Genomic DNA, 57,671 nt, shown 5'->3' on the forward strand with positions numbered 1-57,671 from the left:
GAACTCACGGCGCACGCGCTCGTGCAGGCGCTCGGCAAACGCTTCGGCAAGGCGGTCGGCCAGCGCCTTGAGCAGGATCGCCGAATAGTCGTCATGGGCGGCTTCGAAGCGTTTGACGTGCTCTTCGATTCCGATGCCGGCCGTAACCGCGAAGCCGCCAATCCAGTCCTGCTTGTTCGCGTCCTTGGGGGCGATGAAGTCGGCCAGCGAAAAGTCCGGTCGCTCGACCGGCTTGTCTACCTGCTGGCGCAGGTGATGCAGCGTCGCGAGCTTGTTGCCGTCGGCGGTCGCGACCTCGGTGTCATCGCCCACCTGCGCGGCCGGCCAGAAACCGATCACGCCACGCGCGGTCAGCCAGCGCTCGGCGATCATCTGGTCCAGCATGGCCTGTGCATCGCGAAACAGTTCGCTGGCCTGGGCGCCGACGATCTCGTCGGTGAGTATCGCCGGGTAGCGGCCGGCCAGCTCCCACGCATTGAAGAACGGCGACCAGTCGATATACCGCCGCAACTCGGCGAGGTCGTAGTCCTCGAACACGGTGATGCCGGGCTGGCGTGGCTGCGGCGGCTGATAGTTGGCCCAATCGCAGGTGAAACGCTGGGAACGTGCCTTCCCCAGCGATACCAACTGTTTGCCAGGGCCGCGGTTGCGATGGCGCTCGCGCACTTCGGCGTACTCGGCGCGGACCTTGCTCATGAACGCGTCGACCAGGTCCTTGCTGACCAGCGACTGCGCCACGCCGACGGCGCGCGAGGCGTCCTTCACCCAAACGGTGGGGGACTTGTAATGCGGCTCGATCTTCAGCGCGGTGTGCGCGCGCGACGTCGTCGCGCCGCCGATGAGCAGGGGAATGTGGAAGTCCTGCCGCTGCATTTCGCGTGCGACCTGGCTCATCTCTTCCAGTGAGGGAGTGATGAGTCCAGAGAGGCCGATGATGTCGGCATTGTGCTCGCGTGCGGTGTCGAGAATCTTCTGCGCTGGCACCATCACGCCGAGGTCGATCACCTCGAAGTTGTTGCAGCGGAGCACCACGCCGACGATGTTCTTGCCGATGTCGTGCACGTCGCCCTTGACCGTGGCCATGACGATGGTGCCGTTGTTCTTGCCCATGTCGCCGGTGCGCAGCTTCTCTTCTTCGATATAGGGCAGCAAGTAGGCCACGGCTTTCTTCATGACGCGGGCGGACTTGACCACCTGCGGCAGGAACATTTTGCCGGCGCCGAACAGGTCGCCGACCACGTTCATGCCATCCATCAGCGCGCCTTCGATCACATCCAGCGGACGCGTGGACAGCTGGCGCGCCTCTTCGGTGTCTTCGGTGACGAACTGATCGATGCCATGTACCAGCGCATGGCTAAGCCGCTCACGCACGGGCTTCTCGCGCCAGGCGAGATTCTCGACGATGACTTCGCCTTTCTTTCCCTTGAACTTCTCGGCGATCTCAAGCAGGCGCTCGGTGGCGTCGGCGCGGCGGTTGAGTACCACGTCTTCCACGCGCTCGCGCAGGTCCTCCGGAAGATCGTCGTAGATCATCAACGCGCCGGCGTTGACGATGCCCATGTCCATGCCGGCCTTGATCGCGTGATACAGGAAGACCGAGTGAATCGCCTCGCGCACCGTGTTGTTGCCGCGGAACGAGAAGGACACATTCGACACGCCGCCGGATACGTGGGTGTCGGGGAAGCGGCGCTTGATTTCGCGGGTGGCTTCGATGAAGTCCACCGCGTAGTTGTTGTGTTCCTCGATGCCGGTGGCGATGGCGAAGATGTTCGGGTCGAAGATGATGTCTTCGGGCGCGAAGTCGAGACGTGTGGTGAGCAGTTCGTAGGCGCGCGAGCAAATTTCCACTTTGCGCTCGCAGGTGTCGGCCTGACCTTGCTCGTCGAACGCCATGACGACCACGGCGGCGCCGTATTGCTGCACCTTGCGCGCGTGTTCGAGGAAGATGTCCTCGCCTTCCTTCATCGAGATGGAGTTGACGATGCCCTTGCCCTGCAGGCAGCGCAGGCCGGCCTCGATCACGGTCCATTTGGATGAATCGACCATCACCGGCACGCGCGCAATATCCGGTTCGGCAGCGATCAGATTGAGGTAGCGCGTCATCGCTGCCTCCGAATCGATCAAGCCTTCATCCATATTGACGTCGATGATCTGCGCGCCGCTGGCGACCTGTTGGCGCGCGACGTCCACGGCTTCTTCGTAACGCTCTTCCTTGATCAGCTTGCGAAACTGGGCGGAGCCGGTGACGTTGGTGCGCTCGCCGATATTGACGAACAGCAGGTCGGGGGTGATGACCAGCGGTTCAAGGCCGGAGAGACGGGTATGGCGGGGCATCATCGGAGCTCAGGCAGCCTTGGCGTTGTCGGAGGGAAGTGCACGCGGCGCGCAATCGCGCACGGCATCGGCGATGGCCTTGATATGCGCGGGCGTGGTGCCGCAGCAGCCACCCACGAAATTCAGCAGGCCGTCGCGGGCGAAGCCGCCGATGACGGAAGCCATCTGTTCGGGTGTTTCGTCGTACTCGCCGAATGCGTTGGGCAGGCCGGCATTGGGATGGGTGCTGACGAAACAGCTGGCGGCGTTGGCGAGCACTTGCACATGCGGACGGAGATCGGCTGCGCCCAGGGCGCAATTGAGGCCCACGGAAAGCGGACGCGCGTGCTGCACGGAGTAGTAAAACGCCTCGGCGGTCTGGCCCGACAAGGTGCGGCCGGAGCGGTCCGTAATGGTGCCCGAGATCATCACCGGCACGCGCGTGCCGCGCTGATGGAACAGCTCGCTGAGGGCGAACAGCGCCGCCTTGGCGTTGAGCGTATCGAAGATGGTTTCGACCATGACGATATCGGCGCCACCATCGATGAGGCCGCTCGCCGCTTCGGTGTAATTGAGGGCCAGCTCTTCGAACGTGACGTTGCGGAAGCCCGGGTCATTCACATCCGGCGACAGCGAGGCGGTACGGCTGGTGGGACCGAGCACGCCGATGACAAAGCGGGGTTTATCAGGTGTCCTCGCCTCGATCGCGTCGCAGGCGGCGCGCGCGAGGCGCGCACCTTCCCGGTTCAACTCATAGGCGAGATGTTCGAGGTGGTAGTCGGCCTGGCTGATGCGCGTGGAATTGAAGGTATTGGTCTCGACCAGGTCCGCGCCGGCTTCGAGATAGGCCTCGTGCACGCCACGGATGATGTCCGGGTTGGTCAGCGTCAGCAGGTCGTTGTTGCCTTTGAGGTCGCAACTACCTGGATGGTCGTGCGTGTGCACGCTGTCATGACCATCCACAAAACGATCGCCGCGGAAAGCGGTCTCGTCCAGTTGATGGCCTTGCAGCATGGTGCCCATGCCGCCGTCGATGATGAGGATGCGCTCGCGCAACTGGCGCTCCAGCAGGGCGACGCGTTCGGGGTGTAGCCAGGGCAACATGCTCATGGGCGGAATCTCGTTTAGGGCTTGCGCGCAAGCAGGCTGGTCACTTCGAAGTGAGGTGCCTTGCGTTCGCGGCTAAGCCGGGTACAGCTCAGTACATCCAGACCGGCCGAACGGGCGAAGCCGCCCAGTTCATCGGCGGAAAAACCAAGATTGCGGTGATCGAAGGGCTCGACCACGGCGCGGTGGTCATGCTTGCCGAGCGTGACAGCGAGCAGCCGGCCACCACGGCGCAGCAGGCGCGCTGCCTCGGCCACCGCCTTGGCGGGCTGTTCGGCATAGGTGAGGGCGTGCAGCATCAGGACAAGGTCGAAGCGCCGGTCGCCCAGGTCCAAGGCATGCATGTCGCCGTGGCGCACTTCGACATTGGTGAAGGGTTTGAGGCGTTGAGCCGCTGCTTCCGCCACTCGTTCGCTGCTGTCCACGCACACGATGGAGCGCGCGTGCGGGGCGAGCAGCTCGGCGGTGATGCCATCGCCGGAAGCGATATCCAGCACGTCGCCGGTTTCCAGCAACTGCAGCAGGGAGCGCGCCAAGGTCTCCCAGGTGCGACCGGGCGAGTAGTGGCGCTCCATGTCGCCGGCTACCGTATCGGCCCAACCTTCGGAACGTGCACGCTGAGCCAGAACACCGGGCAAGCGCGCAGCGTCTTCGCGCAGCAAGGCATCATCGATGCTGTCGCGCAGGGACTTCAGCAGGATCCGCTGCTGTTCGTCGCTCTCGTTGTTGGCGCGGTAATACGCCGATACGCCTGCGCGGCGGTCGCGCACCAGGTCGGCTTCCTTGAGCTTGGCCAGATGCGTCGACACGCGCGGCTGCGCGAGATGCAGCACGGAGGCCAATTCGGCCACGGTGAGTTCCTCGCCTTCGAGCAGGGCGAGCAAGCGCACACGGGTCGGGTCCGCCAGCAGGCGCAGCACGCTGGAGGCGGTGGCCAAGTCCATCTAGCATCCTTATATCGCGATAAAGAGATGCATAAGGCTAGGCCCCTCGGTGCCATGCGTCAAGAAGAACCCTCCCTATCTACCTTCAATGTAGGAGCGCACCCTGTGCGCGATCACGGCGTTACCGCTCCGTTGGCTGTTCACTCGGGCCATCTCTGGCCCTCGCCCTTCGGGCAGCTGTCGCTGTGCAAACCGGCAGTCCTGCCGGTTTGTCGCGCACAGGGCGCGCTCCAACCTAGTAGAGGTTCTTGCTGCACTCGCACAAGGTTCATCGCCCTCGGCGGGCTAAAATAGCGGGCTAGCTAATGTTCCGGAGTAGTCCATGGATTTCCGTTTTACCGATGACCAACTGTCCATCCAGTCCATCGCCCGTGATTTTGCGCAGAAGCGCATCGTGCCGGTAGCGGCCGAGTTGGATGCCAAGGGCGAGTTCCCGCTGGAGAACATCCGCGAGATGGGCCAGTTGGGCTTGATGGGTATTGAGGTGCCGACCGAGTACGGTGGAGCGGGCATGGACCCGATCGCTTACGTGCTGGCGGTGATCGAGATTGCAGCGGCCGATGCCGCCACGGCGACCATCATGTCGGTCAACAACTCGCTGTTCTGCAACGGCATCCTCAAGCACGGTACGGAAGCGCAGAAGCAGAAATACGTGCGCGCGATCGCGCAGGGCGATGCGATTGGGGCCTACGCACTCACCGAGCCGCAGTCCGGCTCCGATGCGTCGGCCATGCATACCCGCGCCACCCAGAACGCCGATGGTAATTGGGTCATCAACGGTAAGAAGAGCTGGATCACCTCCGGCCCGGTCGCGCGCTACATCATCCTGTTTGCCATCAGCACGCCAGGCATCGGCGCCAAGGGCGTGTCGGCGTTTATCGTCGATACCCAGCTGCCGGGTTTCCACGCGGGCAAGACCGAGCCCAAGCTCGGTATCCGTGCCTCGGCCACCTGCGAAATTGAATTCACCGACTACGTGCTGCCCAAGGAAAACCTGCTGGGCCAAGAGGGTAAGGGCTTCTCCATCGCCATGGGCGTGCTCGACGCCGGGCGTATCGGCATTGCTTCACAGTCGGTGGGCATTGCGCGCGCCGCGTATGAAGCGACGCTGCAGTGGTCGCGCGACCGCAAGGCGTTTGGCCATCCGATTGGTACGTTCCAGATGACGCAGTCCAAGATTGCCGATATGAAGTGCAAGCTCGATGCGGCAACCCTGCTTACCCTGCGCGCGGCCTGGGCCAAGGGCGAGGCGGAAAAGAACGGCGGCCGCTTCGGCACCGAGGCTTCGGTGGCCAAGCTCACCGCCTCCGAGGCGGCGATGTGGATCGCCCACCAGGCCGTGCAGATCCATGGCGGCATGGGCTACTCCAAGGAGATGCCGCTGGAGCGCTACTTCCGCGACGCCAAGATCACCGAGATCTACGAAGGCACCAGCGAGATCCAGCGTCTGGTGATCGCCCGCGCGGAAACCGGTCTGCGCTGATCGGTCTGTTGGCTGTTTTGATGCGCCCGGCCGGGGAACCTGCCGGGCGTTTTCGTTTCGCGGGATGCCTGCGGGGATGGGTGTTGACGCGCGTCCCGTAATCGCAAATACTTGCGATTCGCCACGGAGTGAGGTCCCCTCCCGCCAAGGACGGCAACTTGCTCAAGATTGAGCGACACAAACCCCCCCCGATGCCTCAACGGCAGTTGACTGCCCGGCCAGCTGTAGTGCCTGATCAGGCTTGACTCGTCATTCGGCGACATCAGGTCCAAGGGGAAAGCTATGTCATCGCAGGTGCTGGATAGCGCCCGGAGTAACGCGGCGGGCATTGAGGATACCAACGGCACGGTCTACAAGGCCTTGCTGGAGTCGACCAAGGCCATTCCATGGAAAATCGACTGGAACACCATGGCCTTTGCCTATGTCGGACCGCAGATCGAGGCGCTGCTGGGCTGGGAGCCGTCGAGCTGGGTAAGCGTGCAGGACTGGGCCGATCGCATGCATCCGGAAGATCGCGATTGGGCCGTGGCGTTTTGCGTGGCGCAGTCGAAAGCCGGTGTGGATCACGAGGCCGATTACCGGGCGCTGTGCAAGAACGGCGAGTACGTATGGATTCGCGATGTCGTGCACGTCGTGCGCAATGATGATGGCTCGGTCGATTCGCTGGTCGGGTTCATGTTCGACATCAGCGAGCGCAAGCGCACCGAACAAAGGCTGCTCGACCTGCAGCGGGAGCTGGAGGCGTTGTCGTTCAAGGATGGCTTGACGGGCATTGCCAACCGGCGCCGCTTTGACGCCGTGTTTGAAGAAGACTGGGCCAATGCACGGCGCAGCGGCAAGCCCTTGTCGCTGGTCATGCTCGATATCGACTACTTCAAGCAATACAACGATCACTACGGACACCTGCAGGGCGACTATTGCCTCAAGCTGGTGGCCAACGTGTTGAGTGCAGCGGTGAACCGCACGCATGATTTCCTGGCCCGCTTCGGCGGCGAGGAGTTCGTGCTGGTGCTGCCGGAAACGGATGCGGATGCCGCCATGCGTGTAGTCGAGCGATGCCGGCAGCTGCTCGTGCAAGAGTGGATTCCGCACGAACGCTCCATGGTCAGCAAGGCAGTTACGGTCAGTATCGGCGTCGGGACGGTCGTGCCGATGCACGGCGACGAGCGATTGTCCTTTATCGAACTGGTGGATCGACGTCTTTACCAGGCCAAGCAGCGCGGAAGAAACGCTGTCGTCGCCAGCGACTGACAGGCGCAGTAAGGCTTGCCAAGAAAAAAGCCCCGGTCTCGCGACCGGGGCTTTTCGTTTTACTCGAGGCGGATATCGCCGCGTTCGGATCAGGCGCCGCGACGCGGGTCCGAGTCGAACGGCTGCATGCCGGCCGGATCCTGCGGTGGCGGGGTGCCGCCGGTACCGCCTTCGGCTGCCGGACCGCCATGGCTGCCGCGGATCGAATGCGATGCCTCGTCCAGCTTGTCGCCGAGCAGGCGACGCACCACCACGTAGAACACCGGGATCAGCAGCAGGCCGAGGAAGGTGGCGAACAGCATGCCGCCGATCACGCCGGTACCAATCGCGTGGCGGGCGTTGGCGCCGGCACCTGTGGAGATGAACAGCGGGAACACACCCAGGATGAAGGCCATCGACGTCATCAGGATCGGGCGCAGTCGCAGGCGGGCCGCTTCGATCACACCAGCGCGCAGGGTGTGGCCTTGCTGCTGTTGCTCCACCGCAAATTCCACGATCAGGATCGCGTTCTTTGCGGCAAGACCAATCACCGTGATCATGCCGATCTTGAAGTAGATGTCGTTGGACAGTCCGCGCAGCATGGTAAACACCACCACGCCGAGCACACCGAGCGGCACGACCAGCAGCACCGACACCGGAATCGACCAGCTCTCGTACAGCGCCGCCAGGCACAGGAACACGATGAAGATGGATAGCACCAGCAACAGCGTGGCCGAGTTGCCGGCCAGGATTTCCTGGTACGACTGGCCCGTCCAGTCGTAGCCAAATCCCTTCGGCAGGTTGTCGTTGACAATGCCCTCGATCACGCCCATCGCCTGGCCGGTGGAATAACCCGGACCTTCGTTACCCACGATTTCCACCGCGGAATAGCCGTTGTAGCGGGTCAGCGCCGGTGCGGCATAGCCCCAGTCGGCGTGCACGACGCTCGCCAACGGGATCATGTTGTTGACGGTAGGTGAGCTGCTGGCCGCGGCCAGCGTGCTGGGCGTGTAGATGTGCTGCAGCGCTTCGGGTCCCATGCGGAAGGGCGCGTCGGCCTGCACCATCACTCGCTTCACGCGGCCGCCGTAGGAGAAGTCGTTGACGTACACCGGGGCCAGCGTCAGCTGAATCGCGTTGTAGATGTCGCTGACCGAAAGGCCCATCGATTGCGCCTGCTGGCGATCGACACTCAGATTGAGCTGTGGGGCGCTTTCCAGCGTGTTCGGACGCACGCCGACCAGGGCAGGGCTCTGCGCGGCCTTGCCGAGCAGCGTATTGCGTGCCTCGGTGAGTTCATCGCGCGACTGGCCCGAACGCGCCTGCAGGTACATGTCGATGCCGCCGAACTGGCTGAGACCGCGGATGGTGGGTAGGTTGACCACGAAGATCTGCGCATCGCGGATACCGTGCAACTTCTTGTTGGCTTGCTGGATGAACTCCGTCGCCGTGATGTCGCGGGCACTCCAGTCCTTCAACCGGACGAAATCCATGCCGGTGTTTTCGCCGGTACCCACGAAGCTGAAGCCGGAGATCTGGAACACGCCTTCGACGGCCGGATCCTTCAGCAGCACCTCACGGATTTGCCGGTTGACCTCCTTCGTACGTTGCAGGCTCGCACCGGGCGGCAGCGTTACGATGGCTAGCGCGTAGCCCTGGTCTTCCTCAGGCACGAAGCTGGTCGGCACGCGGGTAAACAGGAAGCCCAACAACACCACGATCAGCGCGAACATGATCATCCAGCGGGGGGCATTCTTGACCGCGCCGCCGATATGGCCGGTGTACGTATGCGTCACCCACCCGAACAGGTCGTTGAACTTGCGATAGATGATGTTTTTCTTGTGGGTATGCGTCGGCTGCAGCAGGGTGGCGCATAGTGCCGGCGTGAACGATAGCGCGAGGAACGCCGAGAAGCCCATTGACACCGCAATGGTCAGCGCGAACTGCTTGTAGATCACGCCCGAGGCGCCGGGCTGCAGGGCCGACGGCACGAACACCGCCGCCAGCACCACGGTGATCGCCACGATGGCGCCGGTGATCTGGCCCATCGCCTTGCGCGTGGCCTCCTTCGGCGACAGGTGCTCCTCGGTCATGATGCGTTCGACGTTCTCGATCACCACGATCGCGTCGTCCACCACGATACCGATGGCGAGCACCATGCCGAACAAGGTCAGCTGGTTGATGGTAAAGCCCAGCGGCAACAGGCCCAGGAACGTGCCCAGCAGCGCGACCGGAATCACCAGGGTCGGAATGATGGTGGCCCGCAAGTTCTGCAGGAACAACAGCATTACCAGGAACACCAGGATGATCGCCTCGACCAGGGTTTGGACCACTTCCTTGATCGAGATCTTCACGAAGGTGGTGGTGTCGTAGGGGGCGAACCAGGTCACGCCTTCGGGGAAGCTTCTGGCCAGATCCGCCATCTTGGCGCGCACGGCGGTGGCCACGTCCAGCGCGTTCGCGCCGGGCAGCAGCTGGACGCCAAACGAACCGGTGGCGGTGCCGTTATAGGTGGCGGCAAAGCCGTAGCTCTGGGGGCCAAAGTCGATACGGGCCACGTCGCGGAGCTTGACCACGGTGCCATCGCTGTCGGCGCGCAGGATGATGTTCTCGAACTCGCTGGGCGTGACGAAGCGGCCTTCCGCGGATACGGTCGCGCTGAAGCCCTGACCGTTCGTGGCCGGATCGGAACCGAGCGAGCCAGCGGCGAACTGTACGTTTTGCGTTTGCAGCGCGGTGAGCACCTGCGTCGCCGACAATTTATAACCCTGCAACTTGTCCGGGTTGAGCCAGACGCGCATCGCGTATTCTGAGCCGAGCTGGCGGGTGCTGCCCACGCCCGGAATACGGCCGATCTGGTCCAGCACCTGCGAGGACACGATGTCGGTGAGCTTGTCGCCGTCGATGCGCGGGTTATCCGAGGTCAGCGCGATGAACATCAGGAAGTCCGGGTTGCTCTTGGCCACCACGACGCCCTGCAGGTTCACCTGGGCGGGCAGGCGCGGGGTGGCCAGTGCCACCTTGTTCTGCACCTGCACCTGGGCGATGTCCGGATCGGTGCCGGTTTCGAAGGTGAGTGTGACCGTAGCCGTGCCGCTGGAGCTGGACGACGAACTGAAGTACAGCAGGTGATCGATGCCGGTCAGTTGCTGCTCGATCACCTGGGTGACGGTTTTCTCGGTGGTATCCGCGCTGGCGCCGGGGTAGGTCGCATTGACCGTCACCTGGGGCGGGGCGATGTTCGGATACGACTCGATACCCATGCTCAACACCGCGATGGTGCCGCACAGGGAGATCAGGATCGCCACCACCCACGCGAAAATGGGGCGGTCAATAAAGAAACTGGGCATGGTCTACTCCTTTACTGCCCGCCGGCCGGCTTGCCGCTAGCCGGGGCTTGGCCCGGCTTGGCGGCACCGCCCGGGGCACCCTGTTCGGGCTGCCATGGCGCTGCCTTGGCCGGAGCGCCTTCCTTGACACGCTGCAGGCCCGACACGACCACTTGATCGCCTGCCTGCAGGCCACTGGTGACGATCCAGTTGTTGCCGCTGGTGTCGCTGGCGGTCACGGTCTTGCGCACGACCTTGCCATCGGCACCGACCACCATGGTGTAGGCACCTGCCGTATCGCGCAGCAGGGCCGCCTGTGGCACCAGGAATACATTGTGCTGCTCGCCCAGGTTGGCCTCGATCGTTACGTATTGGCCGGGGAGCAGGGTGCGGTCAGGGTTTGGCAGCTGGGCGCGCAGGCTCACTGCGCCGGTGGACGGGTTGACCGTGGTGTCGGAGAAATCGAGCGTACCTTGCTGGTCATAGACGCTGCCGTCGGGCAGGGTCACCGCCACGGTGGCCTTGTTCTGTTCTGCCAGCGTGACCTTGCCGGCATTCTGCGCGCGACGCAGCCGATCAAGATCGGCCACGCTCACGGTGAAGTTCACATAGAGCGGATCGAGCTGGTCGACGGTGGTGAGCAAGGTTGCATTGGCGCCGGTATCGGCCGTACTGCTGCCGACAATGGCGCCCTCGGTGACCTGCTGCTGGCCAGAGCGGCCATTGATCGGGGCCGTGATCTTGGTATAGCTGAGGTTGACCCGGGCGGTCTGCACAACGGCATCGGCCTGCAGCACCGCGGCGGCGGAGCTGCGCTCGGTGGCTTCGTCCGCATCCAGCTGGGCCTTGGAAACGAAGCCCTTCGGCACCAGCGCACGATCACGCTCGGCCTGGACGTGGGCATTGGCGTAGGTCGCCTTGGCCGAGGCGAGGTTGGCCAGGTCCGCGTTCAGCGCGGCTAGATACGGTGCCGGGTCGATCTCGAACATCAACTGCCCCTGCTTGACGTCACTGCCTTCGACATAGACGCGCTTGAGCAGCAGGCCGGACACGCGAGCCCGCACGTCACCACTGCGATAGGGGGAAAGTCGGCCCACGAGGCTCTTGTGCAGAGGCTCCGTCTGCGGCTGCACCTTGACCACGCCGACTTCCGGTGGCGGCATCTGCGGCGGACCTTGGTCCTTGCCTTTGCCGCAGGCGGCCAGTGAGAGCAGGCCTAGGCACAACAGGGGTGTGCGCAGAGACGAGGACTTCATGTGGGCTCCATTCTTCTAATGTGGTCGGGATCTAGCTTGTCGTCGCCACTCCGGGCGATGACAAAGCGTTCAACTACGTCGAGCACACGACAGCCCCGAGTGCCTTGGGTCCCGGGGGAGGGGAGGGGCACGATCAGGGCAGGCACCGCGGCTCATGGATAGTGAGCGGACGTGGACTATACCGTACAGTTTAAAATTTGTAGAGGCGTTGACTTTCCTGGCAATCGCCGGCCTGAGCTCTTGGAGTGATTGACGGGACAGGTATCGCCTACGGTGAAAGCCTGTCCCCCGTAACGGATCCTGGGAAGACTAATTTTGACTTATATCCGTGAAGGAACGGTGTCGGTGTAGTACCGGGCATGCCCGACGCGACGGCCGTTCCATCTTGCCATCCGTGCGCGACGTCGGCGTGTGCCGGTCGTCCCGTGTGCCCGAGCAACGCGGCGATCGATGCCGCCGCTTGCCGACCGGATGCGTGCATGGTCGAAGCGGCGGTTGGGCGCTGGCCATAAGGGCGATGTCATCGATGATGCGTGTGTTGCGCCGCAGCGCAACGCCATGGGCGCACGGGACACCTATGGTGTGATCGATTCAAATAGCTGTACGCGTGGGTATTGCAGTCTTGCCGTTGCCATGGGCGACGCAATAGTCGAAGCCGAGACGTGATTGCCACGAGCTTTTTCACTGCAAGGAACGAGGGCGCTGGCCACGGCTGTAGCGAATTTACTTTGTGTCGGTCGCACGCGGCAGGTCTTGCTGCAAGAGCGTCATGACCTGCTACAAGCTGAAGTCGTCTTACCGCAAAGGTAGCTAAGGTCTGACGCGAGGCGTATTCTTCTAGAGCTTTTTTTGCCTCATTCCGTCTCCACTGAACAGTAGATGCCATGAACGCGATTCGTGCGGCTAGCAGCAGCTCCTTCCCCACTGTTGTATTCGAAGAACTGAAGAAAAGCGGACTAACGACCCAGCGCCTTGATGAGGCGCAATTTTTTATCGACGCTTTCTTCGCGCGTATCGCGGATAGCGATCTGCAGTCCCACACGGCGACCGAATGGGCCGCGTTGATCGCGGACCTGCTCGACTTCATGCAGCAGCGTCAGCCAGGCCGCGCTGTCGTACGTGTGATCAACCCGGGTGCTGGCCATGAGGGCCGCAGCTATATCCAGGTGGTGACGGATGACATGCCGTTCCTGGTGGACACGGTTAGCATGATCGCGGGCCAGCATCTGCAGATTCATGCGGTGATCCATCCGGTCGTCGAGGTAATGCGCGATGCGGCGGGCAAGCTGGTCAAGCTGGTTGCCGAGTACGGTCAGTCCGAATCGGTGATGCATTTCGAAGTCGACCGCGTCGCGGACGAGGCCGAGCAGATTCAGCTGAAGGCGCAGATCGAGACGGCGCTGGAAGACGTACGCACGGCCGTCAACGACTGGGCCAAGATGCGCGACCAGGCGCTGTCCATCGCCGCCGAGCTGCCGCAGCGCCAGTTGCCGCTCGATGCCGCTTCGGTGCATGAGGCGTCGGAATTCCTGCGCTGGCTCGCCGACGACAACTTCACCTTCCTCGGTTATCGCGAATACGAAGTGACCGAGACCGATGGCGAGGAAGTGCTGCGCGCCGTCGAGCCGTCGGGCATGGGCATCCTGCACAAGAGCGAGCGCTCGCTGGCACCGCGCTCGCTGCGTACGCTGGTGGCGCATGAGCTGCCGCAGTCCGGCTCCACCGACGCCATCATCCTGACCAAGACCAATGCGCGTTCGCATGCGCATCGCCCCGGCTACATGGATTACGTTGGCGTGCTCAAGTTCGATGCCGCCGGCAAGCCGGTGGCCGAGCAGCGCTTCCTGGGCCTGTTCTCGTCCAACGCCTATATGGCGCGCCCGCAGAACGTGCCGCTGGTGCGCCAGAAGTTCGAGTTCGCCATGGAGCGCTCGGGGCTCAAGCGCGATTCGCATTCGGGCAAGGCCTTGCGCCACATCCTGGAGACGCTGCCGCGCGATGAGTTGTTCCAGAGCAGCGAAGACGAGCTCTACAACACCGCGATGGGTACCCTCGAACTGCGCCAGCGTGCCCGCACGCGCCTGTTCGTGCGCCGTGACCGCTATGGCCGTTTCATCACCTGCCTGGTCTATGTGCCGCGTGATCGTTTCAATACGACCGTGCGCGAGCGCATCGAAACGCTGCTTAGCGACGCCATGCGCGGCGAGCATCTGGACTCGTCCGTGCTGATGGGCGAGGCCGCCCTGGTGCGCCTGCACGTGGTGGTGCGCCCCAAGATCGGCGACCAGGCGTCCTACGATGTTGCCGAGCTCGAAAAGGGCGTGGCCACCATCGTGCGCAACTGGCACGACGACTTGCGCGACGAACTGGTGCGTACGCTGGGTGAACACGACGGCGTAGTGCTGGCCAACCGCTATGCCAAGGCCTTGCCGGCGGGCTACGTCGAAGACGTCACGCCGACGGCGGCGGCGGAGGATGTACGCCAGCTTTCGTTGCTCAAGGGCGACGATGCGGTACGCATGTCGTTCTATCACCCGGCCGAACGTCCGGATGAGTTGCGCTTCAAGATCTATCGCAGCGGTGGTGACATTGCGCTGTCCGAAGTGCTGCCGCAGCTGGAGAACCTTGGCCTGCGCGTGCTCACCGAGCATCTGTACGACGTAAACGTCGACGGTTCGGTGCTGTATATCCAGGATTTCGAGGTGCAGACCGCCGGCAGCCTGGCTTTCAGCGTGGAGCAGGTCGGTACGCTGTTCGAGGACGCGTTCGAACAGATCTGGCGCGGCAATGCCGAGAACGACGGTTTCAACCGCCTGGTACTAGGCGGCAAGCTGAGCTGGCGCCAGGTCGCGATGCTGCGCGGCTATTGCAAGTACCTGTTGCAGACGGGCGTGGCGTTCTCGCAGAGCTATATGGAAGACGCGTTCAACCGCTATCCGGCGATCGCCGGCCTGTTGGTGGAGCTGTTCCTGGCCAAGTTCGACCCGCGCCGCGAAACGCTGTCGGCCGCTGAGCTGACCAAGGCTGGCGCAGCGCTCGCCGCCGAAATGCAGGTGCTGATTCCGGAATCGGTACGCACGCTGCATCCGGGTGTCATCGATGGCCTGGTAGGCGCGCTTTCCAAGCCACGCGGCGAGCAGGTGGTGGTGGTGAAAGAGGCCATCGGCACGCTGCTTGAAACCGTGTCCAGCCTGGATGACGACCGCATCTTGCGCAGCTTCGTTACGTTGATTCGTTCGACCTTGCGTACCAGCTTCTTCCAGCAGTGGGAGGGTGCCTACCGTAGCTACATCAGCTACAAGTTCGATTCGCACGGCGTGCCGGAGCTGCCCAAGCCGGTGCCGTACCGCGAAATCTTTGTCTGCGCACCGCGCGTGGAAGGTATTCACCTGCGCTTCGGTGCGGTTGCCCGCGGCGGCCTGCGCTGGTCTGATCGCCGCGAAGATTTCCGCACCGAGGTGCTCGGCCTGGTGAAGGCACAGATGGTGAAGAACACCGTCATCGTGCCGGTCGGTTCGAAGGGCGGCTTCTACGTGAAGCGTGCGCCGGTGAACGGTGACCGCGACGCGCAGCTGGCCGAAGGTATCGCCTGCTACCGCATGTTCATCAACGGCCTGCTCGACATCACCGACAACCTGGTCGAAGGCAAGGTGGTACCGCCGCACGAGGTGGTACGTCACGATGCGGACGACCCGTACCTGGTGGTTGCTGCCGACAAGGGCACGGCTACGTTCTCCGATATCGCCAACGCGATCTCGATCGAGCACGGCTTCTGGCTGGGCGACGCGTTTGCCTCGGGCGGTTCGAACGGTTACGACCACAAGGGCATGGGCATTACGGCCAAGGGCGCCTGGGAGTCGGTGAAGCGCCACTTCCGTGCGCTGGGCCGCAACACCCAGACCGAGGATTTCACCTGCGTCGGCATCGGTGACATGTCCGGCGACGTGTTCGGCAACGGCATGCTGCTGTCGCGGCATATCCGCCTGCTCGTCGCGTTCGATCATCGACATATCTTCTTCGATCCGAATCCGGATACGGAGCGTTCGTTCGTCGAGCGCGAGCGCATGTTCAAACTGCCACGCTCGAGCTGGGACGACTACGACAAGTCGTTGATCTCGGCCGGTGGTGGCGTCTATGCGCGCAGCCTGAAGTCGATTCCGGTGTCGCCGGAAGTGCGTGCGGCGCTTGGCCTCAAGGCCGACGTGACGCAGATGGCGCCGAACGAATTGCTCAGTGCCATCCTCAAGGCACCGGTGGACCTGCTGTGGAACGGCGGTATCGGCACCTATGTGAAAGCCAGCAGCGAAACGCACGCGGACGTGGGCGATCGCGCCAACAACGCCCTGCGTGTCAACGGTGGCGAGCTGCGCTGCAAGGTGGTAGGCGAGGGCGGCAACCTGGGCATGACCCAGAAGGGCCGCATCGAGGCTGCCCACCATGGCGTGTTGCTCAATACCGACTTCATCGACAACTCCGCCGGCGTGGACACCTCCGATCACGAGGTGAACATCAAGATCCTGCTGAACGATGCCGTGCAGCGTGGCGAGTTGACCGAGGACGCGCGCAACAAACAGCTGGCCGCGATGACGGACGAAGTCGGCGAGTTGGTGCTGTGGGACAACTACCGCCAGAACCAGGCCATCACCCTGATGGAGCACCAGTCGGTGCAACGCATCGGCTCGATGGCACACTTCATCCGCATGCTGGAGAGCGAGGGCCTGCTCGACCGCCAGGTGGAGAACCTGCCGAGTGAGGCGGAGCTGATCGAGCGCAAGACGCGCGGCATCGGCATGACCCGCCCGGAGCTGGCGGTGCTGCTGTCGTACGACAAGCTCAAGCTGTACCAGCAGTTGCTGGATTCGGACGTGCCGGAAGATCCGTACCTGTCCAAGGAACTGGTGCGCTACTTCCCCGAGCCTTTGCACACCAAGTACGCCGAGCACATGCAGCGCCATCGCCTGAAGCGCGAGATCATCGCCACGGCAGTGACGAACTCGACGATCAACCGCATGGGCGCCACCTTCATGATGCGCATGCAGGAAGACACCGGGCAGGGTCCGGCGGCGATTTCCAAGGCCTACACGGCGGCGCGCGAAATCCTCGGCGCACGCCCGTTGTGGTCGGAGATCGAGGCGCTGGACGGCAAGGTCGCCGAAAACACCCAGATCGATGCCATCCTGCAGATCTGGTCGCTACTGCGTCATATGACGCGTTGGCTGCTGAACCGCCCGGGCGGCACGCTGGACATCAATGCCAACGTCGAACGCTACCAGAATGGCGTGTCGGCACTGCACGCGGCGTTGCCGGCGGCACTCACCGAAACCGGCAAGGCGGATTTCGCCACCAGCCAGGAAAAGTGGGAAGGTCTCGGCCTGCCGGCGGAATTGGCCCTGCGTCTGGCACGCATCCCCGAGTTGCGCGCGATGCTGGACATCGTGGAGGTCGCGCAGCAGAGCGGCCAGCCGATCGACCAGGTGGCCAGCGTGTTCTACGAACTGGGTGAGTCGTTGGACCTGGAATGGTTGCGCAGCCAGATCGAGGCACTCCCGGTGGAAGGTCACTGGCATGCCCAGGCACGCGGTTCCTTGCTGGATGAGCTGAACCACCAGCATCGCGCCCTGGTTCTGCAGGTGCTGTCGATGACCGGCGGCGCCAAGGATGTCTCGCCGGTGCAGGCCTGGCTGCAGCGTGACGATGCCACGCTGAAGTACACGCGCAATATGCTGGCGGAAATCCTCACCCAGAACGCGGACTACCCGATCGCCTCGGTCGCAGTCCGTCGCCTGGCGCAGTTGGCGCAGGTACCGGTGTAAGCACCCTGTGTAGGAGCGGCTTTAGCCGCGATGCCTTGACGTTGAGGCCATCGCGGCTGAAGCCGCTCCTACCCTTGCGCGTTTCATCCATCTAGGCTCAACTGAGGCCTTCGCCACCTGACTGATGTCCGGCCCTATGCGCTTTGCCTTTGTCGCCAGTGGTACCAATGTTGCCCAGCAGGCCCGGCGCAAGCTCACGGAGCGTTACGGCGACGCGGCTCCGGAGCAGGCCGATGTGATCATCGCGCTAGGTGGCGATGGCTTCATGCTGCGCACCCTGCATGCCTATCGCGCCTTGCCGGCGCCCGTCTATGGCATGAAGCTGGGCCGGGTCGGCTTTCTCATGAACAAGCATCGGATCGACGACCTGGAGGCGCGCATTGAGCGTGCCCACGCCGCCGTCCTGTATCCGCTGGAAATGCGCACCACCGATGCCGAAGGGCAGGTGCATCTCGCGTTGGCGTTCAACGAGGTGTCGCTGTTGCGCCAGAGCAACCAGGCCGCGCATCTGGAAGTGAAGCTCAACGACACCGTGAAGCTCACCACCTTGGTTTGCGACGGCATCCTGGTGTCCACGCCGGCCGGCTCGACGGCCTATAACTTGTCGGCGCACGGTCCGATCCTGCCGCTGGATGCCAATGTGCTGGCACTGACACCGATCAGCCCGTTCCGTCCGCGTCGCTGGCGCGGCGCCATCCTGCCGCACCGCACCCTGGTCACCTTGCGCATCCTCGATCCGGGCAAGCGGCCGGTCAGCGCCACCGCCGATTTCCACGAAGTGCGCGACGTTCGCGAGGTCGAGATCTGTCAGTCCACAGGGCAGGGTGTGCGCCTGCTGTTCGACCCGGAGCACAATCTGGAACAGCGTATTCTCGATGAGCAGTTCGCGCCGGATTGATCCGCGCGCCGCGTGCTAGATTGCCAAGGACGATCCATGATCGACCCAAGCCATGACAACGCCTTCCCTGCTAGACGCCCATGATCCTGCCTCCATCGGTGACAACCGGCTGGTAGTGGCGATTTCCTCGCGCGCCCTGTTCGACCTGGGTGACAGTCATGCGCTGTTCGAGCGCGATGGGCTGGACGCCTATCGTTCCTTCCAGATCGAGCATGAGAACGAAATCCTCAAGCCTGGCGTCGCGTTTCCGCTGGTGCAGAAACTGCTGGACCTCAACAAGCTTGCCGGTGATGTGCCGCCGGTCGAGGTGATCCTGCTGTCGCGCAACTCCGGCGACACTGGCCTGCGCATCTTCAACGCGATCCAGCATTACGGGCTGGAGATCAGTCGCGCTGCGTTCACCAGCGGGGCGCCCACGTCGGACTATATCGCCCCGTTCAAGACCGACCTGTTCCTTTCCGCCAATGCCGAGGACGTCGGCCGTGCCCTAGCCGCCGGCGTGGCCGCTGCCACCATCCTGCCGTCCACGGCACCGCCTCGCGCCAGCGAGCAGTTGCGCATCGCCTTCGATGGTGACGCCGTGATCTTTGGTGACGAAGGCGAGCGCGTCTCGCGCGAGGAAGGGCTGGAAGCGTTCCATCGCAGCGAACACGAACTGGCCGACCAGCCGCTGTCGGTAGGGCCGTTCCGCGGCTTCCTCACCGCGGTGCATCGCTTGCAGGCCGCGTTTCCCGCGGAGGATTCACCCATCCGCACCGCCTTGGTCACGGCGCGTTCCGCACCCGCCCACAAACGCGTGATTCTCACCCTGCGCCGCTGGGGTGTGCGTATCGACGAGGCACTCTTCCTCGGCGGACGCGACAAGGGGCCGTTCCTCGACGCCTTCGGTGCCGACATCTTCTTCGACGATTCGCCGGCGAACGTGGAGTCGGCGCGCAAGCACGTGGCCACCGGCCATGTACCGCATGGCGTGAGCAATCGCTGAGCGCGCCGTTCGAGGGTAATTTTCTGTAGGAGCGCACCCTGTGCGCGACAAACCGGCAGGAATGCCGGCTTGCACAGCGCAAGCTGCCCGGAGGGCGAGGGCCGAGGATGGCCCGAGTGACAAACCGGCAGGAATGCCGGCTTGCACAGCGCAAGCTGCCCGCAGGGCGAGGGCCAAGGATGGCCCGAGTGAAAAGCCAACGTAGCGGTAAAGCCGTGATCGCTCAGGGTACGGAATGCCCCTTGCTCGCTGTCCAGATCGCATACCAGTCTTCCGCATCGAGCTGCACGTCCAGGGCGGCAACGGCGTCGCGCAGGCCATCGATGCGTCCGGTGCCCGTGATGGGGTGCGGTCGGGATGGGAGACGTAGTACCCAGGCGAAGGCGAGCGTGCTGAGGCTGATGCCGTAGCGGGTCGCTATGGCCGTCATCTCAGCGCGTAGGCGCACAGCTTGTTCGTCTTCGCCGGTGAACAGGTGGCCGCCACCCAGCGGCGACCAGATCATCGGGCGCAGGCCCAGTTGTTGCGCCTGGTCGAGTGTGCCGTCGTCCAGCGCGTCCATCTTCAGCGGCGACAATTCGATCTGGTTGGTCAACAGCGGGTGGTGTTGATGCAGCAGCGCAAACTGACTGGCGCTAAAGTTGGATACGCCCCAATGCGCCACCTTGCCTTCGCGGGTCAGCGCGGTGAAGGTATCCGCCAGCGCGGCGGCATCCATCAGGTAATCGGGGCGATGGATCAGCACCAGATCCAGCTGTTCCGTCTGCAGTTTTTGCAACGACTGCTCTACCTGGGTGCGCACGTAGGCGGCCGAGCTGTCGTAGTAGTTGACGCGATAAGGGTGCTCGGCGTTGCGCAGGCGAATGCCGCACTTGCTCACCAGCTGCATCCGCGCGCGCAGTGCTGGCGTGGCCTTCAATGCTTCGCCGAATTCGGACTCGGCGCGATAGTCGCCATAGATATCGGCGTGATCGAACGTGGTGATGCCAAGCTCCAGCGCCTGTTCGATCCAGCGCACACGCTCGGCCACGCTGAGGTGCCAGGCAGTGATGCGCCAAAGGCCGGCCACGATGGGCGAGAGTGCAAGAGCGGGCTGGTTGGCGGGAAGCGGCGACATCGGTTGATCAGGCGTGGTGGGACGCGCAGTGTGCCAAGCTGGCTGCGCATGCGCCATAGGCGACATCCGGCATGATGTTCAACGCTTGGCTGTTGCCTGCTTCGCGTCGCCTAGTTCGCCGGCCGACCAGCCGCCGCCCAGATCGCCTATCAGCGACACCGCGTTGAGCAGGCGTTGCTGTTGCACATTCAGCGCAGTCTGCTGGGTACTCAGCTGGGTCGTCTGGGCGGTGGCTACCGTGGTGTAGTCGACCGTACCGGCCTGGTATTCGTTGAAAGCGATCTCGGCGCCGCGGTTGGCATCGTGCACGGCGGCATCCAATACCTCGGCCTGCTGGGCGAGAATGGTCGAGCCGGCAAGATCGTCCTCCACGTTGCGGAAGGCGCTCAGCACCGTGCCGCGATAGTTGGCGACAGCGGCGTCATAGGTGGCCCTGGCGGCTTCGACCTGGCCGTGACGCGCGCCCGCATCGAACAGCGTCTCCGTAGCGCTGGCACCCAGCGACCAGACATGGTTGGCAATGTGCAGCAAACCGGCAAGCGGTGATTGCGAAAAGCCATCCGAGCCGGTTAGCGAGAGATTGGGATAGTAGGCCGCGATGGCGATGCCGATGGCGGCGTTCTGGGCGGCCATCTGGCGCTCGGCGATAGCCACATCCGGCCGGCGCTGGAGCAAGGTGGAAGGCACGCCCGAGGGTACCGACGGCAGGGTCGGCAAGCTCGTGCTGTGGGGAATATCCAGTTCTTCCGGGTTCTTGCCGACCAGCACGGCAATGGCGTGAGCGTCCTGCGCGCGGGCGACACCCAGCGCGATCAGGCTGGATCGCGCGTTTTCCAGCTGCGTGCGTGCGGTAATCACATCGGAAGGAGCAATGGTGCCGGCCTTGTCCTGGTTGCTCACCACACGCAGGAATTCCTGATCCGCGGCGACGGTCTTTTGCAGCAGGTCGATATTGGCGTCGGTCACGCGCAGATCGATCACGGCGGTGGCCAGCGCGGTCTGCTCCGACAGCGTGGCATTGGCCAGGGTCGCCTCGCTGGCCTGGGCGGTGGCCTTGTTCTCCTCGATGGTGCGGCGGACCTTGCCCCAGAGGTCGGGTGCCCAGCTGGCATTGCCTTCGAGCGAACCTACCGACGTCAGTGGCCGAATATGCCCGCTACTGCTACCTGAGTTGGAGGCGTTGGTGGTGGCGATGCGGTTCCTGGCAACGTCGCTGGTAATGCCAATGGTGGGGAACAGGGCGCTGCGGGCCACTTGGACCTCCGCCAGCGCGGCCTGGTAGTTGGCGTAATCGGCGCGCACGGTCTGGTTGGAGACCGACACCATCGGTTCGAGCTGATCCAGCAGCGGATCGTTGAAACCGGTCCACCAGTCGCCCTTGGGTACCTCTTCCGCCGGTGCGGCGGCGGTCCAGCCGGGCAGTTCCTTGTATTGGATGGGAACGCTCACCTGGGGACGGTGGTAGTCCGGGCCAACCATGCAGCCGCCGAGCAACAGCGTCATCGAGACGGCCAGAGTTTTGCGTGGGATCTTCATAGTCATGCACTCGCGTCCGATCGGTTCCACGGCAGGGTCTCGGACCACGTCGCGAGCCTGGCGCGCAAGCGGTCGAGGTAGAGGTAGATCACTGGCGTGGTGTACAGCGTGAAAACCTGGCTGAGTATCAGGCCGCCCATCACGGTAATGCCCAGCGGCTGGCGCAGCGAGGCGCCCTGGCCGATGCCGACGGCCAAGGGCACCGCACCGAGTACGGCGGCCGCCGTGGTCATCATGATCGGGCGCAGACGTATCACGGCGGCTTGATGGATCGCGTCCTGCGGTGCCAAGCCATCGTCGCGCTGAAGATGGATGGCCACGTCGATCATCATGATCGCGTTCTTCTTGACGATACCGATCAGCAGGATGATGCCGATCATCGCGATGACCGAGAACGGTGTGCCAAAAATCAGCAGCGCCAGGGTGGCGCCGATACCCGCCGACGGCAGGGTCGAGAGAATGGTGATTGGGTGGACGGTGTTCTCGTAGAGAATACCCAAGACGATATAGACGGCCGCCAGCGCGGCAAGTATCAGCAGCGGCATGGTCGACATCGACTGGGCGTAGACCTGGGCCGCACCCGCCGAGCTGCCATGGATGGATGCGGGCATGCCCAGCTCTTGCGAGGCCTGCTTGATCGCGTCGAGAGCATTGCTCAGGGAGCCGCCCGGCGGCAGGTTGAACGAGATGGTGGCAGCCACCAGGCCGCCCTGGTGGCTGACCTGGGTCGCCGTGTGATTGCTGACATAGGACGCCAGGGCAGGGAACGGCACCATCGTCTCGGCCGCCGTACTGTCCGCGCTACCGCTGGAGCTGCCGCCCTTCGAGTTGGAGATGGCATTGGTAAGCTGGTTCGCCTCGGCGTCGGCATTGCGTGCATTGGTGCTCGATGACGAGCCCTGCGCCGTGCTCACGGCCATCACCGGGATCACCGGTTTCACCAGTGCACTCGATATCTGCGTCTGCTGCGTGCCACTGGCATTGCCTGCGGCCGAGCTGAAACGTATCCGATCGAGCATCTGCGGATACTGCCAATATTTCGGCGCAACCTCCATCACCACGAAGTACTGATTGAGCTGGTTGTACACCGTCGACACGGTGCGCTGGCCGAAAGCGTCGTAGAGCACGCTGTCCAGCTGGTTCGGCGCAAAGCCGTAACGGGATGAAGTGGCGCGATCCATATTGACGAAGATCTGCAAGCCGTTCTGCTGCAGGTCCGAATTCACGTCGGTCATCTGGGTGTGATATGCGCCCAGCGCGGTGACCAGTCTCGGCACCCACAGGAACAGCGCATCCGAGTCGTCGCTGGTCAGCGTGTATTGATATTCGGATGCCGATTGTCGTCCACCGATATGCAAGTCCTGCGCGGCCTGCAGGAACAGCTTGGCGCCCGATACCGCGTTGAGCTTGGGACGCAGTCGATCGACGACTTGCGCGGCCGAGATCTTGCGTTGGGCCAGCGGCTTGAGCTCGATAAACACATTGGCGGTGTTGAGGGCACGGCCGCCAGTGAAGCCGGCTACCGCTTCGACGCCGGGGTCTTTCTCCACGATCGCCTGCAACTGCGCGAGCTTCTTTTCCATCGCCTGGAACGAAATGCTCTGGTCCGCGATGATCTGGCCGATCAGGATGCCGTTGTCCTGTTCCGGAAAGAAGGTGGAAGGCACCAGTCGGATCAGGAACACGTTGAGCACGATCAGGCCGATCAGGGTCAAGCCGACCAGCATCGCGTGATCGAGCACGGCGGTGAGCGAGCGGGAGTACGCGTTCTTAAAACGCTCGAACTGGCGCTCATACCAGACAGCCCAGCGTGCCTTCGAGTGCAAGGTGCGGCGGTTGAGTACGTAGGCCGCCATGGTCGGCGTTACGGTCAGCGAGATCACCAGCGACAGCAGGATTGCAATGGACAGGGTGACGGCAAATTCGTGAAACAGCAGGCCGACGATGCCAGGCATCAGCAGGATCGGCAGGAACACCGCGATCAGCGACAAGCTCATCGAAATCACGGTGAAGCTGACCTCGGCGCTGCCGAGCAAGGCCGCCTCGTGCACGTCCATGCCCGACTCGACGTGCCGCACGATGTTTTCCAATACCACCACCGCATCATCGACCACGAAACCGGTGCCGATGGTCAGCGCCATCAAGGAGAGGTTGTCGATGCTGTAGCCAAGCAGATACATCGGCCCAAACGTGCCGACGATGGACAGCGGCAACGCCACCGCGGGTACCAGGATCGCCCGGGGCGATTGCAGGAAGATATAGACGACGCCAATGACCAGCAGCACGGCGATAAACAAGGTGCGCTCGGTATCGTTGACGGCCGCGTTGACCGACTGCGAGCGATCCAGGGCAATGCCGATATGCACATTGCGCGGCAGGGTCGCCTCGATCGACGGCAGCACCTTGCGGATCTGCGCGACGGTCTTGACGATATTGCCGCCCGGCAGCGGATAGACGATGACCAGTACCGCATCCTTGCCGTTGTAAAGGCCGGCATTGCGGATGTTTTCCGCCGAGTCCTGGACGCTGGCGACATCGCGCAACAGGACGGGCGCATGGTTGCGATAGGCCACCACCAGATCACGGTAGGGTGCAGCCTTGCTGATCTGGTCGTTGGACAGCACCTCGAAGCGCTGGCCATTCTGGTCAATATGGCCCTTGGCGCTGTTCGCATTGGCCGAGCTGATGGCGGCGCGCACGTCTTCCAGCCCGATGCCGTAGCTGTTGAGCTGATCAGGCTCCAGTTCCACGCGCACCGAGGGCAGCGCGCTGCCGCCCAGGGTGATCTGACCCACACCGTCGACCTGCGACAGCTGTTGCTGGATCACCGAGTCGGCCGAGTCGTAGAGCTGCGCCCGCGTGAGCGTCTTGGAGGTCAGCGCGAGCACCATGATCGGCGAGTCTGCCGGGTTGTACTCGCGATAGGTTGGATTGTTGCGCAGGGTGGTGGGCAAGTCCGCGCGCGCTGCCTGGATGGCGGCCTGCACGTCGCGGGCCGCGCCGTTGATATCGCGGCTCAAGCCGAACTGGACCACAATCTGCGCGGAGCCAACCGAACTCTGCGAGGTCAGTTCGCTGACATCTGCAATCGTGCCGAGGCGACGCTCCAGCGGAGCCGCCACTGTCGATGCCATGATGTTCGGGCTGGCGCCCGCCATGCTCGCCTGCACCACGATGACCGGAAACGTGATGTTCGGCAGCGGTGCCACCGGCAGGCGGAAATACGCGAGCAACCCTGACAGCAGGATGGCGACCGCCAGCAAGGTGGTCGCCACCGGTCGCTTGATGAAGAGCCCGGGGATGCTCACGGCGTTGGCTCGGCAGCCTGTTCGGGATCCTTGCGCCGGAAGCGCAGCGCAAGCCGATCAAAGAACAGGTAGATCACGGGCGTGGTGAACAAGGTCAGCATCTGGCTCAGCGCCAGGCCGCCGATAATCGCCAAACCAAGCGGGCGGCGCAGCTCCGAGCCCGTGCCGCTACCCAATAGCATCGGCAAGGCACCGAGCATCGCCGCCAACGTGGTCATCAGGATGGGACGGAAGCGCAGCAGCGACGCCTCGAAGATCGCTTCCTCCGGTGGCTTGCCATGCACTCTTTCGGCTTCGAGCGCGAAGTCCACGATCATGATCGCGTTCTTCTTGACGATGCCGATCAACAGCACGATGCCAATGATGCCGATCACATCCAGGTCGCTGCCGGCGATCATCAGTGCCAGCAAGGCACCGATACCTGCCGAAGGCAGGGTGGAGAGAATCGTCACCGGATGGATGAAGCTTTCGTACAACACGCCCAGCACGATATAGACGGCGACCAGGGCCGCGATCAGCAGATATACCTCGCTGGACAGCGAGTCCTGAAACGCCTGCGCGGCGCCCTGGAACGAGGAGGTGATGGAGGAGGGCAGGTTCACCGCCTTCTCGGCCTGGTTGACCTCTTCCACCGCCTTGCTGAGCGATGCGTCCTTGGCCAGGTTGAAGGAGATGGTGACCGAGGGGAACTGCGCCAGATGACTGAGTACCAGCGGCGACTTGGTGATCTTGATGGTGGCAATGCCCTTTAGCGGCACCTGACCCGTGCCGCTGGTCTGGCTGGGCAGGTACAGGTCACCCAGCGATTCCACCGTAGGCATGCTTTCGGGCTTGGCCACCAGGATCACGCGGTACTGGCTGGACTGGTTGAAGATGGTCGACACGATGCGCTGGCCCAGGGCATCGTAGAGCGCGTTGTCGATGGTCGCCGCGGTAATGCCGAAGCGCGCCGCCAATTGACGATTGACCTCGATATCCACGCTCAGGCCGTCATTGTTCAGGTCGCTGGTGACGTCGGTGATCGAGGTGATTTTCTTCATGCGTGCAATCAGCTCGGGCACGTATTGCATGAAGGCTTGCTGGCTCGGCCCGCGCAGCACGAACCGGTATTGGTTCGGCGATATCGTGGTGTCGAGGGTGAGATCCTGCTCGGGCTGCAGGTACAGCTTGATGCCCGGTATCTGCGTCACCTCGGTCTGGATACGTCGGGCGATGTCGGCAGCGGTCGATGAACGGTCGTCACGCGTCTTCAGGTTGATCAGGAAGCGACCGTTGTTGAGGGTGGTATTGGTACCGTCGATGCCGACATACGAAGTCAGCCCGGTGACGTCCTGATCCTTGAGGATTGCTTCGGCCAGCGCCTGTTGTCGATTGACCATCGCAGAGTAGGACACCGAGTTGTCGGCAATGCTGATGCCCTGGATCACGCCCACGTCCTGCACGGGGAACAGACCCTTGGGGATCACGATGTACAGGATGATGGTCAGCGCCAGCGTGGCCATGAACACGATCAAGGTCAGCGTCTGGCGCGCCATGACGAAGCTCAGCCCGCTCTTGTAGGCGGCCAGCGTCTTGTTGAACAAGCCCTCGCTGACGCGCTCGAAACGGCTGGGATGTCGATCGGCCTGGGCCCGCAGCAGGCGCGCGCACAGCATCGGCACCAGGGTCAGCGAGACGATGCCCGACAGTACGATAGTGACCGCCAGGGTGACCGCGAACTCGCTGAACAGGCGTCCAATCACGCCGCCCATGAACAACAGCGGGATCAGCACGGCGATCAACGAAACCGTCAGCGAGAGAATGGTGAAGCCGATCTGGCCCGCCCCTTCCAGCGCCGCCTCCAGCGGCGTGCGGCCTTCCTCCAGATAGCGCACGATGTTCTCGATCATCACGATCGAGTCGTCGACGACGAAGCCGGTGGCGATGATCAGCGCCATCAGGGAGAGGTTGTCGATCGAATAGTTCAGTTCGTACATCAGCGCCAGGGTGCCGATCAGCGAGACCGGTACCGAAATACTGGGAATGATGGTGGCCGGCACATTGCGCAGGAACACAAAGATCACCAGCACCACCAGCACGATCGCCAGCACCAGCTCGAACGCTGCGTCGGACACCGAAGAACGGATCACGCCGGTGCTGTCGGCCACCACTTGCACCTTCATGCCTGCCGGCAAGGTGGATTCCAGCTCCGGCAGTTGCTTCATGATCTGGTTGACCGTGGCGATCACGTTCGCCCCGGGCTGCCGCTGCACATTGAGCACGATCGCCTGGGTGGTGTTGAACCAGGCACCTTGCTCGGTGTTCTGCGCCGACTGGGTGACCCGGGCCACATCGCGCAGGAACACGGGCGCGCCGTTCTGGTACGAGACCACCGTATCCAGATAATCCTTCGGGTCCTCGATCTGGTCGTTGCCGTTGATGGTGTAGTTCAGATACGGGCCATCGAAATTGCCCTTGGGCTGACTGACATTGGTGTTCGCGATCAACGAACGCAAGTCATCGATATTGAGTCCGTAAGCGGCCAGCTTCCGGGGGTCCGCCTCGACTCTGACGGCGGGGACGTTGCCACCCGCCGGTGTCACCAGGCCGACGCCCGACACTTCGGAAATCTTCGCGCCGAGCCGGTTGTTGGCGACGTCCTGCAACTGCGTCAGCGACATCGAGTTGGAGGTGACCGCCAGGGTGAGGATGGGTTGGTCGGCCGGATTCACCTTGGCATAGGTCGGCGGTGCCGGCAGGCCTGCGGGGAGCAGGCTGTTGGCGGCGTTGATCGCCTCCTGCACATTCTGTTCGGCCACATCGAGGTTGAGCGCCAGGTTGAACTGCAAGGTGATGACCGAGGCACCCGCCGAACTGTTCGACGTCATCTGCTGCAGGCCGGGGATCTCGCCCAGCTGCACTTCCAGCGGCGCCGTCACCGTGGTCGCCATCACCGTCGGGCTGGCGCCGGGATAAAAGGTTTGTATCTGGATCGTCGGGTAGTCGACGGCGGGCAGGGAGGACACCGGCAGGAAGCGCACGGCGACCAGGCCCACCAGCACCAGGGCAATCATCAGCAGCGACGTCGCCACCGGCCTGAGGACGAACAGGCGCGAAATATTCATCGGATAGCTGGTCCGCCGATCACGACGAGGTGGAGGCGGCGCCGTGCGCGCGCTTACCGCTCGGGTGCTGAGTACTTTCCGCGGATGACGCCGCCGCTGGGGCACTCCCTGCGTGGGCCGGTTTCGCCGTGGCGACCTTGATCTTGGCGCCGTCGCTCAGACGGTCGGTCCCGTCGGTGACGACCTGCTGGCCGGCCGAAAGTCCGGACAGGATCACCGTATGCCTGCCATCGCTGGGGCCGAGCGTCACCTTGTGCACGGAGACGCTCTGGTCGGCATTGACCAGGTACACGAAATCTCCGGGCGCACCGCTCAGTACGGCTGGCGTGGGCACCAGCACCGCTTTGTGCATCGTGTCGACCAGCAACTGTGTGTTGACGAACTCGTTGGGGAACAACTCCTCGTCATCGTTGGCGAAGGTGGCGCGCAAGGTCACCGTGCCCGTGCTGGTGGCCATCTGGTTGCTCAGCGCGAACAGCGTGCCGGTGGCGAGTTGCTTGGTGTTATTGCTGTTGTAAACGGTCACCGGCAGCTTCGCGCCTGCGTTCACGCGCTCCAGCACCTGGTTCAATGAATTCTGTGGCACGGTGAATTGCACCGTGGTCGGCTTCATCGTGGTGATGGTCACGATGCCCGGTGCGATCGATTGCGTGACGAAGTTGCCGGGATCGACCAGGCGCAGGCCAACGCGCCCGGCGACCGGGGCGGTGATATGGCAATACTCGATATTGAGTTCGGCCTGCGCGACGCTCGCCTTATCGGCCTTTACCGCGGCTTCGTTCTGTTGAACCAGGAACTGCTGGCCAGTGAAGGTCTGCTCGGCAATCGATTTCTGCTCATGTAGCTGGGTAAAGCGGACCAGGTCGGAGCGGGACTGGGCCAGGCTCGCCGTATCCTTGGCCAGCTGGGCCTCGGCTTGCTGCTTGTTGATCTCGAATTGGCGCGGGTCGATCTGGGCGAGGAACTGCCCCTTGCTCACGTCCTGGCCTTCCTGGTAGCCCACCGCGGTCAGGTAACCGCTCAACTGCGGCAGTACGTTGACGGTGGCGACCGGCGTGACCGTGCCCAGCGCATTGAGGATGACCGGCATGTCACCCAGGGACGCGCTCGCGACGCTCACTACCTGGGGTGGATTGCCGATCCGGGTTTTGGTGCCGGTGAGGATATGCACCACCATCAGCACGATCAGGGCGATGATGACGATGGCGGTGATCAACCAGCCTCGTTTTTTACGAACGTGCCCGGTTGTTGTCGACGTGTCGGCACTCATACGCCATCTCCCAGCAATCCATTCCAAAATTCACCAAACAAGCAAGCACACGTTCATGGTTTGAAGCGTCGCCGCCTCGAAAGACGTGAGTTGCCGACAGCAAAAAACTGTCGTGACAACTTCAACGACTCTTTGTCCATGTGGTTGACCGCGAGGGCCGTCATACAATCGCCTGCCAATCGTTCGCGGCCCTTGTTTCAGCCGTATGTGCTTGATGTGTCTACCGCTCATGACTGATGGCATAGCGGTCGTCACGGATTGGTGATCATTGGCGGCGACGCTGGCTATACCTTGCCCCAGCTGTAGGTCTGAATTAAGTCTTTTGAGATGAAAAATTTATTTAGACTTTTCTCAGGTGACCTGCGCGAACACTCAGACCATCTTGGTGCGTCGCCACCATGAGGTGACTTTTTCCTCGCGCACCAGGGTGAACAGGCCCGAGCCGAGAATGAGCGCAATGCCGAACAGCATCGGCCAGTCGAGATGATCGCCAAACAGCCGGTAGCCGAAACCGATCGCCCATAGCATCTGGCTGTATTGAGTGGGCGCGATGCGGTTGGCGGGGGCATGGTGAGTGGCCAACATCAGCAGCACGCCGGCCAAGCCGGCCAGCAGGCCGTAGCCGGCCAGCAGAAACCCTTGATGAAGGTTCGGCCAGACGAAGGCCGGCAACATCAACACGCCGCCGCTCACCAGCGGACCGATCACGCCGGCGCCATAGAGGCTGATGCGCTTCTCATGCGGGCCTGCCATGCGCAGGGCGACCACCGAGACGGCACCGGAGAGGCCGCAGATCATCGCGGCGAGATGGCCCGCCCCCAACACCCGGAAACCAGGGCGCAGCACTACCAGTACGCCGATAAAGCCTACGATTACCGCGGACCAGCGCCGCCAGCCGACGTGTTCCTTCAGGAAAATCACCGAGAGCAGGGTGACGAAGATCGGCAGCAGGAAGATCAGCGCAAACGCCTCGGCCATGGGCAGCGCCGTGAACGCGATGACCGCCGCGATATTGCAGATGGCGCCTGTGATGGCCCGAATCCACCAAAGCCGCGGCTTGCGCGCGTGGAACACTTCGACGTAGCGGTCACCCGGCTTGCGTATGAAGGGCAGGGCGCTGAGCATCAGGACGGCACCGAAGAACACCGCCTCGTAGGCGGGCAGGCTGCCGTGCAGCGATTTTACGAAGGCATCGCTGATCGCATAGGCGGCATAGCAGGCGAAACCGAGCAGGACACCTTTGAGCATGGGGATTCCAGCGGGGGAGAGGCTCGTCATCCCTGAAACAGCCGCGATCCAGCGCCTTGGCGGCTCGCTGGGAGACACGGGGTCGCAGCGCTCGCCGAGACGACGGGGAGGCGCGCATGGTCCCATAGCCGCTCCCGGACGCCTACCCCGGCCCTGCTGCACCTCGCCATGACCCGGCAGGACAGGCCCGCTAGAATGTGCGTTTGCCCTTCCCGTTACGGAACCGACGCATGTCCGCTCGCCTGAATCCCCTCGATCTCTACGACGTCCGCTCGCTGCTTTCCGATGAGGAGCGCATGGTGCAGGACACCGTCGGCCGCTTCGTCGACGAAAAGGTGCTCCCGATCATCGGCGATTGCTTCGATCAGGGCCGTTTCCCCAAGGAACTGGTGCCCGAGATCGCGAACCTTGGCCTGCTTGGCGCCACGCTACCGGAAAAGTACGGTTGCGCCGGCATGAACGGCGTCAGCTACGGCCTGATCTGTCAGGAGCTGGAGCGCGGTGATTCCGGCCTGCGCAGCTTCGCCTCGGTGCAGAGTTCGCTGTGCATGTATCCGATCTATGCCTATGGCACCGAAGAGCAGAAGATGCACTACCTGCCGAAGATGGCGGCCGGAGAAATCATCGGCTGCTTCGGCCTCACCGAGCCGCACGGTGGCTCGGACCCGGCAAACATGAAGACCCACGCCAAGAAGGACGGCGGCGACTGGGTCATCAACGGCGCCAAGATGTGGATCACCAACGGCAATGTGGCGCAGATCGCCATCGTGTGGGCGCAGACCGAGGACGGCATCCAGGGCTTTATCGTGCCCACCGATACCAAGGGTTTCACCGCACAGGAAGTGCACAAGAAGATGAGCCTGCGCGCCTCGGTGACCAGCGCGCTGTTCTTAGACAACGTGCGCGTGCCGGAGGCCAACCGCCTGCCGAATGTGAAGGGCCTCAAGGGGCCGCTCGGCTGCCTCACCCAGGCCCGTTACGGCATCACCTGGGGCCCGATCGGCGCCGCCCAGGCCTGCCTCAAGGAAGTGCTCGACTACACGCAGGAACGCATCCTGTTCGGTCGCCCGCTGGCCTCCAACCAGGCCGTGCAGCTGAAGTTGGCTGAGATGGCCCGCCGCATCACCATGGCGCAGCTGCTTTCGTTGCAGCTCGGTCGCCTCAAGGACGCCGGCAACATGCAGCCTACCCAGGTCTCGCTGGCCAAGTGGAACAACTGCCGCATGGCCATCGATATCGCGCGCGAATGCCGCGACATCCTCGGCGGCGCCGGCATCACCACCGAGCATGTGGCGATCCGTCATGCGCTGAACCTGGAATCGGTCATCACCTATGAAGGCACCGAGACCGTGCATCAGCTGGTGGTGGGTCGCGAGCTGACGGGCATCAGCGCGTTCTGAGCGATGTGCGGCCCGCGCAAAGTATCGTCATTCCAGCAAACGCTGGGATGACGGTGCGTGATCCTTGGATGTTGCTGAGGGTTTGAACGGAATGAGCTGGCAACAGATCCGCATTGAAACCGATCGACTGGTCCTGCGCCCGCCGTGCCGCGAGGATTTCGACGCCTGGGCCGAGAACATGGCCAACGCCGAATCGGCCCGCTTCGTCGGTGGGGTGCAGCCGCGTGGCGCCGCATGGCGTGGCTTCCTCACCATGGTCGGCGCCTGGGCCATCCAGGGCTTTGGCATGTTTTCGGTCATCGAAAAGAACAGTGGCCAATGGATCGGCCGCATGGGGCCATGGCAACCGGAAGGCTGGCCGGGTACCGAGGTGGGCTGGGGGCTGATGCGGCACGCCTGGGGCAAGGGCTATGCGCATGAAGGCGCCAGCGCCTGCATGGACTGGGCCGTCGACCAGCTGGGCTGGACCGACATTATTCACTGTATTGATCCCGCCAACCTCGCCTCGCAGAAGTTGGCGCAGCGACTGGGTTCGCGCCTACTCGGCCCTGGCAAACTGCCAGCCCCGTTCGAGGACGCGCCGATCGAGCTATGGGGCCAGACGCGCGACGAATGGCGGCGTCGACGCGCATGAGCCATGTATCGCCCGCGCTGTATCGCACGCTGGCCCAGATCGTGCCCGACCTGTACGTGCATTGCGTCGACACATGGTGCCTGATCGGCAGCACGGCCGCGCTGCTGGCTGGCGCCGAGGTCGGCGTGACTGATGTGGACGTGCTGGTGTCGCGCGGCGATGCCGAACGACTGATCACACAGTGGGCTTCGATGCGCGAGGAAGCGCATGAACCCGCCGATGCGGAGCGTTTCCGTTCGCTTTTTGCCCGCTTCCGTTTTCCGGGCATGCCCGTGGAGATCATGGGGGGGCTGGAGCTCAATGGAGTACCCGTAAGCACGGGACGCCTGACGCTGGTCGGCGTTGACGGCCTGGCCGTGCCCGTCCCTTCGGTGGCGGATCAGATTCGCATGCTTGAAAGCTTTGGTCGCGACAAGGATCGCCAGCGTGCGGCCGCGCTGCGCGCTCTAGCTTCCTCTCCCCTTCGGGTAGAGGACTGAGGTGAGGGGCGGGTGCTCGCGATGACGTGGCTACGAAGCATGCTTCGAATAGGCGCCATCGCAAGATCGGCCCCTCACCCCAGCCCTCTCCCCGGAGGGGAGAGGGAGCGAAGGCTGAATCGCTACCGCTCCCATACTGGCGCGTGCGTCCTGCCCAAGCCGATAATCCCCTACTTGCCGCCCTTCGCGGCTGATCGTTGACGAGACACGCTGCCATCATGACTGCCATTCCGTACCCCATCACGGCACGCCACAAGGGTTTCAACCGCGCCGAGATCGTCGATCAGAATTTCACCGAGTTCGTGCAGCTATGGCAGGGCGAAGTGCACGCGGCACGCGGCGACGATGCGCCGGTATTGCCGGGTAGCCAGCTCAATGCGCGCGGCTTTCGCGAATTGCTCGAATCGCAGCTGATCAGCCGCCACCTCGACCTGATGGCGCGCGTCCTGCGCGTGCAGAACAAGGTGTTCTACACCATCGGTTCGAGTGGCCACGAAGGTAATGCGATGGTGGCGCGGCTGACCCGTCACACCGATCCGGCCTTCCTGCACTACCGCTCCGGCGGTTTCATGGCCGAGCGCTTCCGCAAGCTGCCCGGCATGGACCCGGTGATGGATTCCGCGCTGTCGTTCGCGGCCAGCAAGGAAGATCCGGCATCGGGCGGCCGCCACAAGGTGTGGGGCAGCAAGCCGTTATGGGTGTTGCCGCAGACCTCGACGATCGCCTCGCATCTGCCCAAGGCCTTGGGTACCGCCATCGCCATTGAGCAGGCGCGGCGCATCGGCCACAAGCTGCCGATTCCCGACGACAGCATCGCGATCTGCTCGTTCGGCGATGCTTCGTCCAATCACGCGACGGCACAGACCGCGTTCAACGCCGCGGCTTGGACGGCTTACCAGAAACTGCCCGCACCCGTGTTGTATGTGTGCGAGGACAATGGCATCGGCATCTCGGTGAAGACGCCGAGCGGTTGGGTGGCGAACAACTTCCGCCATCGCGCCGATCTCGATTACTTCTTTGCCGATGGCCTGGATCTGGCCGAGGGCTACGCCCAGGTGCAACAGGCCGTCGAGCATTGCCGGCATACGCGGCGCCCGACCTTCCTGCATTTGAAGACCACCCGCGTCATGGGTCACGCCGGCACCGATTTCGAAATCGAATGGCGCAGCATCGACGAGCTGGTCGCGGTGGAAGCGGGCGATCCGCTGCTGCGCTCGGCCGAGATTGCGCTGGGGTCGGGCCTGTACACCCGGGAGTCGCTGCTCGCCTTGTACGAGACGACCCGCAAGCGTTGTTTCGCCGCGGCGGAAGACGCCGATAGTCGCCCGCGTCTGACCTCGCTGGTCGATGTGATGAAGCCGCTCGCGCCGTACACGCCGGCCGCGGTGAAGACCGAAGCCGAGCGCACGGATTACCAGGAGCGTCGCGTAGCCGCGTTCGGCAGTGAGGACAAGCTGCCTGAGAAACAGCCGCCGCGTCATCTGGCCATACAGATCGGCCAGGCCTTGCACGACATGATGGCGAAGTACCCGGAGTCGCTGTTGTTCGGCGAGGACGTGGCGCAGAAGGGCGGCGTGTATACCGTCACCAAGGGCTTGCACAAGGCGTTCAAGAACAGTCGCGTGTTCAACACCCTGCTCGATGAGACCATCATCCTCGGTCTCGCCCAAGGCTATGCGAACATGGGCATGCTGCCCATTCCCGAGATCCAGTACCTCGCGTATTTCCATAACGCCTGCGACCAGATCCGCGGCGAGGCGGCATCGCTGCAGTTCTTCTCGAACGACCAGTACCGCAACCCGATCGTGATGCGCGTGGCGAGCCTGGGCTACCAGAAGGGCTTCGGCGGCCACTTCCACAACGACAACTCGATCGCCGCACTGCGCGATATCCCCGGCCTGGTGGTCGCTTGTCCCAGCCGCGGCGACGATGCAGCGAACATGCTGCGCACCCTGATGGCCTTGGCCAAGGTCGATGGGCGCGTCTGCGCGTTCCTTGAACCCATCGCGCTCTACATGACCAAGGACCTCTACGAGGCTGGCGATGGCCAGTGGCAGTTCGACTATCCCGCACCCGGCCAGGCGATGACCTTGGGCGAGGGACGGGTCTACCACGAGCAGGCCAAGGACCTGGTGGTATTCACGTTCGGCAACGGCGTGACGATGGCATTGCGCGCCGCACGTACCATCGAAGCCGAGCTGGGCTGGCAGGTACGCGTGGTCGATCTGCGCTGGCTGGCGCCGCTGAACAATGCCTTCATCGCCGAGCAGGCAAAGTCGGCCAAGCGCATCATCGTGCTGGACGAAGGCCGACGCAGCGCCGGCGTAGGCGAGGGCGTCATCACCGCCATCGTCGAAGGTGGCAGCGGTGCCACGCCGTTGCAACGCGTCGTAGGCGAGGACACTTACACTCCACTGGCTGGCGCCGCGCTGCTGGTGTTGCCGGGTGAGGCGGATGTCGTCGCCGCGGCACGCAAGCTGAGCTGATCGAACGTGGGTGGCGATGCGGGGCTATGCGCATCGTCACGCCTCCTTCGCTGCGTTCGGCGGATGCGCCATCGCAAGGCAAGGAGGTTTGCATGCGACACCGTTTCATCTTTGCATGGGGAGTAGCCGTCGCTTGCTCGGCGTGCTCGGCGCCGCAGGGGCAGGCTGCGATTTCTCCAGCCGCCGCTGCAACGTCTGCCGTCGTCGGCGCCGCACCTGCTCCCGCGGCTGTGACGGCAGAGCCGGCCATCCCGGATGGGCCGATGTATCTGTACGACCTGCTGCAGCGGCATGATTTCGCCAGCGCGTTCGTGGCCTTGGCGGGCGCGGAACAATTACCCGACTGGCCGCGTCAAGGCGGCACCTCCACCCCCGCCCAGCGCGTTGCCCTCAACGGTCGCACGCAGTGGCTGGTGGCGGCCTGCAAACCACACGACTGTCCTTCCGAGCGCATCCTGGTGCTCTACGACGAGAACACGCACGCGATGTCGGGCGTATTTGCGCGGCGCAAGTCGGGAGCGGCGAACGATGTCGACAGCAATGATGAGGCGAATGACGATTTGATTTGGCTGGGGACGCCGGATGAAGCGGCAAAAAAATTGCTGCGGGGGAAGTTGTATTCGTCGGAGTAGGGTGCTTGTTGCTTTGCTCATCTTCCCTAATTCGACATCCTTCGCCCGTCATTCTTCACCGTCATCCCAGCGAAGGCTGGAGGCGCATTACAACAGCGCAGCTGGTCATCCAGTGCCTTTCGCTCTGTTTTGGCGCTCCCGCGATCGGGCTCGCCTGCCGCGGGCTTCCGAGCCGCTGCCGCGGCCCGGGTCACTTTTCTCTGTTTGGCCAGAGAAAAGTAACCAAAAGAGAGGCCACCCCGATGGCGCGCCTTCCGGGCTTTGCCCTCCAGGTGCGCGGGTGGGTTACGGAGGTTTGTCGACAGGGCATCCTGCCCTGACGACAAACTGGCCGGCGTCCTGCCGGCCACCCTGCGGGCTTTTCCTCCACCCACCCGCCACGCCATAGGGGCCCGACCAGCAGAAAAGCAAAACCCAAGAGCAGAGCGAACAGCCAAGAGCGATGAGCAGCGCACTGCGCTGCTCAAGCCTTGAGCTCTTGACGTATGGGACCCCTGTGCGGCGGTGAGGGGCGGACGATCAGGCCCGCAGGGGGATCGGCAGGACGCCGATCCCTTTTCGTCAGGGCAGGAGCCCTGTCGAAAAGCCCGGCCGACCCTCACGGACTTGCCGAGCTTGGCTCGGCAAGCGCCAAGCGGGGTGCCCTTCTCTTTGGTTACTTTCTCTTGGGCAAGCAAGAGAAAGTGACCCGGCCATCGGCAGATGGTCGGACGCCCGCCGCAGGCGAGCCAGGTCGTGGCAATAAAACACCAGAGCGAAAGTCACTGGATGACCAGCTGCGCTGTTGTAAAGCGCCTCCAGCGTGACCAGCCCTTCGGCTGTTGAGAGCCGCTGGGATGACGATCAAAAAGGCAGAGAGACGCAGTTAATCGCCAACACTCACGTAGCGCGTCGCAACCTCCAATACTCCGCCCCCCCGATACACACCACCAACCACGCCAAACCACTGGCGTACCCACCCAGCACATCGCTGAAATAGTGCACCTGCAGCAGGACGCGGCTGACGCCGATCACCGTCATCATGGCGATAGCGCCCGCGACCACGGGACGATGCCAACGCAACGGCGTTAGACGCAACAGCACGTAGGCGAGCATGCCGTAGAACACCATGGCGCCGAAGGCGTGACCGCTAGGAAAGCTCCAGCCGGCTTCCGTCATGTAGCCATGCAGTGGGCGCGGTCGCTGGAACCATAGTTTGATGCCGCTATTGATCGGCACGATGCCTGCGACGGCGATGGCCCAACAGGTGGCGAGGACTGGCTGCCGGCGCAGCAACAGCACGGCCAGCACCACGACCGAAGCGGCTGCCACAGTCCACAGATCCCCCAGATGCGTGATGGCTGCGACGATACGCAGGCTTGCGTCCGGCAACTGGGCGCGCAGATCCGAGGCGAGTGTGGCGTCGAAACCAGGCCACCACCCCTGTGCTTCTGCACCAAGGGCGATCGCAATGGCGACAAACAGCAGCAGCATCGCCACCAGCAACATGGCCACGGTACGTGCACGGATGGCGACCGGTTCGCGGCCCATGGTGATGGCGGCATGGCGTTGTCGCAAGTTCCAGCGCCACGCAAGGTCACCCAGCAGCACAGCCAGCAGGACCAGTCCGCCCCAGAGCATCAGGGCATGCGCAGCAATCCATTCAATCAGGTCGTCCATAGATGTCCTCAAGCGAGCGGGACATGATCCACGGAGCGGGCGACGCAGTCGAGGGCATGCGGATGTGACTTTCGGTGCTGGCCTGGGCGTGGTTTTGCCGCGATAGTGACGCTCCTTGCCGTCCATGGAGTCGACGATGTTCCAGCGCATCCGGTCCCCGCGTCTCGCGGGCTGTCTTGCACTGCTGGTGTTGGCCGCGCCGATCTGGGCGCAGAGCGCAGCGCCAGCAGCCATACCGACCGCTCCGCTGGTCAGCACCGCCCAGCCGGCTTTACCGGCGCAGCTACAGGATTTTGGCGCCTACGTGGACAGCGCCCGCAAGCAGTTCGACGTACCCGGCATCGCCGTGGCCATCGTCAAGGACGGGCAGGTGGTGCTTGAACAGGGATTCGGCGTGCGCGAGCTGGGCAAGCCGGAAACGGTGGATGCGCACACACTGTTCGCGATCGCCTCGAATACCAAGGCGTTCACGGCGGCGGCGCTGCAGATGCTGGCCGAAGAAGGCAAGCTCAAGATGGATGATCGGGTGATCGACCATCTGCCGTGGTTCCAGATGTCCGACCCTTACGTGACGCGCGAAATGCGCATCCGCGATCTGCTGGCGCATCGTAGCGGCCTAGGTCTGGGCGCCGGCGATCTGCTCTACTGGACGCCGACGTCCTACGCCACCAGGGAAGTGGTGGAACGCCTGCGCAACGTGCCGCTGGCGTCCAGCTTCCGCAGTGCCTATGCCTACGACAATATTTTGTTCGCGGTGGCAACGCTGGTGATCGAGCAAGTGTCAGGCCAGCGCTATGCCGACTTTATCCGTGACCGCATCTTCAAGCCGGTCGGCATGGACGAAGCGCTGGTCGACATGACCTATCTGAAGCCCGGCATGAACGTGGCCATGGGCCATGCGAAGTTCAACTTCAGCGAACTCAGGCCGGTGCCGCCGATGGCCTGGTCGAACAACCCCGGTGCCGGCGGCATCTACGCCAACGTGCATGACCTGGCCAAGTGGATGAATGTCCAGCTCGCCGGTGGCCAGTTGCCCAACGGCCAGCGGCTGTTCTCCGAAGACAGCCACAAGCAGATGTGGTCCATGCTCACGCCGATGAAGATCAGCGAGCCGCCGGTGCCGGAGCTCAATGAGTCCAGGCCGAATTTTGCCGGCTATGGCGAGGGCTGGTTCCTGTCCGATTATCGCGGCCAGCGGCTGGTCTGGCATACCGGTGGCTGGCCGGGCATGGTGTCGCGCGTCACCCTGGTGCCGGAGCTGAAACTCGGCATCGTGGTGCTGACCAGCCAGGAATCCGGTGCGGCCTTCAACGCGGTGACGTATCGCGTGCTCGATGCCTACCTGGGCAAGGACAAGAAGGACTGGGTGGCCGCCTATGCCGCCGCCGTGAAGAAGTCCGAGGGCAACGCCGACGATAGCTGGAAGAAGCATCAGGCGGCGCGTGACAAGGGCAGCAAGCCGTCGTTGTCACTGGCCGACTACGCGGGCACCTATCGGGATCCGTGGTACGGCGACATCGTGGTGAGCAAGGAAGGCGGCAAGTTGCGTCTGCGCTTCGCCAAGACGGCGCAGCTGGTGGGCACGATGGAACCGTGGCAGCACGATACGTTCATCGTGCGCTGGGACGACCGTTCCTTGAACGCCGACGCCTTCGTCAGCTTTACGCTCGATGCCGACGGCAAGGTGCGCGAAGTACGCATGCAGCCGGTCTCGCCGTTGACGGATTTCAGTTTCGACTTCCAGGACCTGAGGCTTGCACCCGTCAAGGATGCCAAGGCCACGATGTCGGAATGATCCTCACCTGATCAGCAAGATGTGGCGACAGGCCGGCTTTTGTCGGCCTGTCGCGAACCCAGGCAGCGCGAACCGGGCAGGCGACGGGGCCAAGAATTTCGTAGCACGGCTTCCGCGCAAGCCATAAGTCATCCACGGAGAATGTCATGCGGACGTACCGACTCACCACTGCCCTCTTGCTGTTCTTCGGCCTCACCATCGCGGGCTGTGCGCGCGAGCAAGCGCCGCCGACGTCCCATGCTTTCCATGTCGAACTCGCCACGGCGGGAGGCGAGGCCAAGGCGGGGCGACTGCTGGTATTCGCCGAGGATGCGAAGACTGCCGAGGCGTCGTCCAAGGATGGCAAAGTCACTGCCGTCGACATCAACCCGCTCGATCCCGCGCAGGTGAGCGTGGCGGCGCGGGAGGTAAGCCGACTGGAGCCAGGGCAAGGCGTGGATGTGGACACCGGTGCTCGCGCGTTTCCTGCCGCTTTCGCCAAATTGCCGCCAGGCGACTACTACGTGCAGGCCGTGCTCGATGCCGATCACAGCTACAACTACAGCGGTCGCGATGGCGGTGACCTGGTAAGTGACGTGGTGAAAATGCATTTGCCTGCCGCGTCGATGCCAAAGCTGCAACTGACCTCCACGTTGCCGGTCCATGAGCTCTGGTCACTGCCCGCGTCCGCCACCCAGGCGGTGCGCGATGCCTTGCCCGAATCGCGCCGTCACACCGAGGACCTCGATTTCGTCAGCCCGGCGTTGTCGGCGTTCTGGGGCCGGCCGATCCATATGCGCGGCTTCGTGCTGTTGCCGCCAGGCTATGACGTCAAGGCGGCCGACACCTATCCGGTGGTCTACCTCACGCACGGTTTCGGCGGCGGTCTGGGACGTTTCGCCAGTGGCATCACCGGCACCTGGCTGGCGATGTCGAAGGGTGAGATGCCGCCGATGATCTGGGTGTATCTGGACGAATCGAGCCCTACGGGCACCCACGAGTTCGCTGATTCGGTGAACAACGGTCCCTGGGGGCAGGCTCTTACCGAAGAGCTGATTCCGCATCTCGAATCGACCTTCCGCATGGATGGCAAGCCCGCGGGCCGCTTCCTCAATGGCCACTCGTCCGGTGGCTGGGCGACGTTGTGGTTGCAGACGCGCTACCCCAAGGTGTTTGGTGGCACGTGGTCCACCTCGCCCGACCCCAGCGACTTCCATGACTTCACCGGCGTGGATCTATATGCGCCTCACGCCAATGTGTATCGCAGGCCTGATGGTTCGACGTATCCGCTGATCCGTGACAATGGCAAGGTGCTCGCCACCTTCGAACAATACGCCCAGATGGAACGCGTGCTCGGCAGCTATGGCGGGCAGATGGCTTCCTTCGATTGGGTGTTCTCGCCACGCGGCGCGGATGGCCGTCCACAACCGATGTTCGACCGTGACACCGGCGCCGTCGATGCCACGGTGCTTGCCTACTGGCAGGACCACTACGACATCGCCCATCGCCTGCAAACGCAGTGGCCCGAGCTCAAGCCAGATCTCGACGGCAAGATCCATCTGATCGTGGGTACGGCAGACACGTTTTACCTCGACGGCTCTGCGCATCGACTGAAGGGTGTGCTAGACGGCTTGCAGGCGCAGTCGGACATCCGCTTCCTGCCGGGCAAAACGCACTTCGACCTTTACGCGAATGGCAGTGACCGCACGGCACTGCTCAAGCAAATTGCATGGGAGATGTACGCGGTGGCGCGTCCGCAATCGACGCTGAAGCGCGCGGCTCCCTAGCGCCGTAAGCGCAGTCGACGGATGATCGTCTGGCGAAGGAAGGGGCTTGCAGCGCAAGGCCAAGCCCCCGTCCTGCGTAAAACCAAACGCTGGTTCAACGCAGGATTTTTCGCTCCGGTTTCACTACATCCTGCGATCACGTTCATCCATCGTGCACCGTTCCGAGTCGCATCATGAACGTGTCGAGGCGCCACTTTGCCGGGCCGCCGTCGACCTTGTTTCCCGATGGAGAACGCTTGATGAAGAAGACCATGCTAGCCCTGTTGCTTGGCGCACTCGTGGCCTCCACCGCCGCTACCGCCGGACCGTTCCAGCAAGACGAACACCGTGATCAGCAACAAGAACACCATGATCGTCAGCAAGAAGAACACCATGATCGCGCTGTTGGCCATGACGAGCACCGCGATGTCGTGCAGCACGACCGTGGCATGCACGAGGGTTGGTACCGTAAAGGTGCCGCGGTCCCGCAGGAATACCGTGACCATCGCTACGTCGTGGATAATTGGAACGAATATCACCTGCGCGAACCGCCCCGTGGCTACCAATGGGTGCGTAGCGACAATGGTGAATTCCTGCTCATAGCGGTTACCAGCGGCGTCATTGCCGACATCATGCTCAGCCACTGAGGATGACCGGACCGCATCGTTCCACCGGGGCGGTGCGGTCCGGATCAAGCCATTCCAGGGTGGCCGTCGCTCGCAGGCGGTCTTGAGCGCAAGCAGGTGCCATGGTGATCTGGCGTTTACGCAAGATGTTGCGATGCAGCCTCACGGGAGCTAAACGTTGATTGCGGCACGTTGACGGCGCGCCGCGTGCTTGATGCATAGTCGGTGTGGCAAGCGTCTTCGCGCTTGGGGAGTGTCATCCGTGTGGATAACACAGACATCCATCTGCGGTGAGGCGAGGAGGGGAGGCGGTGCCGTTCACTGCGGCCGCTTCCTCAGGGAACAGTCGAGTTTGCGCTGGAGGGATCGAGGATGAAATCGTACGGTTTGATCGCTGTATTGATCGCGGGTCTTCTTGCTGGTCCAGCCGTTTATGCACAGCAGGCGTCGGCACCGCCGGGGTCTACCGGACAGTGCAAGGACGGCACGTATACGACCAACGCAACCAAGAAGGGTGCTTGTTCCGGCCACCACGGCGTGAAGGAATGGTTTGGCGCTGCCAGCACGGCGGCACCTGCCGCCGCAGCGCCAGCAGCTGCTGCAGCGCCCAGCATGACCCCGCACACCACCGCGCCCGTGCCCAACACCAAGTCACCTTCGCCGGCACCCGCTACCGCAGCGGCGCCGGGTGGTGGTCCAGGCATGGTCTGGGTCAACTCCAGCAGCAAGGTGTATCACTGCCCGGGCGACAAGTGGTACGGCAAGACCAAGGCAGGTGCTTACATGAGCGAGGCCGATGCCAAGGCCAAGGGCTTCCACGCCGATCACGGCAAGGCCTGCAGCTGAAGTAATTCAGCAAGATTTGTTGTCCTAGTATGCAGGGCCGGCTTATGTCGGCCCTCTTTGCATCAGCCTCTAGTCGGCGTTGGAGATGTTAGTGAGAAAGCAGTTGAAGTATCTGGCCGCGGCGATCGCATGCGTCCTGGCCGGTACCGCCGCCGCCAAGGCGGACGATGCGCAGGTGGCTCGCGCCACGCTCGACAATGGTTTGCGCGTTGTAGTGGTTCGAGATGCGCTGGCGCCAGTGGTGACGACCGAGGTGAATTACCTGGCCGGTTCGGATGAAGTGCCTGCCGAGTTCCCGGGCACGGCCCACGCAGTTGAACACATGATGTTCCGCGGAGGTCCGGGTCTGTCGAAGGACCAGCTGGCCGCCATCGCCGCCAATATGGGCGGTGCGTTCAATGCACAGACGACCCAGGGTTCCACGCAGTACTACTTCGTGACGCCGGCCCAGGATCTGGACGTGGCCTTGCACGTCGAAGCATTGCGCATGCGCGGCATCGATGTATCCCAGGCGGAGTGGGCCAAGGAGCGTGGAGCGATCGAGCAGGAAGTGTCGCGCGACCTGTCCAGTCCCGATTTCAAGTTTTATACCCAGATGCTTGGCCAGATGTTTGCGGGCACGCCTTATGCGCACTCGCCGCTGGGCACGCGCGACTCCTTCGACCAGACGTCCGCGACGATGCTGAAGCAGTTCCACGACACCTGGTACGCGCCCAACAACGCGATCATGGTGATCGTGGGCGACGTCGATCCGCAGGCCACGCTCGCCAAGGTCAAGATGCAGTTCGACGACGTGCCGCGCAAGGATCTGCCTGCACGACCGGCGTTCCACTTCACGTCCGTGCAGGCCAAGACGCTGCGACTGCCTACGGATAGCCCCTATGGTTCGGTCTACCTCACCTATCGCCTGCCCGGTGCGCAGTCCAAGGACTATGCCACCGCCCTGGTGATGGCGAGTGCGCTGGGTTCGCAGCGTGCCGACCTGTTCGGCATGGGCATGGAGGGCAAGGCGCTGTTTGGCGGATTCGAACAGGAAGCGCTGCCCGAGGCGGGCATCGGTCTGGCCGTAGGCGTGTTCCCGGCCGGCTCCGACGCGCAACCGGTGCTGCAGCGCATGCAGGCGATTCTTGCGGAGGCCGCAAGCAAGGGCATCGATCCTGCCTTGGTGGAAGCGGCCAAGCGCAAGGCGATCGCCGAACTGGAGACCAAGAAGAATTCCGTGGAGGGACTGGCCGGTGCGTGGTCCAGCGCACTGGTAGAGCAGGGGCTGGATTCGCCCGATGCGATGAAGCAAGCGATCGAGTCCGTCACGCCCAAGGCGGTGAACGCGCTGGCCAAGGCGAGCTTTGATCCGGCGCATGCCATCACCGCCATCCTTACACCGGAGAAGTCCGGTAAGCCAGGCGAGGGCAAGGGCTTCGGCGGCGCGGAGAGTTTCGCCAGCAGCCCGGACAAGCCGGTGCCCTTGCCGGCGTGGGCGGAACAGGCTTTTGCCAAGCTCGAGGTGCCGAGCACGATGCTGCATCCGGTGGCTTACACCTTGCCCAATGGGTTGAAGCTGATCGTGCAGCCGGAATCGGTCAGCGATACCGTCGAGGTCATGGGTAGCGTGCGGACCAACCCGGATCTGCAGTCGCTGAAGGGGCAGGACGGCGTGAGCGAAGTGCTGGATGGCATGTTCCAGTTCGGCAGCACGAGCCTGGATCGCATGCAGTTCCAGCAGGCGCTCGATGCTATCAGTGCCCAGGAGACGGCGGGCGCGAGCTTCTCACTTGGCGTTCCCGCGGAACATTTCGCGGAAGGCATCAAGCTGCTGGCCGACAACGAACTGCATCCGGCCTTGCCGAAGCAGGCGTTCGCGTTGATGCAGCATCAGCAGGCGGGGATCTGGACAGGCGAAGTGCAGTCGCCCGAGTTCCTGGATGAGTTGGGTCTGTACAAGGCGTTGTTGCCGGCGAGCGATCCTCAACTACGCCACGCCACGCCGCAGAGTGTGATGGGCCTGAGCTACGACAACGTAAAGGGCTACTACACCAAGGTGTTTCGCCCCGACATGACCACCTTGGTCATCGTGGGCAAGGTCGATCCGGCGCAGGCAAAGGCGGTGGTGGAACAAGCCTTCGGTGCATGGAAGGCCGATGGTCCCAAGCCGGATGTCGACTACCCCGCCGTGCCTGCCAACAAGGCCGTGCAGCTGCGTACGCCGGATGCGAGTTCGGTGCAGGACAGCGTGCGCATGGCCCAGGTCATCGATGTCAACCGTGACGATCCGGCGCGCTATGCCTTGAACCTAGGCAACGAAGTGCTCGGCGGCGGCTTCTACGCGTCGCGGCTTTATCGGGACCTGCGCGATAGCTCCGGCCTGGTTTACACGATCGATTCGGAATTCGAACTCGACAAGCACCGCGGGCGCTACACGGTTTCTTTCGGCGCCGACCCGAACAAGGTGGCAGGCGCGCGCGCGCTGGTGCTCAAGGATCTCAAGCAGATGCAAAGCGAGCCGGTGGCAGATGCCGACCTGCTGCGCGCCAAGGGCATCCTGCTGCGGCGCGTGTCGTTGAGCGAGTCGAGCTTCGGCAGCATTGCCAACCAACTGCTGACGTATGCCGAACGGGGGCAGCCGCTGGATCAGGGCATCGTGGCGGCCAAGCATTATCTGGAACTCACCGCGCCGGATGTGCAGCAGGCGTATGCCAAGCATGTCCGTCTGGAGGACTTCGTGACGGCGGTGAAGGGGCCGGGATTGAACGAGCGGGCGGGATCCGCCGCCCCGTGAACCCACCCAAAAATCAGGCCGGCGTTGCAGCCGGCTTGATTTCCGTGAGACCTGGCTAGGGATGCTCTGATCTATTCAACGGTAGTGGCATGATGCCCAGAAAGCCTGTCAGGTGTGGGGCGTGGCGCAGCGCAGGCTGGCCGCCTGGGCAAGCCGCGCACCGCGGCTGGCGGGTTTTCTGGACATCACCCGAAGGGCCGGTTCTGTTTGCCCGCAGCTCCGCGCCGCGCCGTCTCGATAGGCAGCCAGCCTGCCTTCCTCGCTCCTCAAAGCCGAGGACATCCATGTCCTCTCCCCGCGTGCGTCGACGCAGCGCGCATCTGCGGGCAAACAGAACCGGTGACACTACCGTTGAATAGATCGGAGCATCCCTAGGGTGGTTAGTTGCTCACCACCGGCAGGCTGATGAAGCTGGCGTTGCCGGGCGTGTGCCACACGCGCTGGGTGGCCTTCTGATAATCCGTCGGCTTGGCCTGGAAGATGTTCGGCACGAAGGTCTGCGGATTGCGGTCGTACAGCGGGAACAGGCTGGACTGCACCTGCACCATGATGCGGTGGCCGGGCTGGAACACGTGGTTGGCGGTCGGCAGGCCGAACGTGTACAGCAGCGGCTGGTCCGGCGTGATCGCCTGCGGGTGCTCGAAGCTGGTGCGATAACGGCCGCGGAAAATATCCATCGACACCGCCAGTTCGTAGCCGCCCATGGCCGGGTTCGATGGCACCGTGTCCGGATACACGTCGATCAGTTTCACTACCCAGTCGCTGTCGCTACCGCTGGTCGACGCATACAGGTTCACTTGCGGCGCGCCGCCGATATGCATCGGTGCGGTCAGCGGTTCGCTGACAAAGGTAATCACGTCCGGACGGCCATCGACGAAGCGCTGGTCGTTCACCAGCCAGCGCGTCCACGCGTCGTGATCGGCGAAGTGCACCGGACGCGGCTGGTACGGCACCGGCTTGGCTGGGTCCGAAACATATTCCTCGTACTTGGCGGCATTGCTGCCCGGCGCGTTGAACGACAAACTGCCGCCGGCACCAAGGTAAAGCGATTTGGGCTTGTTGGGGCAACCCTTGTCGCAGCTAAGCGGCCAGGACTTGTAGCGATCCCAGCGGTTTTCGCCGGTGTTGTAGATCAGCACGGGGGGCGTGTTGGCCTTGGGCGCGCCGTCCACCAGGTACTGGTCGAAGAACGGCTTGAGCACATCGCGACGGAACTGCAGGGCGGTGTCGCCTTCCCACTGCAGCGGGCCCAGCGAGGTGCCGTCGTAGTTCACCTGGCTGTGGCGCCAGGGGCCCATCACCAGGAAGTTCCTGTCGTTGTTCTTGTCCTTGGGTTCGGTCGCCTCATAGCTGTGGATCGCGCCCCACATGTCTTCCTGGTCCCACAGGCCTTGCAGCCACATGGTGGGAACGGTGAGCGGCTGTTCGGCCATGACCTTGTCCAGCGCCTGGTTCTGCCAGAAAGCGTCGTAGGCCGGGTGTTCGTCGAGCTTGCGCCAGAACGGCAACTGCTCAAAACCGTGAGCGCGCGCGTAGTCGCCCGCCGAACCCGCCGCGAGGAAGTTGCTGTAGTCGTCGTAGCCCACGCGCGGCACGCCGTCGCCTTTGCCTTTCTGCTTGGTCTGGCCGTAGATGTAGTCGAAGTTGGTCTGACGGTAGGCGCCGTAGTGGAACCAGTCGTCACCCATCCAGCCGTCCACCATCGGGCTTTCCGGCGCAGCCACCTTCAGCGCAGGGTGCGGATGGATCAGCGCCATCACCACGGTAAAGCCCTCGTAGGATGAGCCGAGCATGCCGACCTTGCCATTCGACTCGGGCAGGTTCTTCACCAGCCAGTCGATGGTGTCGTAGGCGTCGGTGGAGTGGTCAACCTCGCTGGAGTTGAGCGGGCCGCGCAGCGGGCGCGTCATCACGTAGTCGCCTTCGGAGCCGTATTTACCACGCACGTCCTGAAATACGCGGATATAGCCGCCGCGAACGAACACTTCATCACCCTGCGGCAGCTCGGCATTCATGTGCGGCGACTCGAAGCGCGCGGCGCGACCGTCGGCGTTATACGGCGTGCGCGTGAGCAGGATGGGCGCGTTCCTGGCACCCTTGGGGATGACGATGACGGTATGCAGCTTCACGCCGTCGCGCATTGGGATCATCACTTCGCGCTTGACGTAGTCGTAGCCCACCGTCGAAGCGGCAAAACTACCCTGCGGAATATCCGGTGTCAGCGGTGCGGTCTGGGCCTGGGCTAATCCAGCCGCAAGCGCGGTGGCCAGGGCGGAGACGGCGAGCAGGGTACGGCGGATGCGCATGAAACCTCCGGACGGACAGGTCGTTGCCACGACCGGACCGGGCTGGTTGGGAAGATGACCGTGGTATGGCAGAGGTCGACTTTAAGCGACCGCTCGCGACACTCCCACCATGACTTCCTGCATAGACGCCCGATCGCCCCGGTCAATCCAGGCGGCCACCAGCAACGGCGGTGGGTTCGTAGTGGCGCATTTCCTCGATCCGTGGGACATAGGCGCGGATGGCAGCAAGAAATGGGCCGAAATGCTCGCTGCGGCGAAAACCCTGGAGATGGTCTTCAGCCGATGTCCAACGGATGCGCAGCACGTAGGTGCCCGCTGACTCCACGCAGCGGTCCAATGCGTAGCCCAGGCAAAAACGGCTGGCTGCCAGACTGGCGGCGGCGCGCGCATAATCCGCCTCGAACGCGGTGGCGTCGGCTGCAGGCATTTTGTAACGGATGTATTCGACGATCATGGCGGTCTCCAGGGAGCGGCGTCAGGGAATTCGCCCGATCATGGCGCGATGATGCATCGCGCGATACGCACCGGGTGGTAACCCGTACGACTCGAGGATCAAGCACCATACGGACCATGTAGAGGAGCCATCGTATGTCTCAGATGGAAAACCCGTTCTATAGCTGCCCGGTCGAACTGGCCTTGCAAGCCATCATGGGCAAATGGAAGCCTGCCATCCTGTGGCAGCTCGCATCCGGCGCGAAACGTTTCAACGAGTTGCAGACGGCCTTGCCCGGCATCGCACACAAAGTGCTGAGCCAGCAGCTCACGCGCCTGCAACGCGACGGCATGGTGATGCGCAACCACACGGGCTACGATTTTCCGCCCGGTTACACCCTCACGCTGTTAGGCAGCACATTGCGCCCGGCACTCGATGCGTTGGCCGAATGGGGCAAGTTGCATGGCGAGCGTGCCAGCACGACGGCGCAAGAGGCGAGTCGCAGCGCGTGACGGCAGCGAGGTCGGCTGTTCTGGGCAGGTCAATCGTGCATGCACGGGTTCCGCTGTGCTGGCATGTTCACGCTTCAGCCCAGGGGTCGTAACTGCCGAACCACCACAGGTGGCCTTCCGGATCACGGCAGCTGTAGCCAGCACCGCCGTAGTCCTTCTCGGCGTACTCGTCGATGATCACTGCACCCGCGGCTTTCGCTTGCTCATAGTGCGCCTTGCAGTCACTCACGATCACGCAGGGGCATTGCGTCTCGCTGCCACCTACCTGATCGGGCTGCACAAAGTTCCGTCCGAACTCATTGTCGCGCACCGACCCGAGCATCAGCATGCCGCCGCCGTAGACCAGTTGTGCATGCGCCACGCCACCATCGTCATCGTCATAGACCGCGTGTTTCTGGAAGCCAAATGCCTTGCACAGCCAGTCGATGGCGGCGTGGGCGTCGCGGTAACGAAGGCAGGGGATGATGGTGCTGCCGCTACTGGATTGGGTGGCCATGAGTGTGCACTCCTGGGGGTGGACTTGACGGGAGCATATCGCGTTGGACGAGCGTGTCTTGTCGATTTTCTTAGTGGGGCAGTGAGCTCCAACGCCGCTGCTGTAGGAACGCACCCTGTGCGCGACCACGGCGCTATCGCTACGTAGGGTTTTCACTCGGGCCATCCCTGGCCCTCGCCCTGCCGGCAGCTTGCGCTGCGCAAACCGGCATTCCTGCCGGTTTGTCGCGCACAGGGTGCGCTCCTGCACAAAGAGCGGCGGGGATGACGGATTTGCCGCCAACGTGCCGAATTCAACATCCCTCACCCCAAATCAGTCCAACGGCACATGATTCGGATAGGGCCCCCGCGCCGCCATGAACGCCGTCGGCGTCATTCCCGAAAATTCGCGGAATTCTCGCACCAGATGCGCCTGGTCCCCGTAGCCACCATCGAATGCGACCGCACTCCAGTCGACCGACGAACAGCGATACACGGCGTCGACCACGCCGCGAAAGCGCAGCAGCCGGGCGTAGCGCTTGGGTCCCATGCCTACCTGTCGACGGAATAGACGTCCAAAGCGATATTCAGAAAGTCCGATGTCGCGGACCAGCGGGCCGATGCGGGTGACCTGCGGCTGACGGCCTATTTCAGCGAGTGCGTGGAGCACCTCAGGCGCCAGTTGCGGCAGCTTCATGCGCGCCAATAGCCATTGTTCGAGTACGACCAGGCGCAGCCCGGCGTCTGTCGTGTTCAGCAGTCGCTCGCGCAACTGATGCGCGCTATGGCCAAAGATGTCTTCGAGTCCGATGTCCCGCTCCACCAGCGCGGCGTGGTCTTCGCCCGTGAATGCATGCGCACCGCCGGGGCGAAACACCACACCCATCACGCACACCTGCTCGGCGGTGTCGATGATCTGGCTGTGCAGACATGGGCCACCGATGACCGACGCGGGCGCACGCACGCAATGACGTTCGGCGTCATCGGAGTAGACGCGCGTCTCATCCTCGTGGAGGTTGATGATCAGGGCCGCGCCAGGCACCGGCAGCACCCTTTCGTAGTGATGCGCGGCGGGTGGCATGGCCCAGTCCCAGAGGTGGGAGACCAGGGCGTCGAGCGGCGGCGCAGGTGCGACTACGTGGTGTCCCATCGACGGACTCCTGACGATAGCCGGAGTTTAGGCCGATGCGCTGCGGCTGTCAGGTCTTGTTGCCCGGTACGACGGTGGAAGGCGAGCTGGAATCGGCGTCGTTTTCGTGCCGCATCGTGCGAACCACCATGTCTTGGGGTGTGGTGAGCGGCTGATTGGCCTTGTGCAGGCGATCGATGATTTCGAACAGCACGTCGCTCTTCGCATCGCCGGCATTCCGCGGGCTGCTCACGTAGGCCGTGCAGACGAACATCATCGAACCGCCGTCGACGTTGTCCAGTTGCACACTGGGCGAGGGCGTGTTCAGTGTGGCCGGGTGATTGCGCAGGATGTCGAGGATGATCTGCCGAACCTTGGAGGCATCGGAGCTCATCGGCATGGGCAAGCGTATCTGCACGCGACCCAGGGCATTGGCCAGGGTCACGTTACGTACGTTCTGCGTAATCAGCTGCGAGTTGGGCACGATCATGGTCGAACGGTCGGCCAGCTGGATCTCAGTGGCGCGCACATTGATGCGGCGGATATCGCCCTCCGCACCCGTGATGCTGATCCAGTCGCCGACTTTCACCGGACGCTCGGCCAGCAGGATCAGGCCGGAGATGAAGTTCTGCACGATCGCCTGCAGGCCAAAACCGATACCGACGGACAGGGCGCTGGCGACCCAGGCAATGCTTTGCACGTTTACATTCAGTGCGCCCAGCATCAGCACGAACACCAGGATGCCGCCGACATAACCCAGCAGGGTCACGATGGATGTCTGCATGCCTACGTCGAGCGAGGTCTTGGGTAGCAACTGCTGGCTCAGCCAGCGCTTGATGATGCGAACGATCATGCCGCCGACCAGCAACAGCATCAGCGCGTTGAAGATGTTGCCGGGATCGATCGGCAGCGAGCCCAGCGTGCGAGTGGCAAACAGGCGGGAGCCGCGATCGACCAGGTCGGACACGCCAGCGCCATAGGGGGCGAGCACCAGCGGCAGGGCGAGTATTAGCAGGAACGCCCGGGCCACGCCTGACAATATGGTGGCGCTTTGCTCGAGTCGTGGCGGGGAAATGCCAAACGCACCTTGCATGCGCATGCCACTGCGCGATTCCGGCGAGAGCAACGTCTCGCACAGATCGTTGATCAGGTGCATCAACAGATAGAGCGCGGCGATGCCGAAGCCGCCACGCAGCATCTGGCGCGCCACAAAGAAAGCCAGCGCGATATACCCGGTGACCACGCTGATGAAGATCAGCAAGGTGCCCACGAAGGCCGCCGCCACCAGCAGTCCTACCCATAACGGGCGCTTGGCCGGCGTATCGCCGCCAGCGATCAGGGCGCGTCGAGCGCTGCCCATGCGTATCAGCGCGGCGGTGAACAGCGCGCCGATCAACAGAGCGAAGAAGGCGTTGGAGGTCACCGCCATGGCGACGCTGGCGCCGATATCGTTGTTGATGCGTTCAAACACGCCCAACAGCAGGGTGCTGTAGGCAAGCACGGTGGGGAAGGGCCACAGGCGCTGGGCCAGATCGTCCGAGATGGGCGGCAATCGCCACGAAGGGCGCTTTACGCTGAGCAAGGCGCGGCCCAGTCCGGCCATGGTGGCGGTAAAGAACATCAGGAACACGGTGCTGCGAGCGAGACCATCCAGATCCTGGTTGAACACGCCATTCCAATTCACCGCCAGATAGACCAGCCATGCGGCGATACCGTAGGTCAGCGTCGTCCCCAGCGTGATCAGCAGGGCCATGGCGCTGCGACGAAGGTGGCCGGAAGGCAGATGCTTGCTGGCCAGGTCGAGGATCTGGTGCTCGAGCAGGCGCCGCCCGGCTGCGAGGAGCAGGACGGCGGCCAGCAGGCAGAGGATGAACGGTGTGCGGTTGGGCACCTGCCAGGCTTGCGCGAACGCGCCGATCAGGGAGGTACCGAGCGCAGCGAGGTTGGCGCGATCATCGGCCATCTTCTCACCCAGCTGGGACCAGAACGCCATGCTCAATGGCGAGGCCGTGCGTTGGCTGATCTGCGCCTGGAACAGTTCGCGGCGCAGCGCGGCAATCTGGTTGATCAGCTGCTGGCTTTCCAGGCTCAGCGACTTCGCGCGGGTAATCTGGCCGACCAGGTCGGCCTTGTCCTTGTTGAGTTGCTTGCGTTGGCTGGCAACCTCAGGCGTTTCCGCGGGCGCGCCCTTCTCCGGCGGCTTGCCCAGCACGTCCAGCTTGGCCTGGATGGCGTCGCTTTGAGGCGTCAGGCTGGCGGTCAGTTGGTCCGCCTGCTGCTGGATGGCCGACGCCTTGCTGCGGGCATCGGTTAGCAGACTGTCGGTCAACTTGGTCCGGTCGGTAATGGTTTGCTTGATCTGGTCGAGCTGGGTGCTGAGCTGATCGGGATTGATGGCCGCAGCCTGCGGCATCTGGCCGGTATTCGGGGCGTCCTGCGCCCATGCAGGTGCGGCGCCGCCGATGGCAAAGAGAAGGACCAGCACGTAACGAAGCAGGATAGGCATGCCGGCATGATCCCGGCGCGCCATGCATGGGTCAATGCGTCAACATGAATGGATGCCTTGACGTCAGCTTCAGAGGCGCCTATTCACGCTGTCGACATGGATCATCGATTACCCACCGACGCCGTACCCGCCTGGGACGGCAACGTCGCCAAGGCACGCAGCCTGCAGACTCAACTCGCGTCCCGCGTGCGACTGGTCGACGATCATCCGCCGCTACGACGCATTGCGGGTCTCGATGTCGGCTTCGAGGAAGATGGCGCGGTGACCGGAGCCGCTGCCGTCTTGCTCGATGCAGCAAGCCTGGCGCCCTTGGCAGAAGTGATTGCACGACAGCCCACGCGCATGCCGTATATCCCGGGCCTGCTTTCGTTCCGCGAGCTGCCTGCGTTGCTTGAGGCCCTGCAGCAGTTGCCCGAGACGCCCGACCTGATTTTTGTGGATGGCCATGGCATCGCGCATCCGCGCGGTCTTGGTATTGCGGCCCACCTGGGCGCGGTGACCGATCTGCCGACGATTGGCGTTGCCAAGTCGATCCTGGTAGGTGCCCACGAGGACCTCGGCCCGCGGCGGGGCGACCGTGTGCCGCTGCATTACAAGGGCGGCGTGATCGGCTGCGTGCTGCGCAGCAAGGACAAGGTGCGGCCGCTGATCATCTCGCCGGGACACCGGGTGAGCATGCAGGCCGCGCCCGACCTGGTGCTGGCATGCTGTACGACATACCGGTTGCCGGAGCCAACGCGTCGGGCCGACCGTCTGGCCTCGCGGCGCGACCGCGGCTGCTAGTCGGCCGACGGACGAGCCGCGTTGATCGGCACCAGTTGATAGCCGAAGCTGGCGGCCAGTCGCGTTACAGCCAGCAACATTTCCTTGGCGCAAGGTGCGGCCGTGGCAGACGGCGCGCTGGTGAGCGGGCGGGGTCACGCATCCTTGTTGCCTTGCGCGATGTCGTCGGCGGCTTTCTGGATGATGCCGAGCACGCGCTTCACTTCGGCGATATTCCAGGGGCCGCCGTGCATGAAGAGCGCACGCTTGAGGTTGTGCATCGCTTCGCGCAAGGCCATGGGGGCCGCGGCCCGCGCGAACATCTTGGCCGTGTGCTGCATGCGCGACATCACTGCATCGACGGCGTCCTTGTTGGCCGCGAGAAACGCCTTGCCCTCGTCGGTCACGGCGTAAAGTTTCTTGCCGTCGCCGCTTGCCACGCTGGCATGGCCCATTTCTTCGAGCAGGGTGAGCGTGGGGTAGACCGCGCCCGGACTGGGCGCGTAGGCGCCGTCGAACATCTCCTCGATGGTGCGGATCAGCTCATAGCCGTGGCGGGGCTGCTCGGCGATCAGTGCCAGCAGGATCAACTTGAGGTCGCCGTGGCCGAACACGCGGCCGCCGCGGAAACGACCGCCCATGCCGTCGCGGCTACGGGGGCCCTCGTCGTCGCCGAAGCCACGGCCGAAGCCGCGCCCACGGCCAATGCCCATGGCCTCGCGGGCCCAGGCTTCGCAGCCTTCGTGATGGTGGTGGGGGTGGTGCCGATCAAACAAATGACGAAATCCCATGAGATCACTCCGAGTGTCTTAAGTAACAGTCTTAAGTAACGGTCTTAAGATATATCGTATGATTTCCGAAATGCAAGGCCAGCCGGCCCCATCCTTCAGCTTTCGCTTGAAACGGCAGCGCTTAGCCTTCACGCAGTAGCTATCCCTTGTACGCACCCCAAGGACGATCCCCATGTTGTTCCGCTGGTTTGAATCGCTGATCGACGCCTTCAAGGAGCCCGTCGACGGCATGCCGCCCGAATCGGTGTGGCGCTTCTATGTGTTCTACCTACGCCAGGTGTGGCTAGTGTTCGCTGCGGCCATCGTGGTGGGTTTTGGCGTGGCCATTGTCGAGGTCTCGCTGTTCGGCTTTATCGGCAGCATCGTCGACATGGCCAAGGGCGCACCGGCGGCGGATTTCTTCCAGCAGCATGGCCGTGAGTTGTTGTGGATGGGCTTCGTGGTGCTGATCGCGCGGCCGCTGCTGATTGGTCTGCACGACCTGCTGGTGAACCAGGCCATCGTGCCCAACCTGACGAACCGCATCCGCTGGCAGAACCATCGCTATGTCATCCGCCAGAGCCTGGGTTTTTTCCAGAACGACTACGCCGGCCGCATCGCCAACCGCATCATGCAGACCTCGGGTGCGCTGCGTGAATCGGCCGTGCAAATCGTCGATGCCATCTGGTACGTCGCCATCTATACCGGCAGCGCCATCGTGATGTTCGCCAAGGCGGACGTGTGGCTGGCGGCACCGTTGGTGGTGTGGCTGGTCGCCTATGTGTCGACGCTGGCTTACTTCGTGCCGCGCACCAAGGAGCGTTCGTGGCGGCAATCGGAGGCACGTTCGCGCCTGATGGGCCGCATCGTCGACGGCTACAGCAATATCCTCACGCTGAAGCTGTTTGCGCATACGCAGCGCGAGGAGGCCTATGTGGCCGATGCCATGGGCGAGCAGATCAAGCGCATGCGCTCGATGACGCGTCTCACCACGGCGATGGACGCCTCGATCACCACGATCAACGGTTTTCTCATCGTCGGCACCTCGGCGCTGGCGATCTGGCTATGGAGCCAGGGCAAGGTGACGGTGGGAGCGATTGCGCTGTCCACCGGCCTGGTCATCCGCATCAACAACATGTCCGGCTGGATCATGTGGGTGGTCAACGGCATCTTCGAAAACGTGGGCACGGTGCAGGACGGCATCGAGACCATTTCCAGGCCGCGTGCGGTGCAGGACCAGGAAGGCGCCATGCCGCTTGAAGTCACCGCAGGCGCGGCGCGCTTCGAGGACATCCACTTCCACTACGGCAAGCAAGGTGGCGTGATCGCCGGGCTGAACCTGGCCGTGCGCGGCGGCGAAAAGATCGGCGTGATCGGCCCCTCCGGTGCCGGCAAGTCGACCCTGGTGAATGTGTTGTTGCGCTTGTACGACCTGGAAGGCGGGCGCATCCTGATCGATGGCCAGGACATCGCGAAAGTCACCCAGGAAAGCTTGCGCGCGCAGATCGGCGTGGTCACCCAGGACACCTCGCTGCTGCATCGCTCGGTGCGCGACAACCTCTTGTACGGGCGCCCCGACGCCACCGAGGCGCAGATGATCGAGGCGGTGCGCCAGGCCCGTGCCGACGAGTTCATTCCGCAGCTGGTCGATGGCGAGGGTCGCAACGGCTATGACGCGCACGTGGGTGAGCGCGGCGTCAAGCTCAGCGGCGGCCAGCGCCAGCGCATCGCGATTGCCCGCGTCTTATTGAAGGACGCACCGATCCTGATCCTCGATGAGGCCACTTCGGCACTGGATTCCGAGGCCGAGGCGGCTATTCAGGAGAGTCTCGACCTGCTGATGCGCGGCAAGACGGTGATCGCGATTGCCCATCGCCTTTCCACCATCGCACGCATGGATCGCCTGATCGTGATGGACAAGGGCCAGATCGTGGAAACCGGCACGCATTCGGAGCTGATCGCGCGTGGCGGGTTATACGCGCGGCTGTGGAAGCGGCAGACCGGTGGTTTTGTCGCGGCGGAAGATCCGGCCGAGGACAGCGCGATCGCCTGATGTTCTCATAGCATCCCCAAATCCGCAGTCGCCACCGGAGCTATTCGAGGGCGCCGACTCGCGAGTGCGCAGGGCGGTCTATCGCTCTTCAGGGAAAGAAAGTCGCACTGAAGATGGCGCTCAGCAGCTTCTGCGCTGACTCGTCGGATAGCTCATTGGGCATGGATTCGTTGAAGAAACGTACGCCGTCGATCAGCGCCATCGTGCTGAATGCAAGGTCGTTCGCTGGGGCGGGCAGGGTCCTGCCCATCAGCTTGCAGAAGGTCGTGATGAAGTAGGCAATCACATCGCGTTTTTCCAGCAGCAAGGCATTCAACCGTGCGCGGAACCTGACATCGCGTAGTGCCTGCAGTCGTGCCTCTGTCCAGAGAACAAAGCTCGTGTCGCCGCAATAGGCCTGGACGTAGAACTGGGCCAAGTGCTTCTGCGTGTCCTCGATCGATAGCCCGGCATCCAGGATCTCCTGCAAGCCTTGCTGGATGTCCGCGTGGTCGAGCTTGAGCAGCTCGATGAACAAGTCGTTCTTGCTCTTGAAGTTCGAGTAGAACGCACCGCGGGTATAGCCGGCATGAGCCGCAATGTCCTCGACGCTGGAAGCGGCCAAACCTTTTTTGGCAATGGTGATGGCCGCCGCCTCGAGCAATCGCAGGCGAGTCTGGTCGCGGCTTTCTTCCCGGGTTAATCGCTTACGTGCCATGGCGGGATCG

General features: G+C 63.3%; 37 protein-coding genes (1 of these 37 running past the window's edge). 18 read left to right on the forward strand and 19 right to left on the reverse strand.

The features are described 5' to 3' along the window. The 3 genes in view from metH to ACT01B_RS07425 are tightly spaced (at most 14 nt apart) and all read right to left on the reverse strand, a layout consistent with a single transcriptional unit that may run on beyond the window. Positions 1-2,337: the 5' portion of a methionine synthase gene (metH, locus tag ACT01B_RS07415; protein ID WP_445146723.1), read on the reverse strand. It extends 351 nt beyond the left edge of the window; the window shows 2,337 of its 2,688 coding nt (coding positions 1-2,337); its start codon is at positions 2,335-2,337; the stop codon falls past the left edge of the window. Between the two features lie 6 nt (positions 2,338-2,343). Then, the gene (locus ACT01B_RS07420; protein ID WP_445146724.1) at positions 2,344-3,423 is read right to left on the reverse strand and encodes a homocysteine S-methyltransferase family protein; all 1,080 of its coding nucleotides are present in this window, start codon (positions 3,421-3,423) and stop codon (positions 2,344-2,346) included. Between the two features lie 14 nt (positions 3,424-3,437). Next, positions 3,438-4,364, reverse strand: coding sequence for a metalloregulator ArsR/SmtB family transcription factor (locus ACT01B_RS07425; protein WP_445146725.1), 927 nt, complete (start codon positions 4,362-4,364; stop codon positions 3,438-3,440). Positions 4,365-4,686: 322 nt separating this feature from the next. Between ACT01B_RS07425 and ACT01B_RS07430 the strand changes: the two genes are divergently transcribed. Further along, complete coding sequence (locus ACT01B_RS07430; RefSeq protein ID WP_445146726.1) at positions 4,687-5,847, forward strand: acyl-CoA dehydrogenase family protein; 1,161 nt, start codon at positions 4,687-4,689, stop codon at positions 5,845-5,847. Positions 5,848-6,129: 282 nt separating this feature from the next. Further along, positions 6,130-7,098, forward strand: coding sequence for a GGDEF domain-containing protein (locus ACT01B_RS07435; RefSeq protein WP_445146727.1), 969 nt, complete (start codon positions 6,130-6,132; stop codon positions 7,096-7,098). 89 nt (positions 7,099-7,187) lie between these two features. Here ACT01B_RS07435 and ACT01B_RS07440 read toward each other — a convergent pair whose 3' ends face one another. Together ACT01B_RS07440 and ACT01B_RS07445 are read right to left on the reverse strand one after the other, a co-directional pair. Then, the gene (locus tag ACT01B_RS07440) at positions 7,188-10,427 is read right to left on the reverse strand and encodes a multidrug efflux RND transporter permease subunit (RefSeq protein ID WP_445146728.1); all 3,240 of its coding nucleotides are present in this window, start codon (positions 10,425-10,427) and stop codon (positions 7,188-7,190) included. Between the two features lie 11 nt (positions 10,428-10,438). Next, positions 10,439-11,662 carry an efflux RND transporter periplasmic adaptor subunit gene (locus ACT01B_RS07445; RefSeq protein WP_445146729.1) on the reverse strand — a complete coding sequence of 408 codons (1,224 nt, stop codon included), beginning with the start codon at positions 11,660-11,662 and terminating at the stop codon, positions 10,439-10,441. A gap of 884 nt (positions 11,663-12,546) precedes the next feature. Here ACT01B_RS07445 and ACT01B_RS07450 point away from each other — a divergent pair. The 3 genes from ACT01B_RS07450 to ACT01B_RS07460 all read left to right on the forward strand — a co-directional run bounded on the left by ACT01B_RS07450 (position 12,547) and on the right by ACT01B_RS07460 (position 19,358). Further along, complete coding sequence (locus ACT01B_RS07450; protein WP_445146730.1) at positions 12,547-17,475, forward strand: NAD-glutamate dehydrogenase; 4,929 nt, start codon at positions 12,547-12,549, stop codon at positions 17,473-17,475. 124 nt (positions 17,476-17,599) lie between these two features. Beyond that, a complete protein-coding gene (locus ACT01B_RS07455) occupies positions 17,600-18,373 on the forward strand; it encodes an NAD kinase (protein ID WP_445146731.1) in 774 nt (257 codons plus the stop codon). Between the two features lie 52 nt (positions 18,374-18,425). Continuing rightward, positions 18,426-19,358: a 5'-nucleotidase gene (locus ACT01B_RS07460; protein WP_445146732.1), complete on the forward strand. Its 933-nt coding sequence runs from the start codon at positions 18,426-18,428 to the stop codon at positions 19,356-19,358. Between the two features lie 223 nt (positions 19,359-19,581). Here ACT01B_RS07460 and ACT01B_RS07465 read toward each other — a convergent pair whose 3' ends face one another. The 6 genes from ACT01B_RS07465 to ACT01B_RS07490 all read right to left on the reverse strand — a co-directional run bounded on the left by ACT01B_RS07465 (position 19,582) and on the right by ACT01B_RS07490 (position 30,941). Beyond that, positions 19,582-20,475 (reverse strand): aldo/keto reductase, encoded by an 894-nt coding sequence (locus ACT01B_RS07465; RefSeq protein ID WP_445146733.1) that lies wholly within the window; start codon positions 20,473-20,475, stop codon positions 19,582-19,584. 78 nt (positions 20,476-20,553) lie between these two features. Then, positions 20,554-22,017 (reverse strand): efflux transporter outer membrane subunit, encoded by a 1,464-nt coding sequence (locus tag ACT01B_RS07470; protein ID WP_445146734.1) that lies wholly within the window; start codon positions 22,015-22,017, stop codon positions 20,554-20,556. Continuing rightward, positions 22,014-25,319 carry an efflux RND transporter permease subunit gene (locus ACT01B_RS07475; protein WP_445146735.1) on the reverse strand — a complete coding sequence of 1,102 codons (3,306 nt, stop codon included), beginning with the start codon at positions 25,317-25,319 and terminating at the stop codon, positions 22,014-22,016. Before ACT01B_RS07475 ends, ACT01B_RS07470 begins: the two co-directional genes overlap by 4 nt. Next, a complete protein-coding gene (locus ACT01B_RS07480) occupies positions 25,316-28,423 on the reverse strand; it encodes an efflux RND transporter permease subunit (RefSeq protein ID WP_445146736.1) in 3,108 nt (1,035 codons plus the stop codon). The genes ACT01B_RS07475 and ACT01B_RS07480 overlap by 4 nt, the downstream gene beginning before the upstream one ends. A gap of 19 nt (positions 28,424-28,442) precedes the next feature. Beyond that, positions 28,443-29,639 (reverse strand): efflux RND transporter periplasmic adaptor subunit, encoded by a 1,197-nt coding sequence (locus ACT01B_RS07485; protein ID WP_445146737.1) that lies wholly within the window; start codon positions 29,637-29,639, stop codon positions 28,443-28,445. A 426-nt stretch (positions 29,640-30,065) separates the two neighbouring features. After that, entirely contained in the window at positions 30,066-30,941 is an 876-nt protein-coding gene (locus tag ACT01B_RS07490) for a DMT family transporter (RefSeq protein WP_445146738.1), read from the reverse strand. A 230-nt stretch (positions 30,942-31,171) separates the two neighbouring features. Here ACT01B_RS07490 and ACT01B_RS07495 point away from each other — a divergent pair, with 230 nt between their 5' ends. From ACT01B_RS07495 to ACT01B_RS07515, 5 genes are all read left to right on the forward strand, one after another. Further along, entirely contained in the window at positions 31,172-32,341 is a 1,170-nt protein-coding gene (locus ACT01B_RS07495) for an acyl-CoA dehydrogenase family protein (RefSeq protein ID WP_445146739.1), read from the forward strand. A gap of 91 nt (positions 32,342-32,432) precedes the next feature. Beyond that, entirely contained in the window at positions 32,433-32,975 is a 543-nt protein-coding gene (locus ACT01B_RS07500; RefSeq protein WP_445146740.1) for a GNAT family N-acetyltransferase, read from the forward strand. Continuing rightward, entirely contained in the window at positions 32,972-33,454 is a 483-nt protein-coding gene (locus tag ACT01B_RS07505; protein ID WP_445146741.1) for a hypothetical protein, read from the forward strand. The genes ACT01B_RS07500 and ACT01B_RS07505 overlap by 4 nt, the downstream gene beginning before the upstream one ends. A 218-nt stretch (positions 33,455-33,672) precedes the next feature. Beyond that, positions 33,673-35,940 carry a thiamine pyrophosphate-dependent enzyme gene (locus tag ACT01B_RS07510; RefSeq protein ID WP_445146742.1) on the forward strand — a complete coding sequence of 756 codons (2,268 nt, stop codon included), beginning with the start codon at positions 33,673-33,675 and terminating at the stop codon, positions 35,938-35,940. Positions 35,941-36,032: 92 nt separating this feature from the next. Continuing rightward, a complete protein-coding gene (locus ACT01B_RS07515; protein ID WP_445146743.1) occupies positions 36,033-36,572 on the forward strand; it encodes an Ivy family c-type lysozyme inhibitor in 540 nt (179 codons plus the stop codon). A gap of 879 nt (positions 36,573-37,451) precedes the next feature. Here ACT01B_RS07515 and ACT01B_RS07520 read toward each other — a convergent pair. Beyond that, a complete protein-coding gene (locus ACT01B_RS07520; RefSeq protein ID WP_445146744.1) occupies positions 37,452-38,231 on the reverse strand; it encodes a phosphatase PAP2 family protein in 780 nt (259 codons plus the stop codon). 136 nt (positions 38,232-38,367) lie between these two features. Here ACT01B_RS07520 and ACT01B_RS07525 point away from each other — a divergent pair, with 136 nt between their 5' ends. The 5 genes from ACT01B_RS07525 to ACT01B_RS07545 all read left to right on the forward strand — a co-directional run bounded on the left by ACT01B_RS07525 (position 38,368) and on the right by ACT01B_RS07545 (position 46,019). Next, positions 38,368-40,026, forward strand: coding sequence for a serine hydrolase (locus tag ACT01B_RS07525; protein WP_445146745.1), 1,659 nt, complete (start codon positions 38,368-38,370; stop codon positions 40,024-40,026). Between the two features lie 146 nt (positions 40,027-40,172). Beyond that, positions 40,173-41,792 carry an alpha/beta hydrolase gene (locus tag ACT01B_RS07530; protein WP_445146746.1) on the forward strand — a complete coding sequence of 540 codons (1,620 nt, stop codon included), beginning with the start codon at positions 40,173-40,175 and terminating at the stop codon, positions 41,790-41,792. A 173-nt stretch (positions 41,793-41,965) separates the two neighbouring features. After that, on the forward strand, positions 41,966-42,418 hold the full coding sequence (locus ACT01B_RS07535; protein ID WP_445146747.1) for an RcnB family protein: 453 nt from the start codon (positions 41,966-41,968) through the stop codon (positions 42,416-42,418). 351 nt (positions 42,419-42,769) lie between these two features. Beyond that, positions 42,770-43,243 (forward strand): DUF3761 domain-containing protein, encoded by a 474-nt coding sequence (locus ACT01B_RS07540; protein ID WP_445146748.1) that lies wholly within the window; start codon positions 42,770-42,772, stop codon positions 43,241-43,243. 91 nt (positions 43,244-43,334) lie between these two features. Next, positions 43,335-46,019 (forward strand): M16 family metallopeptidase, encoded by a 2,685-nt coding sequence (locus ACT01B_RS07545; protein ID WP_445146749.1) that lies wholly within the window; start codon positions 43,335-43,337, stop codon positions 46,017-46,019. Between the two features lie 380 nt (positions 46,020-46,399). Here ACT01B_RS07545 and ACT01B_RS07550 read toward each other — a convergent pair whose 3' ends face one another. After that, the gene (locus ACT01B_RS07550) at positions 46,400-48,325 is read right to left on the reverse strand and encodes a CocE/NonD family hydrolase (protein ID WP_445146750.1); all 1,926 of its coding nucleotides are present in this window, start codon (positions 48,323-48,325) and stop codon (positions 46,400-46,402) included. Between the two features lie 142 nt (positions 48,326-48,467). Continuing rightward, complete coding sequence (locus ACT01B_RS07555; protein WP_445146751.1) at positions 48,468-48,779, reverse strand: putative quinol monooxygenase; 312 nt, start codon at positions 48,777-48,779, stop codon at positions 48,468-48,470. A gap of 134 nt (positions 48,780-48,913) precedes the next feature. On the opposite strand from ACT01B_RS07555, the gene ACT01B_RS07560 reads away from it, so the two are divergent. Next, complete coding sequence (locus tag ACT01B_RS07560; protein ID WP_445146752.1) at positions 48,914-49,270, forward strand: winged helix-turn-helix transcriptional regulator; 357 nt, start codon at positions 48,914-48,916, stop codon at positions 49,268-49,270. Positions 49,271-49,337: 67 nt separating this feature from the next. Here the strand turns inward: ACT01B_RS07560 and ACT01B_RS07565 are convergent, their stop codons facing one another. From ACT01B_RS07565 to ACT01B_RS07575, 3 genes are all read right to left on the reverse strand, one after another. Next, entirely contained in the window at positions 49,338-49,766 is a 429-nt protein-coding gene (locus ACT01B_RS07565; RefSeq protein ID WP_445146753.1) for a VOC family protein, read from the reverse strand. A 312-nt stretch (positions 49,767-50,078) separates the two neighbouring features. After that, positions 50,079-50,894 carry a helix-turn-helix domain-containing protein gene (locus ACT01B_RS07570; RefSeq protein WP_445146754.1) on the reverse strand — a complete coding sequence of 272 codons (816 nt, stop codon included), beginning with the start codon at positions 50,892-50,894 and terminating at the stop codon, positions 50,079-50,081. 49 nt (positions 50,895-50,943) lie between these two features. Beyond that, complete coding sequence (locus tag ACT01B_RS07575; RefSeq protein WP_445146755.1) at positions 50,944-53,379, reverse strand: DUF3772 domain-containing protein; 2,436 nt, start codon at positions 53,377-53,379, stop codon at positions 50,944-50,946. A gap of 96 nt (positions 53,380-53,475) precedes the next feature. Between ACT01B_RS07575 and nfi the strand changes: the two genes are divergently transcribed. Further along, a complete protein-coding gene (gene nfi, locus ACT01B_RS07580; protein ID WP_445146756.1) occupies positions 53,476-54,162 on the forward strand; it encodes a deoxyribonuclease V in 687 nt (228 codons plus the stop codon). 134 nt (positions 54,163-54,296) lie between these two features. On the opposite strand, the gene ACT01B_RS07585 is transcribed toward nfi, so the two are convergent. Further along, entirely contained in the window at positions 54,297-54,932 is a 636-nt protein-coding gene (locus tag ACT01B_RS07585; protein WP_445146757.1) for a PadR family transcriptional regulator, read from the reverse strand. A 175-nt stretch (positions 54,933-55,107) separates the two neighbouring features. Here ACT01B_RS07585 and ACT01B_RS07590 point away from each other — a divergent pair, with 175 nt between their 5' ends. Further along, positions 55,108-56,964 carry an ABC transporter ATP-binding protein gene (locus ACT01B_RS07590; RefSeq protein ID WP_445147446.1) on the forward strand — a complete coding sequence of 619 codons (1,857 nt, stop codon included), beginning with the start codon at positions 55,108-55,110 and terminating at the stop codon, positions 56,962-56,964. Positions 56,965-57,052: 88 nt separating this feature from the next. Here ACT01B_RS07590 and ACT01B_RS07595 read toward each other — a convergent pair whose 3' ends face one another. Continuing rightward, positions 57,053-57,661 carry a TetR/AcrR family transcriptional regulator gene (locus ACT01B_RS07595; protein WP_445146758.1) on the reverse strand — a complete coding sequence of 203 codons (609 nt, stop codon included), beginning with the start codon at positions 57,659-57,661 and terminating at the stop codon, positions 57,053-57,055. Positions 57,662-57,671 lie beyond the last annotated feature (10 nt).

The sequence above is a fragment of the Dyella sp. Tek66A03 genome, assembly GCF_052567735.1.

Coding starts and splice junctions, on each gene's coding strand:
- ACT01B_RS07420 (WP_445146724.1), bottom strand. CDS start 3,423: ATGAGCATGTTGCCCTGGCTACACCCCGAACGCGTCGCCCTGCTGGAG.
- ACT01B_RS07425 (WP_445146725.1), bottom strand. CDS start 4,364: ATGGACTTGGCCACCGCCTCCAGCGTGCTGCGCCTGCTGGCGGACCCG.
- ACT01B_RS07430 (WP_445146726.1), top strand. CDS start 4,687: ATGGATTTCCGTTTTACCGATGACCAACTGTCCATCCAGTCCATCGCC.
- ACT01B_RS07435 (WP_445146727.1), top strand. CDS start 6,130: ATGTCATCGCAGGTGCTGGATAGCGCCCGGAGTAACGCGGCGGGCATT.
- ACT01B_RS07440 (WP_445146728.1), bottom strand. CDS start 10,427: ATGCCCAGTTTCTTTATTGACCGCCCCATTTTCGCGTGGGTGGTGGCG.
- ACT01B_RS07445 (WP_445146729.1), bottom strand. CDS start 11,662: ATGAAGTCCTCGTCTCTGCGCACACCCCTGTTGTGCCTAGGCCTGCTC.
- ACT01B_RS07450 (WP_445146730.1), top strand. CDS start 12,547: ATGAACGCGATTCGTGCGGCTAGCAGCAGCTCCTTCCCCACTGTTGTA.
- ACT01B_RS07455 (WP_445146731.1), top strand. CDS start 17,600: ATGTCCGGCCCTATGCGCTTTGCCTTTGTCGCCAGTGGTACCAATGTT.
- ACT01B_RS07460 (WP_445146732.1), top strand. CDS start 18,426: ATGACAACGCCTTCCCTGCTAGACGCCCATGATCCTGCCTCCATCGGT.
- ACT01B_RS07465 (WP_445146733.1), bottom strand. CDS start 20,475: ATGTCGCCGCTTCCCGCCAACCAGCCCGCTCTTGCACTCTCGCCCATC.
- ACT01B_RS07470 (WP_445146734.1), bottom strand. CDS start 22,017: ATGACTATGAAGATCCCACGCAAAACTCTGGCCGTCTCGATGACGCTG.
- ACT01B_RS07480 (WP_445146736.1), bottom strand. CDS start 28,423: ATGAATATTTCGCGCCTGTTCGTCCTCAGGCCGGTGGCGACGTCGCTG.
- ACT01B_RS07490 (WP_445146738.1), bottom strand. CDS start 30,941: ATGCTCAAAGGTGTCCTGCTCGGTTTCGCCTGCTATGCCGCCTATGCG.
- ACT01B_RS07495 (WP_445146739.1), top strand. CDS start 31,172: ATGTCCGCTCGCCTGAATCCCCTCGATCTCTACGACGTCCGCTCGCTG.
- ACT01B_RS07500 (WP_445146740.1), top strand. CDS start 32,433: ATGAGCTGGCAACAGATCCGCATTGAAACCGATCGACTGGTCCTGCGC.
- ACT01B_RS07505 (WP_445146741.1), top strand. CDS start 32,972: ATGAGCCATGTATCGCCCGCGCTGTATCGCACGCTGGCCCAGATCGTG.
- ACT01B_RS07510 (WP_445146742.1), top strand. CDS start 33,673: ATGACTGCCATTCCGTACCCCATCACGGCACGCCACAAGGGTTTCAAC.
- ACT01B_RS07515 (WP_445146743.1), top strand. CDS start 36,033: ATGCGACACCGTTTCATCTTTGCATGGGGAGTAGCCGTCGCTTGCTCG.
- ACT01B_RS07520 (WP_445146744.1), bottom strand. CDS start 38,231: ATGGACGACCTGATTGAATGGATTGCTGCGCATGCCCTGATGCTCTGG.
- ACT01B_RS07525 (WP_445146745.1), top strand. CDS start 38,368: ATGTTCCAGCGCATCCGGTCCCCGCGTCTCGCGGGCTGTCTTGCACTG.
- ACT01B_RS07530 (WP_445146746.1), top strand. CDS start 40,173: ATGCGGACGTACCGACTCACCACTGCCCTCTTGCTGTTCTTCGGCCTC.
- ACT01B_RS07535 (WP_445146747.1), top strand. CDS start 41,966: ATGAACGTGTCGAGGCGCCACTTTGCCGGGCCGCCGTCGACCTTGTTT.
- ACT01B_RS07540 (WP_445146748.1), top strand. CDS start 42,770: ATGAAATCGTACGGTTTGATCGCTGTATTGATCGCGGGTCTTCTTGCT.
- ACT01B_RS07550 (WP_445146750.1), bottom strand. CDS start 48,325: ATGCGCATCCGCCGTACCCTGCTCGCCGTCTCCGCCCTGGCCACCGCG.
- ACT01B_RS07555 (WP_445146751.1), bottom strand. CDS start 48,779: ATGATCGTCGAATACATCCGTTACAAAATGCCTGCAGCCGACGCCACC.
- ACT01B_RS07560 (WP_445146752.1), top strand. CDS start 48,914: ATGTCTCAGATGGAAAACCCGTTCTATAGCTGCCCGGTCGAACTGGCC.
- ACT01B_RS07565 (WP_445146753.1), bottom strand. CDS start 49,766: ATGGCCACCCAATCCAGTAGCGGCAGCACCATCATCCCCTGCCTTCGT.
- ACT01B_RS07570 (WP_445146754.1), bottom strand. CDS start 50,894: ATGGGACACCACGTAGTCGCACCTGCGCCGCCGCTCGACGCCCTGGTC.
- ACT01B_RS07575 (WP_445146755.1), bottom strand. CDS start 53,379: ATGCCTATCCTGCTTCGTTACGTGCTGGTCCTTCTCTTTGCCATCGGC.
- nfi (WP_445146756.1), top strand. CDS start 53,476: ATGGATCATCGATTACCCACCGACGCCGTACCCGCCTGGGACGGCAAC.
- ACT01B_RS07585 (WP_445146757.1), bottom strand. CDS start 54,932: ATGGGATTTCGTCATTTGTTTGATCGGCACCACCCCCACCACCATCAC.
- ACT01B_RS07595 (WP_445146758.1), bottom strand. CDS start 57,661: ATGGCACGTAAGCGATTAACCCGGGAAGAAAGCCGCGACCAGACTCGC.